Genomic DNA, 56,436 nt, shown 5'->3' with positions numbered 1-56,436 from the left:
CCGAGGCCGAGGCCGCGTTCCTGCAGGGCCTGAGCCTCGACCCGAACGATCACGACCTCCTGCTCGGCTACGCGCGCGTGTGCCTGACCGCCGGCCAGGCCGACAAGGCAAGTGCGCTCGTCGAGCGTGCCGCGTCCCACGCGCCGGAGAGCGCGGCGGTCTCGGCGGCTCGGGCTCAGGTGGCGTTCGCCCTCGGCAAGGACCGCGACATGCACCGGCACAGCACCGAGGCGCTGGCGCACGATCCGGAGGACCCGAACGCGCGGGCCCTGCACGGTACGGCGTCCATGCTCACCGGCGACTCGCGCTCCGGCTACACCTCACTCGCGTCCGCGGCCGCGTCCCAGCCCGGTGACGCGGACCTGCGCGCAGCGGCCCGCCAGGCGAAGCTGATCAACCATCCGCTGATGCTCCCGCTGCGCCCGTTCTCCCGGGTGAATCCGCTGATCGTCTGGATCTGCGTCGTCGCGGTCATCTACGGCCTCCGCGCCGTCGGTCTCGCGCCGTTGTCCTTCGCGTTCGCCATGATCTGGCTGGCGTTCTGCGTGTACTCGTGGGTGGTCCCACCGCTGGTCCGCCGCTGGATCAACAGGAAATGGGGCTCATGAGCAACGATCGGATCACCGCTCTTCGCAAGGCGGTGGAAGCCAGCCCGGACGACGTGATGCTGCGGCTGCTGCTGGCCGAGTCGCTGGCCACGGCGGGCGAGAACGAGGAGGCCCTCGACCAGTACGTCGTACTCCTCGATCAGCACGGGCTTCCGGACGACCAGTTCGTGCCGGTGGGTGAGCTGGCTGCGGCGAACGGCCGGCTCGCCCTGCTGCGGAACCTGCTCGAAGCGGCCCGCCAGCAGGGTGTCGTCGAAGGCACGGGCCGGCTGCAGCAGCTCGTCGACGGCATGATCTCCGAGCGCAGCGGCGTACGGATCAAGGTCGGTCCCGAGGCCGAGGCGGATCCGCTCGGCACCGACGTGATGAAGGAGACGACGACCTTCGACCAGGTCGGCGGGATGGACGAGATCAAGCGGGTCATCCACCGGATGGTGATCCTCCCGCTGAGCCGCCCGGAGCTCTACGAGAAGTACGGGCGTAAGTCCGGCGGCGGCGTGATGCTCTACGGCCCGCCCGGCTGCGGCAAGACACTGCTCGCCCGGGCGACCGCGGGGGAGTGCGGGCTGCCGTTCATCAACGTCCGGATCGAGGACGTGATGGACCCGTACCTCGGGGTGTCGGAGCGCAACCTGCACGCGGCCTTCGAGCGCGCCCGGGCCAACGGTCCGTGCGTCCTCTTCCTCGACGAGCTGGACGCGCTGGCGTTCGCGCGGCACAAGCACGGCGGGTCCGAGGCGCGGCGGCTGGTCGACGTACTGCTGCAGGAGCTCGACGCGATCGGCTCCGAGAACGACGGCCTGCTCGTGCTGGCCGCGACCAACGCGCCGTGGGACGTGGACGAGGCGATGCTCCGGCCGGGCCGCTTCGACCGCGTGATCTTCGTGCCGCCGCCGGACGAGCCGGCCCGTGCCGACATCCTGACCGTGCTGACGAAGGACGTGCCGGCCGACGGCCTCGACCTGAAGGGGCTCGCCGCGCAGACGCCGATGTTCAGCGGCGCGGACCTGCGCGCGCTGATCGAGCGCGGCGTCGACAAGGTCATCGACGAGGCGCTCACCAGCGGCGGCGAGCCGCCGTTGGACATGCGGCATCTCACCGAGGCGCTGGCCGCGGTGAAGCCGTCGACCCTCGACTGGCTGCACCGCGTCCGCTCGTACATCGAGTTCGCCAACCAGAGCGAGCGGTACGACGACGTGGCGGCGTACCTCAAGTCCCGCGACGTACGCCGCCGCCTGAAGCCCTAACTCATTTCACCTTGGATGCTGCGGAATCGGGCATCGCCTCGTACCGGGAGAACTGGCGGCTGAAGGTGGCCGCGCCGTGCGACAAGGACCGCAGATCGATCGTGTAGCGAGTGATCTCCACCTGCGGTACTTCGGCCTTGACCAGCGTCCTGTCGTCGCCGACCTTGTCCGTGCCGAGCAGCCGTCCGCGCCGCCCGGACAGGTCGCTCATCACCGCGCCGACCAGGTCGTCCGGCACGAGCACCGACACCAGATCCACCGGCTCGAGCAGACTGACATGCGTGGCGGCCGCCGCCTCGCGCAGCGCGAGCCCGCCGGCCATCTGGAAGGCCATGTCCGACGAGTCGACGCTGTGCGCCTTCCCGTCCAGCAGCGTGACCCGGATGTTCACCATCGGGTAGCCCGCGGCCACGCCCTTCTCCATCTGGGCCCGCACACCCTTCTCGACGCTCGGGATGAACTGCCGCGGCACAGCACCACCGACCACCTTGTCGACGAACTCGAAGTCCGAGCCCTCCGGCAGCGGCTCGACTTCGATATCGCAGACGGCGTACTGACCGTGGCCGCCGGACTGCTTCACATGCCGTCCGTGGCCCTTCGCCTTACCGCTGAACGTCTCCCGCAGCGGCACCCGCAACTCGACGGTGTCGACGGTCACGCCGTACCGGCTGGAGAGGGCGTCGAGGACGACGTCCGAGTGCGCCTCGCCCATGCACCACAGCACGATCTGGTGGGTCTCCGGGTTCTGCTCGATCCGGAGCGTCGGGTCCTCGGCCGCCAGCCGCTGCAACCCGACGCCGAGCTTGTCCTCGTCGGTCTTCGCGTGCGCCTGGACGGCGATCGGCAGCAACGGCTCGGGCATGTTCCACGGCCGCAGCAGCAGCGGGTCCGACTTGTCCGACAGCGTGTCACCGGTCTCCGCCCTGGTCAGCCGGCCGATCGCGCACATGTCACCGGCGACCACCTGTCCCGCCGGGCGCTGGGTCTTGCCGAGCGGGAACGACAGCGCACCGATCCGCTCGTCCTCGTCGTGGTCCTCGTGGGAGTTGTGCTCACCGAAGAAGGACGTGAAATGGCCCGACACGTGAACCGTCGCGTCGGGCCTGATGGTGCCGGAGAACACCCGCACCAGGCTGACCCTGCCGACGTACGGGTCCGACGTCGTCTTCACCACCTCGGCGAGCAGCGGGCCGTCGGGGTCGCAGGTGAGTCCCTTGCGGGCGACACCGTGCGGGGTGAACACGTCGGGGATCGTGTGCTCGGGCGGCGACGGGAAGCCACTCGTGATCACCTCGAGCAGCTCGAACGTGCCGATGCCGGAGGCGCTGCAGACCGGGACGACCGGGAAGAACGAGCCGCGGGCGACTGCCCGCTCGAGGTCCTCGATCAGCACCTTCTGGTCGATCTCCTCGCCGCCGAGGTAGCGGTCCATCAGCGATTCGTCCTCGGACTCCTCGATGATCCCCTCGATCAGCGTGCCGCGCAGTTCCTCGATCTCGTCCGCGTACGCCGCATCCGGCGCCGAGGTCGAGCGTTTGCCTTCGGAATAGCCGTAGTACGACTGGGACAGCAGCCCGATCAGCCCGTCACCAGCGGGCAGGTAGAGCGGAAGGACCTTGTCGCCGAACGCGGCCTGCGCGGTGCCGAGCGCGTTCTGGTAGTTGGCCCGGGCGTGGTCGAGCTTGGTGACCACGACCGCCCGCGGCATCCCCACCTGGGCGCACTCCTGCCAGGCGGCCTTGGTCGGCTCGTCGACGCCCTCACTGGCCGAGATCACGAACAGCGCGCAGTCCGCGGCGCGCAGGCCGGCCCGCAGCTCACCGACGAAATCGGCGTACCCGGGGGTGTCGATCAGGTTGACCTTCACGCCGTCGTGCGGCAGCGAGGCGAGCGACAGGCCCACCGAGCGCTGCTGCCGGACCTCGGCGTCGTCGAAGTCGCACACGGTGGTTCCGTCCAGGACGGTGCCGGGTCTGTTCAGGACTCCGGAGGCCACCAGCAGGGCCTCGACGAGGGTGGTCTTGCCGGAGCCCGACGGGCCGACCAGGACCACATTGCGGATGGCGGCCGGGCTGTCCACAGCGGGCGCGGCTCCGGTGCCTTGGGAAGCATTCGTCTTGTCTGCCATGACGTTCCTCCTGGTCCACCCACGATTCCCCTAACCGACACTTCGCACAAGAGTCTTCAGGTCGCGGATTCGTCCCGGAGGTCCCACGCCCGGACCCCCACGCTCGGTAGTGTCGCGGGCATGCGTAGGGCACTCGGGGTCGTCATCACCATGCTGGTCGCCGTGCTGGCACTGGCCGGTTTCGCCGTTCCGGCTTCGGCCGGTACGACGGACGCGGGTGACGAGATCAGGAACTTCAAGATCGACTACACCGTCACCGCCGACGGCGTGCTGAAGGTCAAGGAGACGATCGACTACGTCTTCGGCAGCACCGGTCGGCACGGCATCTACCGGGACCTGGTGACCCGGGAGCCGTACAAGGACGACGACTCGAAGGACCAGGAGTACCAGGTCTCGAACATCGACGTCTCCTCGCCGACGCCCGGGGTCAGCGCCGCGTTCACCGTGGACACGTTCACGGCGAACAAGGACCGCAACGAGAACACCCAGATCAAGATCGGCTCGGCCGACGCGACGGTCCCCGGCACCGAGGCGACGTACGTGATCTCGTACGACGTCCGCGGCGCGCTGCGGCACTTCGCCGACCACAGCGAGCTGTACTGGGACGCGACCGGCAGCGCCTGGTCCGCGGTGATCAACCAGGTCACGGTCAACGTCACCGTCCCGCAGGGCGTGACCCGGGTCGACTGCTTCGCCGGTGAGGCCGGGTCGACGCAGACGTGCCCGCAGAAGTCGCTCGTCGGCCAGCAGGGTGTGTTCGGAGCCTCCCAGCTCGAGCGCGGACAGCAGCTCACGATCGTGGCCGGCATCACCGCGGGCGCCGTACAGAACGACACCCCGATCCTGGTCGACCCGCCGAGCTGGCTGGAGCGCAACGGGCTGTCCTGGCTGTCGCTCATCGGCGCCGGCGTGGTCACCGCGGTCTCGATCGTCCTCGCCGCCGTCTACGCGAAGTTCGGCAACAAGGACCAGCGGTACGCCGGGATGCCGCCCGGCACGTTTCCGCCGGACGGGGTCGTGGCCGAGCCGGTGAAGGACGACCTGAGCAAGGACCAGCTCCCGGTCGCGTTCTCGCCGCCTCGGATCCCGGTCGCCGAGGGCGGACTGCTGATCGACGCCAAAGCCACGACGGTGGAGACGGCGGCGACGCTGATCGACATGGCGGTGCGCGGTGGCGTACGGATCGACAACTCCGGTGAGTCGCAGAAGGCCGTCCTGCTGAACCCGGCGGTCGCGACCGCACCGCACGAGCAGGCGCTGATGTCGGGGCTGTTCCCGACTCTGCAGCCGGGCTCGGAGGTGGTGCTCGAGCGCGGCGCGGTCGGGGACAACACGATGCGGAACGCGCACAACGGGATGATCGCGGCGCTGCGGGAGCAGGTGAAGCAGCGCAACTGGTACCTGCGGATGCCGCGGGCCGGCGGCGGTTCGCCGTTCAAGAGCGGCTTCGGGTGCGCCTGTATGGCGATGATCGGGATCTGGGTGGTCGGCGCCGGACTCTTCGGCACTGTTGCCGGCGCCGTGTCCGGCGGGGGCGGCCGGGCAGTGGTGATCGCGATCCCGGCGATCGCGGTGATCGTTGCCGTCGGCATCTGGATCGGGATCCGTGGCCGCGGGCAACGGAACCCGGCCGGCCGGGCCGTGACCGACCAGCTGGTGGGCTTCGAGAAGTACCTGGCCACGGCCGAGGCGGACCAGTTGCGGTTCGAGGAGGGCGAGGACATCTTCTCGAAGTACTTGCCCTGGGCCATCGCTTTCGGGATCGCGGACCGCTGGCAGAAGGTGTGCGAGCAGCTGGTCGCCGCCGGCCGCATCACACCTGATCCGGTCTGGTACTACGGCCCGTCGTACTACACCTCGGGCTGGACGGCGGGCGCGGTGGGCGCGACCGTCGCCAGCACGTTCGACCCGCCGCCCACCCCGTCCAGCTCGGGCGGGGGAGGCGGCAGTTCGTCAGGCTTCAGCGGCGGGTCCTCCGGCGGCGGAGGCGGCGGCGGGGGCGGCGGCAGCTGGTAAGGCGGCGAGCCCGGGTCAGACCGTTCCGCCGGCGGCCGGGGGAGCGGTCGGGTCGGCGCCGGCCGCGCCGACGACCTCGCGGGCCAGGAAGTCCTCGAGGTGGAACAGGTTGTCGCCGGCGCGGTTGGCCACGTTCACGAGCGTCGTCATCGTGGCGACCTCCTCGACCTGCTCCTTGAGGAACCACTGCATGAACTGCTCGCCGATGTAGTCGCTCTCGTCCCGCGCGGTCCGGGCCAGCGTCTCGATCTGCTTGGTGACGGTGATCTCCTGCGCCAGCGCGAGCTCGAGCGGCTCGAGCGCGGTCTTGAAGTCGGACTCGACCTCGGCCACCGACGGGATCTGCGGCCGGATGTCCTTGTCCAGCAGGTACTGCACCATCATCATCGCGTGATTGCGCTCTTCCAGCGACTGCTTGTAGAAATGCGAAGCCAGCTGGGGCAGATCCTGGTCGTCGTACCAGACAGCCACTGCCACATATTGCTGTGACGCCGTGAATTCGTTCCGGATCTGCTCCTGCAGAAGTTTTTCGTACGTGCTCATGGCGTCAATCTAGTCGGCGCCGTCCCAGTTCGACCACCTCGACGCCGCCACCGGGCAGCCCGATCCGCACCGTCGTACCGTCGACGGTCACGTCGATGCCCTCGGCAAGCGCTTCCGGCCGCAACGCGTCCCGTGTCAGCAGGACGGCGTTCACCAGGACCAGCGGTTCGCCGCGATGCGGTGCTGTCACGTACGGCGTAGCCGAGTGCGCACCGAACGGATTCACGCCGAGCCCGCGATGCACGCCCGCCTCGTCGTACCCGTGCAGGCCGACCACCGCCGAGACCAGCCCGTCCGCGTTCCGCGCCGACGCGGCCACCGCGCCAACTGTTGCCTCAGGCAAAGGTTCGCCGGCGACCGCGAACCCGCCGCTGCGCACCGACGCGCCGTCCGGCCCCTCGACCAGCGCACACCGGATCTCCCACCCGTTGTGCACCACCGACGTGATCTCGATCGCCCAAGGGCCCTCGGAACCGAGCCACGCCTTGTGCCACGAGGACGCCGTCTGCTCGTCCACTCCGAGCCGCCGGATCCGGCCGCGCCCGCTGGCGACACCATCAGCCGAGACGAGCGAGATCAGGTTGTCGACGGCCGGCTCATGATCTGACAGGTCCGGCCCGGCGTGGTTCGCGTACGCCAGCCGGTTGTAGTGCGGGTCGCCCGCGGGTTCGACACCTGACGGCTCGGCCACGGGCGCGTGATCGGCACCGTGGTTGACCAGCTGCACGACCTGGTCGTGGCGGCTCGCATGCACGATCCAACCCGGCTTCGGCATCGCCCGTTGCTGATCCGCGTCGTCGAGCGGAATCGAGTCCTCCGGGTCCGCCCACACCGGGTGCTCCGGCGGCAGGATCAGCCCCACGAACCCCTTCGAAGCCCAGTACGGCGAGCCGGGTCCGGAGTACTGCTGGGTCGTCGGCAGGAACGTGTCGTACCAACCGAGCGTCAGCACGCCGCGCTCGTCCGGCACACCGTGCTGCGCGAAGTGCCGCGCGATCCCCGAGCACAGGCGCCGCGTCTGACCCGGCGTCAGCGGAGTGGAGTCGAGCAAAGCCCCCATCCAGTACGGCGCCGCCGCGGCCATCCGATAGGTCAGCGACCGGCCCTGGTAGAGCGGCGCGCCATCGTTGCCGACGAAGTGGACCGCGTCTTCCAGGAAAAGATTGATCCGCTCGCGGTACAGCTTCAGCCGGTCCTCGTACTGCGCACCCGGGGTCGCGGCGGCCATCCGCGCCCACAGTCCCGGGTAGAGGTGCATCGCCCAGCCGATGTAGTTGTCGAAGTTCTGCCCGTCGCCGTCGGAGTACCAGCCGTCGCCGACGTACCAGTCCTCGATCCGGTCGAGGCCGCCGTCGATGTCGTCCTGCGAGTACGGCGCACCGACCGACGCCAGGAACTGCTCGCTCACGACCTGGAACAGCCGCCAGTTGTTGTCGTGCGTCGTGGAGCCGATGAACCCGCCGAGCCACTCCGCCACGTGTTCCTGGGCGCGGGTGTCGAGGCGGTCCCAGATCCACTGGCGGGTCTCGTGCAGCGACACCGCGATCGCCGCGGCCTCGACCATCTGCTGCGATCGCTCGGTGAGCCGCAGCCACGACTCGGGGTGGTCCGGATTCGCTCCGTTCGCGACGCCGCGCGCGTACCGCTCGATCAGGTCTTCGCAGCCCTTGCCCTGCACGCCGGCGATCCGGAAGGCGGCCAGCATGAAGGACCGGGCGAAGCCCTCGAGCGCGTCGGACGCCGTACCCGATCGGCTCGGTCGGCCGGGCAGCTCGACGAGCGAGGCGCCGGGGGAGAAGTACGGCACGAGCGAGTCGAGCAGGTGATCCGCCAGCACCTCCCAGTGCTTGCGGCTCCAGCCCGTCTGCCGGGAGAGAACACGATCGGTGTCAGGCAGTACGAGGCGGGTCATGCGAGCCTTCCGAGTTCGGTCGCGCTGATGGCGTGCTGGAGCGGCTGGCCGGTGACGAGGCGTTCGAGTTCGCTGACGGCCATCTCGCCGAGGCGGGCGATCTCGTTGCCGACGGCACCGGCGACGTGCGGGGTGATGAAGACGTTGGGCAGGTCGAGCAGCGGCGAGTCCGGCGGCAGCGGCTCGGGATCGGTGACGTCGAGGACGGCGTCGATCCGGCCGGACACGCACTCGCGCAGCAGGGCCTCGGCGTCGATGATCTTGCCGCGCGCGGTGTTGATCAGCACCGCGCCGTCCTTCAGCAGACCGAGCAGCCGGCCGTCGACCAGGCCGACCGTCTCGGGAATCAGCGGCGCGTGCACGCTGAGGATGTCGCTCCGCCCGAACAGCGCGTCGTTGTCGACCAGCTCCGCACCGAGGGCGGCAGCCTCGTCCGCGGTCAGGTACGGGTCGCTGATCAGCACCTCGAGGTCGAACTCGCGCAGCCGCTCCGCGACCATCTTCCCGATCCGTGACGCTCCGAGCAGGCCGACCGTCGTACCGTAACTGCCCGGCATCCCGTGCGGGTCGGCCTTCCGCCGTTCGACCCGGTACTGCGCCGCGAGCCGGAACGCCCGCTTCCCGGCGAGCACGATCGCGGCGACCGTGAACTCCGCGACCGGCTGGGCGTTCGCGGTGGCCGCCGACGACACCTGGATACCGCGGTCGAACGCGGCCGGGTCGACGATCGCCTTGACCGATCCGGCCGCGTGCAGGATCGCCTGCAGCTTCGGCGCCGCGTCGAGCACCTCCGGACCGATCCGCGGGCAGCCCCAGCCGGTGAGCAGTACGTCGACGTCCGGCAGCGCCGCCCGGATCGCGGGATCGGCGAGGAAGGCCGGGCCCGACAGATCCGAGGAGGTGCCGAGTCCGGGTCCGACCGGGAGCACGGTGGCGATCGCCTCGAGCCGCTGCATGACCCGCGGCACGAGCACACGGGACCTGGCGTCGGCGTGCATCGCCAGCATGACGGTCAGGGCGGAATCAGGTTCGCTGCTCACGAAGACAACCTAGCAAGCGCTTTCCCGCAGTGTCTTGCCATCTCCGATTCTTGGAACATCCTGAATCTTGGCTGTGGCCGGAATTTGTGCCCCGAGTGACAGCGTTGGACTCGGTGAACGGCAGGATAAAGGGGCCCAACCCGCCCTGTTGGCGACTGCGCGAAGGAGAACGACGATGCTGCGACCGGACGACCTCTACGAGATCGTCGACGAGTCGGTGGCGACCGGCCCGGCGGCGACGCCGAAGGTCATGGTGCACTCGCTGGACGGGTTCATGGACGCCGGTCAGGCCGGCCGGGTGACCGCCGACCACCTGCTCGAGGTGCTCGACCACCGGCTGCTCGCGCGGTTCGACGTCGACCTGCTGCACGACTACCGGGCCCGGCGGCCCGAAGTGACGTTCGCCGAGGACCGGTTCACCGACTACACGCCGCCGCATCTGTCGCTGCACCTGGTGACCGACGACGCGGGAGTCGACTTCCTGCTGCTCGAGGGCGCCGAGCCGGACAACCATTGGGACCGGTTCGCCGGTGCGGTCCGGCAGCTCATCGAGCGCTACAACGTCACGTTGACGGTCGGCGTCCACGGCATCCCGATGGGCGTGCCGCACACCCGTCCGCTCGGCCTGACAGCGCACGCGACCCGGCCCGAGCTGGTCACCCGCTCGAACATCTGGGACGGCGAGATGGTGCTGCCCGCGAGCGCCGGCACGATGCTGCAGGTGCGACTGGGCGAGGCCGGCAAGGACGCGATGGGCTTCGCCGTCCACGTCCCGCACTACCTGGCCGAGAACCGCTTCCCGGGCGCCGCGCTGGCCCTGGTGCACGCGATCTCCGCCGCAACAGGCCTGCTCCTCCCTAGCAAGGCCCTGCTCGACGAGGCCGCCGTCACCGGCCGGCTGGTCGACGAGCAGGTCGAGGCCTCCGAGGACGCAAGCCAGGTCGTCAAGGCGCTCGAGACGCAGTACGACGCCGCCGAGGGCTCCCTGTCCCGCAAGAGCCTGCTGGCCGACTCGACCCCGTCCGCCGACGAACTGGGCGCCGAGGTAGAGCAGTTCCTGGCAGAGCTGAACCGCGAGGAGAACGACTAGCCGACTGCGGGTTTGGCGCACCGGCCTGTCAGGATGAGGCATGCCTGAGTCGCTGGAGGATCTGGTCGAGCTGCTCGACCTGGAGATGATCGACGTCGACCTGTTCCGGGGTCGTCAGCCGCAGACCTCGATGCAGCGGGTGTTCGGCGGTCAGGTGCTGGGACAGGCGCTGGCCGCCGCGAGCCGTACGGTCGACCCGGAGCGGATCGTGCACTCGCTCCACGGCTACTTTCTGCGGGCCGGCGACACGTCGGTGCCGATCGTCTACCGCCCGGAGCCGACCCGCGACGGCGGCTCGTTCAGCAGCCGGCGCGTCGTGGCCTCGCAGAACGGTAAGCCGATCTTCTACATGTCGGCGTCGTTCCAGCGCCCGGAGCCCGGCCTCGACCACCAGGACCCGATGCCGGACGACGTCGTACCGCCTGAGGAAGCGCCGCGGTTGGCGACTGTCCTCGAAGCGCGGTCGGGTCGGCCCGCCGCGGACTGGGATCGTGAGTGGGCGGCGCTCGACGTACGCCTCGCCGGGGTCAGCGGCCGCCAGTTCTGGATCCGTGCCGCGGGCAAGCTTCCGGACGATCCCGCATTGCACGCGTGTGTGCTCGCCTACGCCAGCGACCTGACCCTGCTGGGCGCGAGTCTGCTTCCGCACGGCATCGTGATCGGCGACCGTCGCATCCAGCCGGCGTCGCTCGACCACGCGCTCTGGTTCCACCGTCCGTTCCGCGCCGACGAGTGGCTGCTCTACGACCAGTCGTCCCCGTCGGCGTCCGGCGCGCGAGGCTTCGCGACCGGCCGCCTCTACGCGGAGACCGGCGCCCTGATCGCGTCGGTTGCGCAAGAAGGTCTCATCAGGCCCGTCGGCCTGGACTCTGATCTGCTAACGTAGAAACGTGATCAAGCGCGCAGTAGTGACGACGACGCCGAGGTTCGTCCCGGCGCGCTGACATCTGACTGTCTACCGAAGCCCCGGGGCGAGTGCCCCGGGGCTTCGTCGTGTCCGGTGGTCGCTCGCTCCAACTCTCTTGGAGGAATCATGTACGACCACCGCAAGATCGGCCGCGAGCTCGGCCTGTTCGACTCCGACCCGCTGATCGGCGCCGGCCTGCCGTACTGGCTGCCCGCCGGTGCTGCCGTCCGGCGTGCCTTGGAGAACTACATCTCCGAGGTCGAACGAAGAGCCGGCTACCAGCAGGTCTATTCGCCCGTGCTCGCCAAGCGCGAGCTGTACGAGATCTCGGGCCACTGGGCGAAGTACCACGACGACATGTACCCGCCGATGGACATGGGTGCGGAGCAACTGATTCTCCGGCCGAGCATCTGCCCGCACCACGCGCTGATGTACCGCTCCCGCTCGCACAGCTACCGCGAACTCCCGCTCCGGTACTCCGAACTCGGCGGCCAGTATCGCGCCGAACTGTCCGGCGCGATCGGCGGCCTCAGCCGGGTCCGCGCGATGCAACTCAACGACGCACACATCTTCTGCCGCCTCGACCAGGTCGCCTCGGAGGCTGCGTCGGCGCTTGCCCTGATCAACCAGGCGTACGCCGACATGGGAATCAGCGCGTCGCGCTACGTCCTCGCGCTGCCCGCGGAGGACGCGAAGTTCGGCGATCCGTCCAGCAAGTACGTCGGCGACGCCGCCAGCTGGGCCCAAGCCGCCTCACTGCTCCGGGATGTGCTGGAGGCGGCCGAGATCGACTACGTGGAGGCGCCCGGCGACGCGGCGTTCTACGGGCCGAAGATCGACATCCAGATGGAGGATTCGGCCGGCCGCGAGTTCAGCCTGTCGACCGTCCAGATCGACTTCCACCAGCCGGCCGCGTTCGGTCTCGAGTACATCGGTGCCGACGGCAACAAACATCGGCCGGTGATGGTGCACCGGGCGATCGTCGGCAGCATCGAGCGGGCGATGGCGCAGCTGATCGAGGTCCACGGCGGGGCGTTCCCGGCGTGGCTCGCGCCGGTGCAGCTCGTCGTACTGCCGATCTCGGACGACGAGGAGAAGCGCGCCGCCGAGGTGGCCCGCCGGGCGGTGGATCGCGGTCTGCGGGTCGAGATCGCACACGCCGACGAGGGCAGCCTCGGCGCGCGGATCCGGGAGAACCGGTTGGCGCCGTACGCCGCTGTCATCGGCGCGCGCGAGGACGCGGCCGGTCTCCTCGCCGTTCGGCAGCGGGATGGTCAGCAGCTCGAGCCGGCTGAGATCGGGAACGTTCTCGACGACCTGCGGGACCGCTGCCAACCTCCCGCATTCCGGGCTGTCAGCTCGGAGTATGAGAGCGCCGACGCAGGATCCAGGTCGCGACAGGTACCACGATGATCGTCCCGATCAGGGCACTCAGGAGTCCACCCCAGTCGAAGATGTCGTCGTCCCCGATACCGAGGCCGAGCGTGAAGATCACGTAGCCGAGCAGGCCTCCTCTGGTTCGGAGTGTCCTCCAGGTTTCCGGCGGAGTCGAGTGGGTCAGTTCTCCTGCAGCTGCCCGACCAGGTGCGTCACGTCGTGCGACTCGTCGTACAGCGCGAAGTCGATCGTCTTGCCGGTCTGCTGGTAGCCGAACTGCACGCGGGAGGGCAGTAGCAATGGCTTGCGGAAGTCGACGCGGACGGTGAACGCGTCGGGCAGGTGCCCGGCGCGCTGGATGGATGCGAGCGCGGCGGCCTTGGCCCACATCCCGTGAGCGATCTGGCGCGGGAACCCGAACGCCTGAGCGGTCAGTTTGAACAGGTGGATCGGGTTCCGGTCGCCGGACGCACCGGCGTACCGACGGCCGAGGTTGCCGCGCAGGTCCCACCACGCGTCGGCCGGCAGGACCGGGTCGGGCAGCAGGTCCGCGTGGGCACTCGGCGTGCCGGCCGTGCGGCTGAGCAGCGTGGTCAGGTCGCTCCACACCAGCTCGTGGTCGACGAAGACCTCGCTGACGATGTCGAAGACGGTGCCCTTCGGGTGCGGGCGTTCCGGCGTACTGTGCACGCGGATGGCCGGCTCGGCGTGGATCGAGATCGGCTGCTTCTGCGTGATCGTGTTGGACAGATGCACGATCCCCATCGGCTTGTACGGGAACGAGGGGTCGGACATCAGGTCCAGGTGCAGCGGGAACGCGAGCACATGCGGGTACGTCGGCGGCACGGCCGGGCCGGCCTGGAACCCGGTGACATCGCGGTATGCCGTCAGGTGGTCCTGGTCGATCGCGGACCGGGGCAGCTCGAGCGTCAGCCCGTCCTCGTCGGGCTCGTAGTCGGCCCTTCTGAGGGTTGCGCGGACCGTCCGGGCATAGAGCGCGCCGAACTTCGGCGAGTCGTCGTACCGACGGGTCGGCATGTCACGCGCCCAGCATGCTCTGGCCGCAGACCCGGACCACGTTGCCGGTGACGCCGGCCGAGGCCGGATCCGCGAACCACGCGATTGTCTCGGCCACGTCGATCGGCAGCCCGCCCTGCTGCAGCGAGTTGATCCGGCGGCCGACCTCGCGGATCGTGAACGGGATCTTCGCGGTCATCTCGGTCTCGATGAACCCGGGCGCGACCGCGTTGATCCGGATGTTCCGCTCGGCCAGCTTCGGCGCGAGCGCCTGGACCAGACCGATCACGCCGGCCTTGGAGGTCGCGTAGTTCGTCTGGCCGTTGTTGCCGGCGATCCCCGCCATCGACGAGACCCCGATGATCGAGCCGCCGTCGCGGAGCGCGCCGGACTCGACCAGGTGCTCGGTGATCCGCTCCGGGGCGCGGAGATTGACGTCGAGGACGGCATCCCAGGCGTCGGTCCGCATGTTCGCCAGCCGCTTGTCGCGCGTGATGCCGGCGTTGTGGACGACGATGTCGAGGCCGCCGTACTGCTCCTGGGCGTGGGCTGCGATCCGCTGCGGGGCGTCGACCGCGGTGACGTCGAGCAGCAGCTCGGAGCCGCCGAGCCGGGTCATGACCTTCCGCAGCGGGTCCGCGTTCTGCGGTACGTCGACACCGATGATCGTCGCGCCGTCGCGGGCGAGCGTGTCCGCGATCGACGCACCGATCCCGCGGGCCGCGCCGGTCACCAGGGCTGTGCGGCCGGCGAGCGGCTTGGTCGGGTCGTTGCTGACGAGCGGGCCGGTCCCGATCCGGGCGACCTGGCCGTCGACGTACGCCGATTTGGGGGAGAGGAAGAAGCGCAGCGTCGAGTCGAGCTGCTCATGGGCGTCCGGGGCGACGTACACGAGGTTGACCGTGGCGCCGCGCTTCACCTCCTTGCCGAGCGAGCGGGTGAAGCCCTCGAGCGCGCGCTGCGCGACATGCTGCTCGGTGGAGGTCGCGAGCTCCGGCGTCCGGCCGACGACGATCACCCGGCCCGCCGCGGCGAGCTGGCGGATGACGGGGGAGAAGAAGCGCTGCAGGCTGGTCAGGTCCGCGGTCGTGGCGGCGCCGGTCGCGTCGAAGACGAGCGCCTTCGGGCGGATGCCGATCGACGCGACGCCTTCGGTCGCCGTACTGAACGAGGCGCCGATGTCGCGCAGCAGCGCCTGGATCGCCTTCCCGGCGTCGGTCTCCCCGATCGCGCCGAAGACGACCGGCCCGTCGATCACCGGCGACCCCTCGACCCAGCGCTGCAACGGCGTCGGGTCGGGCAGGCCCAGGTTCTTCACCAGGGTCTGCCCGAGCGGTGTCCGGGTGAAGGTCTGGTAGCGGTCGGTCATCTCAGCTCCTACTTCTCGAGGATGGCGACGACGCCCTGGCCGCCTGCGGCGCAGATCGAGATCAGGCCCCGGCCGCCGCCGTTCTCGTCCAGTTGCTTGGCCAGCGCGGCAACGATCCGCCCGCCGGTCGCCGCGAACGGGTGGCCCGCGGCCAGCGAGCTGCCGTTCACGTTCAGCTTGTCGCGATCGATCTCGCCGAGCGGCGCGTCCAGGCCGAGCCGCTCCTTGCAGAAGATCGGATCCTCCCATGCCTTCAGCGTCGACAGCACCTGGGAGGCGAACGCCTCGTGGATCTCGTAGTAGTCGAAGTCCTGCAGGCTGAGGCCGGCTCTGGCCAGCATCCGCGGTACGGCGTACGCGGGGGCCATCAGCAGGCCTTCGGCGCCCTTCACGTAGTCGACCGCGGCGGTCTGCGAGTGGGTCAGGTACGCGAGGGGCCGCAGCCCGTGCTCCTGGGCCCACTCGTCGGTGCTCAGGAGGACGGTCGACGCGCCGTCGGTGAGCGGGGTCGAGTTGCCGGCCGTCATGGTCGCGGTCTCGCCCTTGCCGAAGACAGGCTTGAGTTTGGCCAGCTTCTCAAGGGTCGTGTCGGGGCGGAGGTTCTGGTCCTTCTCGAGACCGAGGTACGGCGTGATCAGGTCGTTCTGGAAGCCGCGGTCGTACGACTTGGCGAGGTTGATGTGGGAGTTGTACGCGAGCTCGTCCTGCGCCTCGCGGGTGATGCCCCACTCGAGCGCGGTCAGTGCGGCGTGATCGCCCATCGACTTGCCGGTGCGCGGCTCCGCGTTGCGCGGGATCTCCGGTACGACGTCCTTCGGGCGGACGCGGGCGAGGACCTTCAGGCGGTCCGGGTACGTCTTCGCGCGGTTGAGGTCGAGCAGCACGTTGCGCAGGTGGTCGTTGACGGCGACCGGCGCGTCGGACGCGGTGTCGACGCCACCGGCGATACCGGCGTCGATCTGGCCGAGCGCGATCTTGTTGCCGACCAGGATCGCGGCCTCGAGCCCGGTGCCGCACGCCTGCTGGATGTCGTACGCCGGGGTGGTGGCGGCGAGCTTGGAACCGAGGACCACCTCGCGGACCATGTTCCAGTCGCGGGCGTGCTTGAGCACCGCGCCGGCGACGACCTCGCCCACCTCCTGGCCGCCGAGGCCGGCCCGGTCGACCAGGCCGTTCAGTGCGGCGGTGAGCATGTCGGAGTTGGAGGCGTGGCGGTACGTCTTGTCCTGCCGGGCGAACGGAATCCGGTTTCCGGCGACGACGGCCACCTTGCGGGTCTCGGTCACGATGTCTCTCCTCTGGACTTTCGTGCGGTGGCGGAAGTTCGCTGGATCTTCAGTGCCTTGCGGCCGACAGCTGTTGCGAGTGTTGCCGTGATGGCAGTCTCTCGCACGGTACCGACATCCGCGTGATGCACCACCGGGTGTCCGGGCTGTCCGCTCGACACGATCAGCCCGACCCTTGCCATATGCAACGATCCGAGTGTCTGCGTGTACAGGTGATTGGCCAGGTAGGCGGTGTCGACCTCGTCGAACACGCCGGTGTGCTGGCCGGCTTTGAGGATCGCCGCGATCCGGTCGAGCGGCGCGGCCATCGCCGTACCGAGCTTCATCATCACGGGCTCGGTGATCTCGCCGAACAGCTCCTCGCCGGTGCGTCGGAGCAGGCTCATCGCGCAGTCGGTGAACGCCGGATAGGTGAGGCAGAAGTCGACGAAGGTCTCGCTGAGCGCCTTGAGCCGGTTGAGCGGTGCTCTCCGTGGATGGTCTTTCTGTTGCAGGCCTTCGTCGAGCTCTTTCAGGTAGTCGACCAGGGTGAGCGCGAAGAGCTCTTCCTTGCCGGCGAAGTGCCGGTAGATGAGTGCCTTGTTGATCCCGACCCGCTTGGCGATATCGTCGATCTGGGCGTCGATCGTGCCGCGCTCGTCGAACAGCTCGCGGGTGGCCCGGATGATGTCGCGCTCCCGGTCGCGACGGCGCTCCGCCGTGGTCCGGCGGCGTCCGATCGCGAGCAGCGCGGAGCTCATGGGATCGATCTTAGCCACAGCGGTACCCCTTGGTGCAAACGACGGTTACACTCGTCGGTAACATCGTACTGCGCCCCTGTTGGAGGATGTTGATGACCATGACCGATCCGAAGCTCGCGGTCTCGGCCGACGTGATGGCGTTGGCCGGCGAACTCGGCGCCGAGCGGTCCCGGCCCGGCTGGAGCTCGTTCTCGCTCGGGCTGAACGACGAGCAGCGCGAGATCCGCGACTGGGCCCACGCGTTCGCCGCGGACGTCATCCGCCCGGCCGCCGCCGAGTGGGACGAGCGCGAGGAGACCCCGTGGCCGGTCATCCAGGAAGCCGCCAAGATCGGCCTGTACGGGCTCGACGCCAACATCAACCTCTTCATCGACCCGTCCGGCCTGCTGATGCCGCTCGTCCACGAGGAACTCTTCTGGGGCGACGCCGGTATCGGGATGTCGCTGAAGGGCACGGGCCTGGCGTCGTCGGCGATCTTCTCCAACGGCACTCCGGAGCAGTGGAGCGAGTGGATGCCGCGCTGCTACGGCACGGCTGACGACGTACGCGTCGCCGCCTTCTGCTCGTCGGAGCCCGGCGCCGGATCCGACGTGTCCGCGATCCGCACACGCGCTGTGTACGACGCTGCGACTGACGAGTGGGTCATCAACGGCCAGAAGGCCTGGGCCACGAACGGCGGCATCGCGGACATCCACGTGGTCGTCGCGACGGTCGACCCGTCGCTCGGCACCAAGGGGCAGGCGGCCTTCGTCGTACCTCGCACCGAGGTCCACGGCCTGGAGCAAGGCACCAAACTCCGCAAACACGGCCTCCGTGCCTCCCACACCGCCGACGTCTTCTTCGACAACGTCCGCATCCCCGCCGCGAACGTCCTAGGCGGCAAGGAAAAACTCGACGAACGCTTGGCCCGCGCCCACGAGGCCCGCGAAGCCACCGCCCGCGGTGAGGCGCCCGCCTCCGCCGGCCGCAACGCCTCGATGGCCACCTTCGAAATGACCCGCCACATCGTCGGCGCCCAAGCCATCGGCATCGCCCGCGCGGCTTATGAGGTCGCGTTGGACTACGCCAAAACCCGCGAACAGTTCGGCCGCCCCATCATCGACAACCAGGGCATCGCCTTCAAACTCGCCGACATGGCCCTCGAGATCGACGCCGCCCGCCTGCTCGTCTGGCGAGCCGCCAACATGTCCGCCGCCCTCATGCGAGGCGAAACCCCCGACTACCGCCACGGCGAAGGCTCCATGGCCAAACTGAAAGCCGGCGAAGTAGCGGTAAAGGTAACCGAAGAAGCCATCCAAATCCTCGGCGGCAACGGCTACACCCGCGAATACCCCGTAGAACGCATGCACCGAGACGCCAAGATCTACACCATCTTCGAAGGCACCTCAGAAATCCAGAGGTTGGTGATCGCGCGCGCGATCAGTGGCATGCGAATCAGGTAGGGAAAGAAGCCCTCGCACGCTACGCAGGCGCTACCTTCGTCGCTCCGCTCCTCAACGCGCCTGCTACGCGTGCACCCACCCACCCCCCGGCTACCGCCGGTGCATCCCTTCCGGCTATCGCCGGGATTTGCGGGCTACCGCCCGCGGTGCGCTCGCTATCGCTCGCGTGCGACTACAGCGTGCTGCCGCCCAACCGCGATCAGCACCCGACCCAGCGAACGGCAGACGGGCCCAGTGCCCGGCCCAGCTATGCATTCGCTCGTCTGCAACACCTGCTCGTGCGCCGCGCTGCGACCGCTTGGGCGCGGACACCGAGCGGTCGCAGCATCGGGGCAGGGACGGCACCCGACTCTGTGAGATACATCAGGTGGTGCTCCCGGTGGAGCGGCGGGACGGACGCGGGTGCAGGGGACTTGAGGAGAACGAGGGACGTCCCCTCAGCACGTCCGCTCCGCCGGCTTGGTGGCGATCAGGACCTCGTGGGTGCAATGGCGGAGGTGGTCTCTAATCTTCAGCGGGTACCCGAGTACGGCGAGGTGGTGCAGCGTTGGTACGACGAGCGCCTGACCTTCCGACTCCAGTAGCGATTCGAGAAGGTCGAAGGCCAGCGTTGGCGGTCCGGGCTCTTCGACGTACACCATGGTGATCTGCAGCCCTCGTTCGATCGCGAATGCATTCAGCCCTCGACGGATCGCGACCGGCTGAGGGCCCGTCGTCGCTGAGATCGGCACAGTCGCGAGCAAGTCGAGGGCGTGGTGTGGCTGCGGCAGGGGCAGCGGTGTGCCCAGCCGAGACCTCTGAGCTGCTCGGCTCCGCTCCATCGCGACTCCACCCACGGCAACTGACCCTGCGACAGGTCAGCCGAACCAGCGCATCTCCTCTGACAACTGCCCGACACCCCAAAGTCCGACACCTTCCGCCCGTCGGACACCCCGACTCTGCGTGCCGACCAAGCCGTAGTTGGAGACAGGATTCAGGACTAGGGTTGGCTGCGTGGGGCTCGATGGGCAGTCGTCGAGTGGGGAGCAGCGGTTCGGCGTGATGTTGCGTCATTACCGGGCTCTCGCGGGCATGTCTCAGGAAGCCCTTGCGCAGCGGGCCGGTCTTAGTCGTCGGGGGATCGCGGACCTCGAGCGTGGCGCGCGGAACTCTCCCTATCCGGACACCGCGCGGCGGTTGGCCGACGCGCTTCAGCTCGGGCCGGAAGATCGGGATGAGTTCATGGCGGCCTGTGGTCGCGATCCGAGAGCGGCACGGTACAGCCTACCGATCGAGCCGTCACCGATCGTCGGTCGGCAACCCGAACTCGCCGACCTGGACGTTCGCGCGCGTACATCGCGGCTCCTCACCTTGACCGGCCCGGGCGGCGTCGGCAAGACCCGGTTGGCTCTCGAGCTCGCGCGCGAGTTGGCGGCCGTTCACCGCGATGGCGCCGTACTCGTGGATCTCGCTCCGGTGGTCGATGGTGCGATCGTATCGGCCACTGTTGCGGCAACCCTTGGTGTCATCCCGCCGACTGTGGAACGGGTTCGAGAGCACCTGCACTCCAAGCAACTGGTTCTGGTGCTGGACAATTGCGAACACCTGGTGAGCCAGTGCGCGCTGCTGGTCGACGAACTGTTGCGTGATGCCGCGGATCTCCGTGTGCTGGCGACCAGTCGTGAACCGTTGCGAATCCCGGGCGAGACGGTCTGGGTCGTGCCGCCGCTGACGATAGGCGACTCAGTCGCCTTCCTGAGCCGACAGGCACAAGCAGCCGGCGCGCCAGCGTTCTCGAGCGACGAAGCAAACGTTGTCAGGCACATCTGCAGACAGCTCGAAGGCTTGCCACTGGCGATCGAACTTGCGGCCGCGCACGTCCCGGCTCTCGGCGTGGCGCAGGTCGCCGAGTTGCTTGCCGATCGGCTTGATTTTCTGGCGCGGGGGGCGCGCAACGCCCCGCCGCGGCACCGAACGCTGCGCGCTGCGCTGGACTGGAGTTTCACGCTGCTGGATCCCACAGAACAGCGGGTGATGACGCGGCTAGCGAGCTTCAAAGGTGGTTGGACGCTCGACGCGGCGTGCGATGTGTGCGTGGACGACGAACTGTCGCGAGGTGTTGTCGTCGTGGCCCTGGAAGGGCTCGTCGAGAAGTCGCTTGTCACCGTTGAGGACACAGGCGGTGGACGACGCTACCGCTTCCTTGAAACGGTTCACGAGTACGCCGCCGTACATCTGGGCGGCGCTGCGGACGCGGACATCATCCGCGATCGGCACGCCGCGTACTTCCTGACGCTCGCTGGGGAAGGGTCAGCGACTCGTCTCGGCATCCCTTATCCGGGCGACATGAAGGGGCTGCGGGGCGAGATCGCCAACCTCCGCGTGGCCCTGCAATGGTTTCTCGAGGGTGAGCGGCTCGAGACGGGCCTGAACATGTGCCAAGTGCTGAGCGGATTCTGGTTGGCGCAGGGTTTCTTGCTGGAAGGCGAGGAGTGGTTCTCGCGCTATCTCGAGCGTGCGGACGAGCTGACTTCGCCCGCGGTGGCAGCCGGCCTGTACTCCTGGGGAAGGATCGCGGAGTACGGCGGCGATCTCGACCGGGCGCTCGGGCTGATCGAACGCAGCCGATCGATGAGTAGCGAGTTCGACGACCGGACTGTGTGGTGCCGGGCCACCTGTGGGGTGGGAGATCTGATGCTGCATCGCAGCAAGTACATCGAGGCGATCGAGCTGTACGAGTCGGCGTTGAGGGCGGCAGACACGGCCGGAGGTCTGGCCGAGAAGGCACAGGCGATGTTGAGCCTGTCGCGCGCGACGCGGTTGATGGGCGATTCGCAGCACGCCGCATTGTTGCTCGAGCAAGCGTTGGCTCTGCAGCGGCAGCGGGGCGATCGGTGGGGCGTCGCGTACGCGCTGAACGAGATGGCGATGCATGCGCGCAGGGACGGCAGGCTCGACGAAGCACTCAGGTTGCTAGAGGAGAGCCACGTGCTGTGGCGTCAGTCAGGAACTCGGATGGGAGAGCGTGCGTCAGTGATGAACCTGGCGCTCGTCTCATTGGAGCTCGGGCGGGTCCGGCGGGCGGCGGAGCTTTCCCGGCAAGGCCTCGAGCTGAGTCAGGAGATCGGCGAGACCGGCTCGGCGGCCTCGGTTCGCTGTCTCGAGATCGCGGCCCAGACCCTGGGCGGTCTTGGCGCGATGGCGACCGCGGTCCAGCTGATCGCGGCGGCGGCCGATCGGCGATCGCAGCTCGACGTGCCACGCCCGCCGATGGAGGAGAGTGAGATCCTCCGGCTGCTCTCGGCGGCTCAGGCGCAGCTCGGGAAACTGGACGAGGCTCCGGTCCTGGACGTCCGGGACGCGATCGAGTTGGCGGTCGACGAACTGATGAAGTACCTCGAGAGCTGAACAGTGCACAGAGTGCGTACACCGCGCACATCGATGGACCGCCGCTCCGGAACTACGTTGTCTTCAAAGAAGGAGGCGCTCATGAACATCGAGTCGCTGAGAACAGCAGTTGTCGGCTGTGGGGGGCACGGAACGAACCTCGCGCAAGCCGTCAGACGGTCGGATCACTTGCAGCTCGTAGCATGTGCGGACATCGACGTCGGCGCCGCGCGCAACGCTGCCGCGCTGACGGATGGTGCGAGCGCGCACGGGTCGGTCGAGGAGTTGCTCGGCATCGCAGACGTCGATGCCGTGCTGATTGCGACGCCGCACGACGCGCTCGCGCCTGCGGCGCTGGCGGCGATCCGCGCCGGCAAGCACGTGATGATCGAGAAGCCGATGGCGCTCAACGAGGAGCAGGCCAAAGAGGTGGAGTTCGCCGCCGCCAGCGCGGGCGTGACCTGCATGGTCGGGTACTCGTTCCGGTACGGGATGGCGGCGTACCTCTCGAAGCTGCTCGGCGAGGGAGCCGTCGGGGACATCCAGGCGATCACAGGTTCCATCGGCACGCCCCCGATGACCGATGACTGGGTTGCACAGGTACGACGTGGTGGCGGTCCGATGTTGTACGTCGGCTGTCACCTCATGGATCTCGCTTTGTGGTTCGTCGGCGAGGAGCCGACCGAGGTGTCGGCAGATGTGTCGTACCGAGGTGGCGATGGGGTCGACGAAAGCTCGGCCGTAACTCTCGGATTCAGCGGCGGTCGGCCGGCGCAGTTCGTGGTCACGCAGCAGGCGTCCGGATTCTTCTACGACCTGCGGATCATCGGCAGCGCAGGCTTCGTCGGACTGTGTGGGCGAACCTTCGGGCAGTTCGAGATCGACGTCCAAAGTGAGGTTCTCGCAGCCTACAAGGAGCCGGCGACCCTTCGCCCGAGGCTGTGGGGTGACCACATCACCACGATGCTGATGCCGGAGCTCGCGGAGTTCGCCGCTGCTGTCGCCGAAGAACGCCCGGCCGCCGTCACGGCAACAGACGGCCGCCGAGTTCTCCGCGTCATCGACGCGGTCGCCCTGAGCGCCCGCACTCGCCAACCAGTGGGTCTGACCCCAACGCTCAGCGCCTACTGACCTTCCGCCCCAATCCATCAACCCTCCAACGCGAGAGGGCTATCCCCGCACGACCTCACGAGAGGAACTTCGTCATGACCTTCAACCGCAAGCTCGCAACCATGACGCTCGCAGCAGCCTTCCTGACTGCCGGTTCGGTGAGCGCCGCGTCGGCAGCAACCACTGCAGCAGTCCCGGGCGACGTCTACACCGCATCGGGCTACGCGTCCCTGGACGGCACGAATTACAAGGTCGTCGCATCCCTGACGCTTCCGGCCGGCAAGTACCTCATCAACGGTGTCGGCAACAGCCTGAACCAACAGGCCGCGTCGGCGGTGGTCAGCTGCAACATGTACGACGATCACAACATGTACCTGACCAGCGGCACCGCGACGCTGCCGGCACCGTCTCTGATCGGAACGTCATCCTACGCATCAACCCCGTTCCTGACGACCGCCAACCTGGCGGCGGGCGGACGCGTCCGAGTCGAGTGCATCGTCGGCAACGCGGTGTCCGGAATCCAGGAGAACCTTCGGCTCACCGCCCTGACAGTCGGCGATATCAACTCCGTGCAATAAGCGTTGGCCTGCCACATCATCGGTCAGACTTGGCCAGGCAATCCACGGGGCACCGCTGTCTGGGCGCTCAACGATTTGACTGCCCGGCAGTGATCCTCGGTCAGTACCTCGCGCAGCCGCTCAAGCGCGAGGCGCGCCGACTCGAGACCCGGCTCGCGGGCCCACGCATGGTCGGCCCCTTGGGTTGCCGCGGCGGCCATGCCCCAAGCCCACGAACCCGCAGTAGCTCGCGAAAGGTCGAACGGGGTCACGAGTTGGCGGGCTCGGAGCGGTCGCTGACTATCTCCCGGTGGTTGTGCCCGCCGTGTCGGCCACCACCTCGTCGTACACCACTCTGCTCGACGCAACTCCAGGTTCGGTGTCTCGTCACCCCGTAGGGGTGATGCCGGGGGGTGGGTCTCGGTATCAGTGTGGGGGGCGTGCGTCCGTCGCGAGCCGCTGGGTCTGGTTCGGTTCTTGTTGATGGGGCGGGCGGCAGGGGGGATCTATGGCTGTGAAGGCTGGGGGTGGGGGAGTGGCGAGGCCGGCGGCGCGGGCGTTTCGGGGGGATTCGGAGCGGGCTGGGACGCTTGGGCGGTTGAGTCGGGCGGATCGGGTTGCGCTGGGGACGGATGCGCGGAGCGTTACGCCGCGGGAGGCGCATGCGGAGTTTCGGCCGGGTGGGGCGCGGGATCCTGTGGGGCTGCTGCTGGAGCAGTCGGAGTCGCGGGTGCCGGCGCTGGTGCCGATTCGGCATGGGCGGATGCTGGTGTCGGCGTTCACGTTCTATCGGGGGGCTGCGCTGCCGATGGCGGCCGACCTGGCCACGACGCCCACGTCGGGGCTGCATGTGCAGCTGTGCGGAGATGCGCACCTGTCCAATTTCGGCGCGTACGCCTCACCGGAGCGAGAGCTGGTCTTCGACGTCAACGACTTCGACGAGACGCTGCCCGGACCGTTCGAATGGGATGTCAAGCGCCTGGCGGCGAGCCTCGCAGTGGCGGGACGGGAGAACGGATTCGGAGGCAAGCGCCGCCGAAAGATCGTCCTCGCAGCGGTGAAGGCGTACCGGAAGGCGATGCGCGGGTTCGCGGAGCAGACGTTCCTGGATGTCTGGTACGCGCACCTGGACATCGAGGAGGCCATCGGGCAGTTCCGGTCCCAGATGAAGGCCAAGGGGTTCAAGGCCACGGAGAAGATGCTGGCCAAGGCCCACACCCACGACAGCACCCAGGCGCTGCGCAAGCTGACCACAGTGGTCGAGGGTCGCCGGCAGATCATCAGTAACCCGCCGATGGTCGTCCCTGTCGAGGAGGTCTTCGCCGACGAGCAGGCCAGCGCGGTGTATGAGCAGATCCGCACCGTGCTGGGCAAATACCGGCGGACGCTGGAGTCCGATCGGCGACGCATGCTCGAGGAGTTCACGCTGGTCCAGGCGGCCCGGAAGGTCGTTGGTGTGGGCAGCGTCGGCACCCGCGCCTGGATCGTGCTGATGGACAGCGGAGACGGCGTCGAACCGGTGTTCCTGCAGGCCAAAGAGGCGCAGACGTCGGTCCTGGCGCAGTACTGCGGGCGGACCCGGTACGCCAACCAGGGCGAGCGCGTGGTCGCCGGACAGCGCCTGATGCAGGCCGAGAGCGACATCTTCCTCGGCTGGACCCATACGCCGGGCCCGGACGGGGTGGACCGCGACTATTACGTTCGCCAACTGAAGGACTGGAAGTTCTCCTTCCCGATCGAGCAGGTGCGTCCCTCGGGCATGGCGGTCTATGCCCGCGTGTGCGGTTGGACCCTGGCCCGCGCTCACGCTCGTTCCGGCGACCGCGTCGCCCTGGCCGCCTACCTCGGCGGCTCGGACGCTTTCGACCAGGCGATCGCCGACTTCGCCGAAACCTACGCCGACCAGAACGAACGCGACTATGTCGCGTTCCAGAGCGCCGTCGACGACGGCAGAGCCGAAGCGACCACCGACATCTGAAACCGAACCTGGATGGTCGCGCCCCGACGGCCGACAAGGAAGGGACGAATGCCATGGCAGAACCCGCCATCGATCCCGATGCTGAACACAGGGCGGCACTCGGCCGCAGGTACTTCGTCCGGTTCGCGGAAGACACCTTGCGGCAACGGCCGTTGTGGATCCGGCTGATCATCGAGTTCCTGGGCACCTTCGTCCTGGTGACCGTGGCAGCCGGTTCGGGGGTGATCAACCATTACGTGGGCAACGAACCGATCAGCAGGACCGCGGCGGTGATCGCGCCCGGCGCGGTTGTGATGGCAATGATCTACGCCTGGGGCCCGCTGTCGGGACTCCATATCAACCCCGCTGTGACCTTCGCCTTCGCCGTCCGGGGAGTGTTTCCCGCCAAATGGGTGCTGCCGTACTGGGCGGTCCAATTCGCCGGGACCCTCTGTGCGGCTGGGTTCCTGCAGTTGATGTTCGGCCACGTCAGCTCGGGCGGGAACTACCCGATCAACACTCCCGGCGGGGAGTGGAAGTCGCTGGTGATGGAAACCGTGCTGACCGCGATCTTGGCCAGCGTCATCCTCAACACGGCGACCGGCGGCCGGAGCATCGGCCACAACGCGGCCATCGCGGTTGGCTCGACGGTCGCGCTGCTCGGCCTGTTCGCCAGCCCGATCAGCGGCGCGTCCATGAACCCGGCCCGCACCCTCGGGCCCGACATCGTCGGCAACGACTACACGGGGTGGTGGATCTATGTCGCCGGCCCGCTGCTCGGGGCCGCGATCGCCGTGGCGATCATCGGAACCGTGCGCGGACTGCCCGACAAGGACGAGCTCGAGGCTGCCGAGGGCGGTGCCCTGCCGATGACTGCCACCCCTACCCGCGACAGCGACTGACCAGACAGGCCCACAGACATGGTGGCGTCCGGTCGGCGTCAGGAGCGTGTGGCGATGACGGTTGAACTGCCTCAGGGCCGGCCCGGCGAGGAAGCCCGCAGCCTGGAGGTGCGCTGGATCTTCCCGGGTCAGCTGGAGACCGCGGTGACCGGGTGGTTCGGGCGGTTCCCGATCGAGACGGAGTCACGCGAGGACTGGTACCTGCTGGATCCGCGGTTGCCGGGGCTTTCCGTGAAGATCCGCGGGGGCAGGGCGCTGGAGGTCAAGACGTACTACGGGAGCCCGGGGAACCTGGAGGTGGCGGGCCGCGCCCGCGGACGCCTGGAGTCCTGGCAGAAGTGGTCCTTTCCCTTCAGCCTGCCCGGCGACGACAGGGGCTGTCCGGCCGGCTGGCAGCCGGTACACAAGTGGCGACGTACCAGCCGTTTCTCACTGGCCGGAGGACAGATCGTGGCGCGCGCCTCGGAGCCTGGTCAGGGGCCGCAGTGCGACGTGGAACTCACCGAGGTCAGCACCATCGGCCAGGATTGGTGGACCCTCGGGTTCGAGGCGAGCGGTCCTGCCGATCTCCTTCGAAGCACCCTCGAGGCCACCGCCCGGCTGGTGTTCGACCGCCACCCGCCCGGCGCTGCCGAACCTGGTCCCGACCAATCCATGTCCTACCAGCAGTGGCTGACCCAGCGCCCCGACCCCAAGACCGAAGCCTGCTGACAGCAAGTGTCCACGTCGGAGCGGTCGGTTCGGGGTGAGGCTCGGTGGCCGAGTGTGACCGCCGTACTCGTGGGCATCTTGTTGACACTCGCGCGGCCGAAGGAGATGCGGCTGGCGCCGGTGTGGGTGCTGCCGGCGGTCGAGATCGTGCTGCTGGCGGTGCTGATCGCACGGGATCCGGGCCGGATCGACAAGCGGTCGTCGTTCCTTCGCGGTGTGTCGATCGTGGTCGTTGCCTTGCTGGTGCTCGACGCGATGGTGGCGACGGTGCGACTCATCGCGGTGCTGATCCGCGGCGGATCGATGACGAACTCGCCCGAGGCACTACTCGCGGCCGGCGGAGTGGTGTGGTTGTCGAACCTGATCGTGTTCGCCTTGCTGTACTGGGAACTGGACGCCGGCGGCGCTGCCAGCCGCGCCCACCGGATGCCGCGGTACCTCGACCTCGCGTTCACGCAGCAGCTCAGCCCGGAGGTCGCGCGACCAGGTTGGCGGCCCGGATTCGGCGACTACCTGTACCTGGCGATGACGACGTCCACCGCGTTCAGCCCGACCGACGTGATGCCCCTCGCCCTGTGGGCCAAGATGGCCATGGGTCTCCAGTCGATGATCTCGCTGGCAGTCGTCGGCCTCGTCGTAGCCCGCGCGGTCAACGTGTTCACCTGAAGCGTTGGTGACCCCAATCATCACTGGCGGATGATTCATCGTTCTGCTCACGAACGGATCGTGGAGGAGGGAGGAGTTGTCACTGTGACCGCGCAGACGGACGAGAGCCCGCACGTCGTCGTACTCGGCGGCGGGCTGGCCGGGGTCGGGTGCGCGCACCGCCTCGGCGACGAGGGGGTCCGGGTCACACTGGTCGACCGCAACGACTATCACCAGTTCCAGCCGTTGCTCTACCAGGTCGCTACGTCGCAACTGCCGGCCGAGGACATCGCCAGGCCGCACCGGACCATTTTCCGCGAGCACCCGACGGTCGAGATCCGAACCGCGGACGTCGCGAAGATCGACGTCGCGAACCGCACTCTGACGCTGTCCGGCGGCGATCGGATCACCGGCACGCACCTGGTCATCGCGGCCGGCGCCCGACCCGAGTACTTCGGGGTGCCGGGCGCGGCCGAGCACGCCTTCCCGCTCTACTCGGTCGCCGACGCAGAGCGGTTGCGGCGGCACCTGCAGTCGACGATCCACACCGGTTCGGAATCAGCGGGGGCCCTCGATGTCGTGGTGGTCGGCGGCGGCCCGACCGGCGTCGAGATCACCGGAGCACTGACCGAACTGATGGCCGCGCTGGTTGCCACGGAACGGATCGCGAAGCCAGGGACGATCACCGTGGTCGACCGCGGCAAGACGCTACTCGGTGCGTTCTCCAAGAAGTCGCACAAGTACGCGCGCAAGCGGCTCACCGAACACGGTGCCGACCCGCGACTGGGGGCGGGAGTCGCCGCGGTGCACGCGGACCGGGTCGAGTTCGACGACGGGTCCACGATCAGCACCCGGACCGTCATCTGGGGCGGCGGTGAGTCGGCCGCGTCGGTGGTGGGCACCGCGACCGGGTTGACCACGGGACGTGGCGGGCGGATCGACGTACGGCGGGATCTCGGTGTGGACGGGCATCCGCACGTCTATGCGATCGGCGACGTCGCGAACATCCCGGCCAAGGACGGCTCGATCCTGCCGCAGCTGGGATCGGTGGCGCAGCAGTCCGGCGGGTGGGCCGCCGACAACATCCTGCGTGAGGTGCACGGGGACAAACCCAAACCGTTCCACTACAAGGACAAGGGCATCATGGCGATGATCGGCCGGAACGCGGCCGTCGCCGAGGTCGGCCGGCACCGGCACCAGGTGGAGGGCCCGGTCGCGTTCGCGGCCTGGCTCGGCGTACACGCGATGCTGCTGAGCGGTGCGCACAGCAAGACCGACGCCTTCGTATCCTGGGCCTGGGACTACTTCGACCGCGACCACGCTGCGACCGTCGAATGGTCCGGCACACCGCGGCGGATCGCCTGGGGTGACGAGTCCGCCGACATCCCGCACATCATCCTGGATCCGGAGCCGGCCTCGCGGAGCTGAACTTGCTCAGTGTCCGATCCAGGGCATCCGCCAGCCGCCCAACCCAGCCGGCACCCGATCGGCGGCGGCCGGGCCCCAGGTCCCCGGTTCGTAGGTGTGGATCGGCGTCGATGCGTCGAGCAACGGCTGCATCACCCGCCACGTCTCCTCGACTGCGTCCTGCCGCGTGAACCGGGTACTCTGGCCGGTCATCGCCGCATGCAGCAGAACCTCGTACGGCGTGGGGCCCTCGCCACCCTCTTCGCCGAACTCCATGTCGAGCTCGATCGGCATGATCCGGGCCGCGTCGGCACGATGCGCGTCCACCTGGATCCTGACTCCGGTGGACGGGTCGAGCCTGATCACCAACTGGTTCGGCTCGGCGATGTGGCCGCTGGGCCCGAAGCCCAGCCGTGGTGGCCGTTTGAACACCAGGCGCAGTTCGGTCTGCGTCACCGGCAGCCGTTTGCCGGTCCGGATGAAGAACGGCACACCGGCCCACCGCCAGTTCTCGATGTCGAGGCGGAGGGCGGCGTACGTCTCGGTGGTCGAGTTCTTCGCGACCCCGTCGATGCCGAGGTAGCCGTCGTACTGGCCACGGACGTAGTGCGCGGGATCGGCATCCTCCACGGCACGGAACAGCGCGGTGGTCGAATCCTTGAGGGTGGTGGGATCGCCGCGCGACGGCGGCTCCATCGCGGCAGCCGCGACGACCTGCATCAAATGGTTGACGACCACGTCGCGCAGCGCGCCGACCGGATCGTAGAAATGGCCGCGGTCCTCGACGCCGAAGTCCTCGGCCATCGTGATCTGGACACACTGGAGGTAGTTGCGGCTCCACAGCGGTTCGAGGACGGCGTTCGCGAACCGCAGGTACAAGATCTCCTCCAGCCCCATCTTCCCCAGGTAGTGGTCGATCCGGTAAAGCTGCGACTCGTCGATGTACTGGTGCAACTGATCGGCCAGGTCCCGGGCGGAACGCCGATCGTGGCCGAACGGCTTCTCGACGACGACCCGGGCACGGGTGGTCAGCCCGGCATCGGCCAGGCCCTGAACCACCCGGCCGAACAGGAACGGCGGGATCTCCAGGTAGAACACCGGTGTCTCGGCGCCCTTGATCGCATCGCCGACGCGTTCGTAGACGGAAGCGTCGGCCAAGTCGCCGCTGACGTACGACAGCCGGGCCGTGAGGTTGTCGAAGACGGCCTTGTCGATGGTGATCCCCGTGCCCTCGATCGACGTCCTGGCGCGCTCGATGAGCTGGTCGAGGGTCCAGTCGTCCGCAGCCACCCCGACGATCGGGCAGCTGAGCAGACCGCGCGCCTCCAGCCGGTAGAGCGAGCGGAACGTCATCACCTTGGCCAGGTCGCCGGTGATGCCGAAGATGACCAGTACGTCCGCGGTCCGCGGGTCCGTTGCCGCCGATGTCATACCTGTGCTGCCTCCGCGTCAGACCGGCCAGTCTTTCCCTGACGATCAGGTCTTACCGACGGCGGTCGACGCGTCGCGCCGTACGGCGGGCTGTCCTTCGCGCCACCCTGCGAGAGCCGAACATGTTCACCTCCACTGTCGTGTTCCGTCGGCCGGCGTCACTGCGTCCCGGCGGCCGACTCCATCTCGTGCAGTTCTTTGGCCTCGCCGAGGTCGAGCAGACCGATGCCGACCAGGTCGATCGGGCTGATGAATCCGTCGGACAGCCGGAACCCACCGGCCCGGGCCACCGCGTCGCGCAGCGGGACCGCCCAGTGGTGCTCGATCAGCAGCAGCGCCGCGGCCGAGTCGTTCGGGATGTCCTCGAGAACGTCCCAGGCCTCCTCGTCGTCGAAGAACTCCAACCCCTCGGCGGCCGCCGCGGCACCAGCCTCGGCCCCCTTCTCCATGCCTTCCTCACCTTCGATGCCGAGGCCGATCAGGGCGCCGATCTTGGTGCCCAGCTCGACGGCTTCGTCCAGCGTGAGGTTGCTGAGGTGGGCGACCTCGATCTCGCCTTCGGCGTCCTTGTGGACGGCGAGCGCGTCGATCACCCGGACGGAATCGCTCTCGCGCAGCCGCTCGAGCTCCTCGATGATCTCGCCATGGAAGTTCGGGTGGTTGAACCCGAGCACTACCAACTGCACCGGTCCGATGGCCATGCCGATTTTCCCTTCGGTGCGGGCGACGGCACTCACCCCGCCGCCGAACCATCCTCATCACGGTCCCAACCGGCAGCATCACCCCCGGCGGATGATTCAGCGTGGGGTGACGATCTGTACCGCTAGTTTGCTCTTACGCGTCTGGTGTCAGTCCGGTCCTGTTCAGGTCCCGTGGAAGGAACGCTCCAACGCCAGAGCGAGCCGCTGCTTCCAGGCCTCGGCGGTACCTTCGATCCAGGGATACTCGTCCAAGAAGTTTCGCCAGTCGACATCCCAGGCGAGCACCGACGCTGGATCGAAGTCCGAGGATTTCAATTCCGGGCCTAGCACCTGCCGGATGAGGGCCCGGGAGACATCGGTCCGCTCGGCCAGCAGCACGGCGTCGTACAGGTCTTTACCCTGCGGGTAGCCGTCCGTCACCAGCCACAGGATCTTCCAGGCGAGGGAGAGCTCGGGGCCGGCCGTCAGCAGCCACGCGTCGCCGATCGGCAGCCGCTCGGGTTCCATCGGAAGTCTCTCGTTGTAGACGAAGTCGAGCTGGACGGAACCGGTCAGCCCCTCATGCTCGTACGGGAAGACCAACCGCCGGCCCGGGACACGCTCGTAGGTCCAGATCTCGTCCCGGGCCACCTCTGCGGCGCGTAGCCCTGGGCCCGGTTCCGCGGCGACGGCGGCGATCACGTCGTCCAGCAGCCTGAGCCCCTCCACGCTGTCGAAGTCGATGGTGTGGGGGAACACGATGAAGTCGAGGTCACCCGGCTCCCGCGCCTGGTCCCCGAACCACTCGCGCAGGGTGACGCTGCCGCGCAGTACGAGCTTGTCGGCCCAGTCGGACGCCGCGATCAGCCGCAGCAGGTGGTCGATCGCCGCCCGCCGCGTCGCCCGCCACCGTGTGGTCAACTCCGGGTCGTCAAAAGTCGGCTGACCGGCTCGATACGCCTTCGCGTGGTGCTTCAGAGCAGGGTCGAAGGTCGCCCGTTGGCTGACAGACGGATCGTCGGGCAACGGCTTGTACGTCGACGGGTAGCCGGCGCTACCCAACGGCGCCGTCCGGGCCGTCTCCTCGTATGCCGAAACCTGTGGCTCGTAGTGCTCGAGCCAGCCATGGTCGAGTTGGAGGTTGCTGTCGTAAGCGACGTATTCCTCCTCGACCTCCAGGATCTCGTACCCGCCCTCGCGCAGCGCGATCACCATCGCTTCGAGCCGCGCCGTCGACGTCGTCCGGCCGACGTGGTGGCACCGCTGGGTGGCGAACCGCTCGTGCCTACCGTCGTCGCGGTGACGCCGGGCGTTCCTCGACAGGCGAGCCTGATGCGGTTCAAGCAGGGAACCAAGCGCGATGAGCGTCCCGGCTGCCGCGTCCGGGAGCAGCAACTTCACGTGATGCTCGAAGTACCGCCCGTCCACCGCGTCGACGTCTTCCACCGGCACTCCCTGGTTCCAGGGCGCGGCCTCGATCTTGATCCGGACCGGGCTGTGGAAACGGTTCTCCTCCTGAACCTTCGCCGTCCACTCGCGACCGAGCCGCTCCATCTGCTCCAGCGTGCCGCTGGCCCGCACAGTCACCATCGGCTGCAGCGGCTGTGCACCACGGTCCAGCACGATGTCGCTGAACTTGAGCCCATGCCGCTCGGCAAACGACGCCGCGCCCCTGAAGAAGGTTTCGAAGGTCAGGTGAACCTCGAAGTCGCCACTGATCGCCTGCACCAGACTCATTCTGTCAGCGAACCGGGCAACCTACAGAGACGGCCGCTACGCCGGTGTGGCGACGTCTATGACTGCCTGGGCGAATGTTGTCGGATCCTCTTGCGGGGGATTGTGTCCGATGCCTGGCAGCTCGCGACGGTCGAAGCCGCCGGTGAACAGCGGCTCGTCGGCACGGGAGTCGTCGGCGCCGAGGCCGTCTGCGAGGGCGTCGAGTGAGATGGTCGGCACGGTGATGGCCGGCGTGGTTGCCAGGATGTTCTCGAGGTCGTCGTACCGCGGGTCGCCGGGGGCCGCACGGCGGCGGTGCTGGTAGGAGTGGATGACGGTGGCAACGAAGTCGGGATTGTGCAGGCTCGGAGCGCTGGCCGCGAAGGCGGCGGCACAGCCCGTCCACAGCGGCGACCATTGCTGCCATAACAATCCACACAGCTCGTCGGTGTAGAGCTCCAGCCCGGCGCGACCGCGTTCGGTGAGGAAGTAGTGGGTGTACCAGGCCGCGCTCTCAGCTTCCGGAGGTTGGGGTTCGTCGGACCTGGCGATGTTCTGGATGTTGTAGCCGCCGACCGTCACCAGGCCGATGACCCGCGCGGGTGCCACCGCTGCTGCGATGCAGGCTGCCCGGCCGCCCCAGTCGAATCCTCCGACGACGGCGCGTTCGACTTCGAGGGCATCGAGCAGCTCGAGGAGGTCGCGGCCGAGTGCCCCCTGCTGTCCCGAGCGCATGATGTCAGGGCTGCGGTACCGGGTTGGCCCGAAGCCCCGGAGGTAGGGCGCCACGACCCGCATCCCTGCTCCGGCGAGAACCGAAGCCACTTGGTCGTAGCAGCGCGCGTCGTACGGAAAGCCGTGAAGGAGTACGGCGGTTGGGCCGTTCGGCGGCCCTGCGGCGTCGTACGCGATATCGAGCGACGGCGTCGAGACGACATGCGATTCATACAGACCACGAGCGTCCATCAAGTTTCTCCCAGTTGCTCTACGTACCTCGCATGCTGGCAGATGTTGTCCGCGCTCTGTTGACCGCCCGTATGCTGGTTCGCCGGTGTTTCGCTGTTCGGGTTGAGGAAGGGCTGCTGTCTGATGCGGATCAAGGTCGAGGCGTCTGATGGGGTGGATGAGGTTCGGCGGAAGGCGTCGGGGGTTCGGCCCGAGGTGAGGCAGATCGCCTGGCAGGGGCAGGAGTTGACGGCGTTTGTGCATTTTGGGCCGAATACGTTTACGGATCTGGAGTGGGGGACCGGGGTTGATGATCCGGGGGTGTTTGCGCCGGATCAGTTGGATTGTTCGCAGTGGGTGGAGGTGTTGGGGGCCGCGGGGTTCAAGAGTGTGATACTGACGGCTAAGCATCACGACGGGTTTTGTCTGTGGCCCAGTCGGTTTGTGGAGCATACGGTTGCCGCTAGCCCCTATCGGGGTGATGTTGTGGCCGAGTTGTCGGCGGCGTGTGCGGCTGCGGGGCTTGGGTTCGGGGTGTATTTGTCGCCGGCGGATCTCTATCAGGAGAAGGCGGACGGCGGGTACTACGGGAACGGCAGTCCGGCGGTGCCGTCGACGATCGGGCCGTTCAGTTATGACGTGGATGACTACAACCGCTATTACCTCAACCAGTTGTACGAGTTGTTGACGCAGTACGGGCCGATTGCCGAAGTCTGGTTGGACGGGGCTAATCCGACTAGCAGCGCGCAGACGTATGACTACGAGGCTTGGTTTGATCTGATTCGGCGGTTGGCTCCGGACGCGACCATTGCGATCGGCGGGCCGGATGTGCGGTGGGTCGGGAACGAGGACGGGTTCGCGCGCGAGACCGAGTGGAGCGTCATACCGTTCGCCAACGGTCGGATGGTTGCTGCTGAGACGGACGTGGATGTCGCCGGGCCTGAGCAGTTGCGGAAGGCCGATGAGCTCCGGTGGTATCCGGCCGAGGTTGACGTGTCGATCCGGCCGGGGTGGTTCTACCACGCGGCTGAGGATGCAGCGGTGAAGTCGGTTGCAGAGCTGCTCGACATCTATCGCAGGTCGGTCGGGCGGAACGCCGTACTGCTGCTGAATGTCCCGCCGGACCGCCGCGGCCTGTTCGCGGCGCCGGACGTCGAGCGGCTGACGGAGTTCGGCCACGCGGTGCGCGAGTACTACGCCACCGATTTGGTGCTGCCGGCAACCATCAACGTGATCGACGTCCGCGAGAACATCGAGAACGGGCAACAGGTCGAGTCGTTCGCCGTAGACGCACTCATCGACGGCTCGTGGACCCAGGTCGCGGAAGGTACGACGGTCGGCCATCGCCGGCTGCTTCCGCTGCAAGAGCCGATCACGCCGACCGACGTACGAGTCCGGGTCCTAGCGGCACGGGCCGACGTGAGCGTCGAGCTGGCCGTCCACTACGACCCAACAATCACCGGCGACGGGCCAGATGGGCCGTGACTTCGGCGTTGATCTCAACGGTTTCGGGCAGTACTTCGAGCGTCCGCCGGAAGACCTCGTCGCGATCGTCAGGCGCGAGCATCACGTACGCCGAGACCGTCGACAGGTGCCCGACGTAGTCGCGGGCGCTCATCGTCAGCCGGCGTTCGATCGTCGCCTGCTGGACATCGGTGAACCACTCCGACTCCAGCAGCTCCGTGCCGGGCCACTGCATCGGGCGATCCTCAGGTGTGCCGTCCGGTGACGGGACGCCGTCGTACCCCAGCCACGGCGCACGTGCCGCTCGCGCGGCCGCGTCAAGTCCCGGGTCGGCCAGCCCGATCGGTACGCCGAACGAGGCGAACACACCACCCGGCCGGACCAGCGCTGCCATCCGCTCCCACCGACCATCGGGGTTGGTCCAATGCAGCGCAGCAGCCGAATACACCAGGTCGTACGACGAATCCAACGGCAGGTCCTCAAAGGCGCCCTGCACAGTCGTGACGCTGCTAGGCAGATGCTTCCGTAGCTCCGAAAGCATCGCCGCATCAGGCTCGGTCGCCGTCACCGCGATCCCGCCCTCGACGAACAGCCGCGTCGCCTTACCCGTCCCCGCCCCGATCTCGAGCGCGGTCCGAATCGGCTCACCGGCGTACGCCGTCACCAACTCAAGAAGCTCCGTCGGATACCCAGGCCGAAACCGCTCGTAAGCCTCCGCCACAGCCCCGAAACTCAACCCACGCACAACCATGCCCGGCATCCTGGCACCTTCCACGACCCACCGCCTGCCAATTAACCACGGATCAGGTGGTCGCCGAGGGAGGTGCGGTGGTAGAGGACTGAGCGGCCGTGGCGGGCTGAGGTTAGGAGGCCGGCGGCTTTTAAAGCCTTTAGGTGTTGGTTGATGGCGGTGGGGGTGACGTTGAGGCGGATGGACAATTCGGTAGTGGAGGCTGGGGTTTCGAGGAGGGTCAGGAGGCGGGCTCGGGCGCGGCCGATGAGGTTTGCGATGGCGTCAGGAGCCGTTGCAGTTGGGGATTGCCAGAGGGTGGCCAGGCCGCGGGCCGGGTAGATGAGGTGGGGTGGTTCGTCGGGGGAGATGGGGGTTGCGGCGCGGCGGCTGAAGAGGGATGGCGTCAGGGTGAGGCCACGGCCGGCGGTCGAGGTTCGGTAGGTGAGGTCGCTGCGGAGACGGATCCGGAGGACGGTGTCGTCCAGGCGGACGTGCGGGTCGATGTCGGCGAACATCGCGGCAAGGCCGGATTGAGCCATGACTCGGCCGCGGTAGACGATGTCGGCCTCGAGGACGGTGCGCATGCGCGTCCAGTACGGCTCGAAGCAGGCGTCCCAGTAGTCGCGCAGCGCGGCCAACAGGCGGCGGAGGACGGCTGCCGGGCGCCCGGCAAGTACCGACGGCAGAGCGGAAGGATGGATCGCGGCGAGGTCCGCGCGCACCACACCCGTCGGCGTGTCCACGAGAGCCGTCAGCTCGTCCTCGATCCGGCCCAGCGGACTGTACGGCCGTGGGGTGAGGAAGTCGGGCGTCCACAGCGCCTCGTTTGTCAGGGCCCACAAAAGATTCAGGTCGAGTGCAGCGCGGGCGGACTCGGTGGCCCGCAGCCAGGGCAGTTGCAGCGGGAAGCGGCCGGGGTCCCGCAGGGTCCGCAGCGACAGCACCAACTCGTGCAGCGGTGAGATCGCGAACCGCACCTCACCGAGGTCGTTGCCCGCAAGCTCGTACTCGATCATGAAGCAATACGCTACATCTCTGGCACCGACGGCGCCCGGATGCGACAACTGTCGCGTGCCCGAACTCCTCCGTGATCCCGTCGAACGCGCGCTGGCCTCCGCCGTCGCCGCGCTGTCGCTGTCCCGCGGCATGTTCTTCGCAGTCAGCGCCCTGTACTTCACCCGCGGGGTCGGCCTGTCCGCGGCCGCCGTCGGACTCGGGCTCACCACCGCCGGAGCGGTCGGCGTCCTCGCGTCGTACGTCGGTGGGCGGCTGAGCGACCGCTACGGCGCCGACCGGCTGCAGCAATGGACGCTGGCCGCGAACGGAGCCGCGTTGCTGGCCTACGCCCTCGCCGGGAACGTCGTCAGCTTCATCCTGATCGCTGCCTGCGTCTCCGCCACACGCGGCCTGCAGAGCACCGCCCAGGTCACCTTGCTCGCCCGCTGGTACGTCGGCCCCGAGCGGGTCACGGTCCGCGCCAGACTCCGGGTGGTCATGAACGTCTTCATCGGCGCCGGTAGCCTGCTCGCGGGACTCGCGCTGATGATCGACACGACGGCGGCGTACCGCCTGACCGTGGTCCTCGTCGGCGCCGTCACCATGCTCGGCACGCTGCCGCTGATCGGCCTCCGCCGCCGGGTCGAAGGGCTGGCCGCACGCATGTCGATCGCCGCTGTGGCGGCCGCTCCGGGCAGATCCCCGTTGCGCGATCGCACGTACGTCGCATCGACCATCCTGAACGCGATACTCGCAATTCAGTTCGGGCTGACGTCGGTCGGGATACCGCTGTGGGTCGCCGACCACACCGAGGCTCCAACGGTCGTCGTGTCCGCCCTGCTCCTGGTCAACACCGTCTACGTCGCCCTCTTCCAAGTCCGCGCCTCCCGCGGCGCACAGACACTCCGCACCGCTGGCCAATCGGTACGACGGGCAGGTGTATTCCTCCTGGTTGCATGCGCCCTGTTCGCAACAGCCGGGTACGTCGGCGCCGCGGCAGCAACCGCCATCCTGCTCCTCGCCGCACTCGCAGCATCGGCTGCCGAGACCCAGGGCGAGGCCGGCGGGTGGACCATGGCCTTCGACCTCGCCGACCCTGCCCGCGCCGGCGCGTACCAAGGCCTCAGCCAAACCGGCTACGCCGTCGCCCAGATGCTCAGCCCCGCCGTCGTCACCACCAGCGCGATCGACCACGGCACAGCAGGCTGGATCGCCCTCGGCGCCCTCTTCGCAGCCACCGGCGCCGCAACCGCCGTACTCGCCAACCACGCCGCCGTACGCAGAAGTCAGCCTCGACCCATCTCCGGAATGCCCGTCAGCCAATAGAGTCGGTTGCGGGCCAGCACGGTGAGGAGTTCCGGATGGACAGCGTGGGTGTTCGCTACATCGTGGACGACGTGGCGGCAGCAGTGTCGTTCTATACCGAGCGGCTCGGCTTCGCCGTCGAGATGGACTATTCGCCGGGGTTCGCCGCGCTGTCGCGTGGCGGCCTGCGGTTGTATCTGAACAACGTCGGCGGCGTCGGCGGCGCGTCCCAGGCGATGCCCGACGGCAGGTCGCCTGAGCCCGGCGGTTGGAACAGGTTCCAGCTCGTTGTGGACGACCTCGCCTCCGAGGTCGCCCGGCTCCGGGCCGAGGGCGCGACCTTCCGCAACGAGATCGTCGTCGGCATCGGCGGCTCGCAGATCCTGCTGGAGGACCCGGCAGGCAATGTGATCGAGCTGTTCCAGCCGCCAACCGACGGAACCTAGGTGCTCATTCGACGGTGTGCTGGACCGGGATGGTCTGGGGGAGATCGGTGAGTTCTAGGGCGGCTCGGAGTGGGGAGTCTGGTGGGACGATGACGCGGAGTTCCTGGCGGCTGTGGTTGAGGCGTTCGGCGAGGCGGAAGAGCATCGCGATGCCGGAGCTGTCGAGGTAGGCGGTCTCGGTCAGGTCGATGGCGATGACGGACTCGTCGACGGACGCGACGCGGCTGATGGCGTCCCTGACCTCGGCGGCGTTGGTGAGGTCGACCTCGCCGGAGATCCGGACGACCTGGACGCCGTTGCTCGTCCACGCGTCGACTTCTGCGTAGGCCGTCACTTCTCGTCCCCGACAGTTACGTGTCGTCGCATGAAGATCGTCGTACCTTCCGGATTGCTGTCGATGTCCACCGAGTCCGAGAGTCCATGGATCAGGGTCAGTCCCAGGCCGCCGCCGCGGTCCGCCGGACGCCGCCACTGACCGCGGTCGCGCACGGTCAGCTCGACCGAGCCGTCCACCAGGCGCGCGTCGACGTGCATGTCGCCCGGCGAGGCGCCGTACGCGTGGCGTACGACGTTGCCGCACGCCTCCCCGCAGGCGATCGCGATCTCGCCGGCGTCCCGCGCGTTGACACCGGACTCGCGGAGCCAGCGCCGCAACGCGTGCCGGACCTGGAACAGCATGCGCGCCTCGGCCGGTACGTCGAGGGTCAGCGGCGTACCGGCCAGCGTGAGCGGCCGGAGCGCGATCAGCGCGATGTCGTCGGCGACCTGGCCGGGCTCCGCGAGGGCGGACAGCAGATGGTCGCAAAGAGCGTCCAGATCGGGCCACTCGGAGCTACCCGCCTCGCCGAGCAGCCGATCGAGGCCGTCCTGGATCGACAGCGAGCGCTTCTCGACCAGCCCGTCGGTGTAGAGCAGCAGGGTCGCTCCGGGCTGCAGCCGGTGCGTGGCCTCGGCGTAGTCCCAGTGCGTCAGTACGCCGAGAGGCGGCGCCAGCCCACCGTCGAGGTACTGCGTGGTCTCGTCGTCGATCAGCAGCGCGGGCGGATGGCCGGCGTTCGTGAATCGCACGGTGCCGGTGTCCGGGTCGTACAGGGCGTACAGCAGGGTGACCATCTCGGCCATGGGCAGCTCGCGGGCCAACTCGTGCAGCCGGCTCATCACCACGACCGGCGACGGATCGTGGATGGCGTAGGCCCTTACCGCCATCCGCAGCTGGGTCATCGCGGCCGCGGCCTGCAGACCGTGACCGGCGACATCGCCGATGACGAGCCCGATCAGGCCGGCGCGCAGCTGGATCACGTCGTACCAGTCGCCGCCGACATGCAGGTCGGCGGTTGCCGGGACGTAGCGGGCAGCGACGACCAGACCGGGGATGTCGGGCATCCGGTTCGGGAGCAGGCTGCGCTGGAGTGTCTCGGCGATCTGATGCTCGCGCCGCGTCCTGGCCTCCTCGCGTGACAGCTGTTGCTGGGTCTCGTGCCTCTGGTCGGTCTCGCGGCGCAGCCGGTCGCTGGTTGCTTCGAGCTCGGCGGTGCGCTCCTTGACCCGTTCCTCCAGGTCGGCGGCCGAGGCCATCAGAGCGCGGGCGAACCCGATCCGCTCGGTCACGAGCGCGGCCAGGAAGAACGATGTCAGCGCGACCGTGGCGTTGAACGCCTGAAGAGTCAGCATCTTCTCCAGCAGCGACTTGCCCTCGAACGGGCCGAGGTTGCGCGTCGCCGACCAGGTTGCGATCAATGACGCGGTCAGCGCGGCGGGCGCGGCTCCGCGCAGTTGCAGGCGCCACGAAGCCCAGCCGAGCAGCGGCAGCACCAGGAACAACAGCTGTACGTCGGTGCGGGTCGTCCAGGACACCAGCACGATCGTGAGCACGAGGATGATCCCGGCTTCGAGCCAGCGCGCGACCGGCCAAGGCTCGAGCTCCCAGAACAGGGGGATGCACAGGAGGAACGGAGCGACGGCGAGGACGCCCATCGCGTCGCCGGTCCACCAGACGGCCCACGCGCCGGCCAGTCCATGGGTGCCTTTCGACGTGATGAGCGTGGTGGCGCCGATGGTCGCGCTGATGGTCATGCTCGCGAGCGCACCCAGGAAAACGATCGCCAGCGCATCACGGAGTCGATCCAGCTGACGGCGGAACCCGATCCGCTCGAGCACGATCGCCGCCACGAGCGGTGCCAGCGTGTTGCCTACTGCGGTCAGCAGCGCGGGAACCGGACCGGTGCTGATCGGCAGGTTCACGGCCAGCGCTGCAAGCGCCACGCCCGGCCACATCCGCCTGCCCAGGATCAGGAAGGCCGCCAGCGCGATGCCGCTCGGCGGCCACAACGGCGTGACGTTCTGCTCGACCAGTGACAGGCTCAGCCCCAGGCGCGCGCCGAGGTAGTAGGCCACGCCAACCACGACGACGGCCGCAGTGGTCCGCCCCAGATCCGCCGGCACGCGCAGTCTGAGTGCCCTCGAAGCCCAGGAACCTTCCGTACGCTCAGCCATCGCTCTACGGGGTCACAGGCCGCGAGACTGCCATAGCTCATGGGACGCTGGAAAGCGTGGCTACGTCAAGTCACCATGGGGCCGGCTCACTCGCCGAACAGCATCCGGGCGTCGCCAGGCCTGATCTGCCACCGGAAGTAGACCGGGTCAGCAAAGGTCGCCGGGACCTTGCCGAGGCCCTGGATGACGGTCGCGGTCCCGTTCGCGTGGCCGACGGCGTACGCATAGGCCGAGTGGGTGTCCTTGTCGATGCCGACCAGCATCGTTCCGTACTGCCCGCACTTCTCCGCGACCAGCGCATCGAACGCCTGCCAGGTCGATCCGCGGACCTTCTTCACGACGGGCTTGAGCGGCGACGTCCGGGGGAGCCGGATCGTGTAGAGCGCGCCGCCGCGGGTGTTGGCAAGGAAGGTGTCGTACGTCGCGGTCTGGCTGATCATCGCCATCGTCTTCACCGCGGCGAACCCGGTCGCCGACTGCTTGTTTGCCCACAGCCGCGGATTGTTGCCGTTGTTGTAGTACATCTCCCAGCGTGTCAGTGTCCCGTCGGTGCGCAGCTGGTACTGCGTGGTGAGGTTGGGCGGCTTCGGATAGTCCCAGTACCTCGTCGTCTCGAAGAAGGTCGTGTCGCCCCAGCCGCCGCCGACCCGGTAGTACGTCGGCCTGGTCGGGTCGACCACGCCGTCCAGCGTGAGCAGGTACGACGTGGCGTACATGGTCGAGCCCATCACGGTGTAGCCGGTGACGGACCCGCCGTACCCGGTGACGTCAGGATCGGCCGCCAGCGAACCACTCACCCGGACGGCGCCGGGCGGGAAGACACCGACATCCTCGCCGTTGTCAGTGACCGCGCCAGGCATGATCCGCTTGCCGGCAACCGCGCCAGTGGCGGTCACGGACCCGACGCTGACGTAGCAAGCCGCTGAGGCCGTCGCTGCACCCGTCGGCGCGGCCGTCGCGGCCCCAGGGGTGACGCCCGCTACCAGCAACACGGCAGCCGCCGCGCGCCCCGCTGTACTCAGTCGACCGGACATAGCCAGCCCCTCGGTTCGCCGTACGAAGTGGTCCTTCTGTGTACTCCGATACCGCGCAAGGCAGGAAAGTTATGCCGGGCCTTGAATCGGGTCTGCGTTCGGTGGCGCTGGTTTCGGGTACTAGCCGGTAGTAAGGGAGTTCAGGCGAGGAGGGATACCCGTGACGGCTACGACGCGGCAGGTGGGGGAGCGGGAGGCGCGGGAGGTTGCGGAGGCGGCGCGGGAGAGGGAGTGGACCCGGCCGAGTTTCGCCAAGGGGCTGTATCTGGGTGACTTCGACCTGTCGCTGATCCACCCGCAGCCGCATGCGATCGCGGCCGACGACGCGGTTCGCGGCGAGGAGTTCATCGCGCGGTTGGCGGCGTACTGCGAGACGCTGGACGGTCTGCTGATCGAGCGTGAGGCGAAGATCCCGGACGAGTACGTGCGCGGGCTCGCGGAGCTGGGGACGTTCGGCATCAAGATCCCTGTCGAGTACGGCGGTCTCGGCCTGCCGATGGCGTACTACGGCAAGGCGCTGATGCTGGTCGCGTCGGTGCATCCGAGTGTGAGTGCGCTGGTCTCCGCGCATCAGTCGATCGGTGTGCCGGAGCCGGTGAAGATGTTCGGGACCGACGAGCAGAAGCAGCGGTTCCTGCCTCGCTGCGCCGCCGGTGCGGTGACGGCGTTCCTGCTGACCGAGCCCGACGTAGGCTCGGATCCGGCCCGGCTGGCCTCGACCGCCACCCCGACCGACGACGGTACGGCGTACCTCCTGGACGGCGTGAAGCTCTGGACGACGAACGGCGTCATCGCCGAACTGGTCGTGGTGATGGCACGCGTGCCGGACCACGAAGGCGGACGGGGTGGCATCAGCGCGTTCGTCGTCGAGGCTGACTCGCCAGGCGTCACGGTGGAGAACCGCAATGCCTTCATGGGGTTGCGCGGGATCGAGAACGGCGTGACCCGGTTCCACCAGGTCCGGGTGCCGGCCGAGAACCGGCTGGGACGGGAAGGCGACGGCCTGCGGATCGCGCTGACAACGTTGAACACGGGCCGGTTGTCCATTCCCGCGACGTGTACGGCGGCGGCCAAGTGGTGCCTGAAGATCGCGCGGGAGTGGTCCGCGGAGCGCGTCCAGTGGGGCCGGCCGATCGGCGCGCACGCTGCCGTGGCCGAGAAGATCTCGTTCATCGCCGCGACCACGTTCGGGTTGGAATCGGTGCTCGACCTGTCGGCGAACCTGGCCGACGCAGGTACGAAGGACATCCGGATCGAGGCAGCGCTGGCCAAGCTGTGGGCCAGTGAGATGGCCTGGCGGATCGCCGACGAGCTGGTGCAGATCCGCGGCGGCCGAGGGTACGAGACCGCCGACTCGCTGGCGGCCCGCGGCGAGCGCGCCGTACCGGCGGAGCAGATCCTGCGAGATCTCCGGATCAACCGGATCTTCGAGGGCTCGACCGAGATCATGCATCTGCTGATCGCCCGAGAGGCCGTCGACGCCCACCTGTCCGCGGCCGGCGACCTGGCCTCACCGGACGCCGATCTACAGGCCAAGGCAAAGGCCGCGGTCAACGCCAGCGGGTTCTACGCGAAGTGGTTGCCGAAGCTTGCCGTCGGCAAGGGATCGGATCCCCGCTCGTACGGCGAGTTCGGGCCGCTGGCCAAGCACCTGCGGTACGTCGAGCGCGCGTCCCGCAAGCTCGCGCGTCAGACGTTCTACGGGATGGGCCGGTGGCAGGCGAAGCTGGAGTATCGCCAGGGATTCCTGGCCCGGATCGTGGACATCTGCGCGGAGCTGTTCGCGATGGCCGCGTCCTGCTCGCGGGCCGAGACGCTCCGCTCCCGCAACACCGTCGAGGGCGAGTCGGCGTACGAGCTGGCGGCGGTGTTCTGCGAACAGGCACGGCTGCGGGTCGATCACCTCTTCGAGCAACTGTGGAACAACACCGACGATGCCGATCGGCGACTGGCGCAGCACGTCCTCGACGGGAAACACAGCTGGCTCGAGGCCGGCATTGTTGACCCCTCCGAGGGAACCGGCCCGTGGATCGCCCAATGGCAACCCGGCGAATCAACCGCGGAGAACAAGTCACGCCGCTACCGCTAGCCGATCACGTCGTTGAGTCGTTCGAACGCGGACGGGTCGTCGTCCGGGGCCGGGGTGCCCAGGTGGCGGGCGCGCAGGTCGTTCATCAGGGCCTCGATGAAGGGCGGACCTTGGTCGTGCATGAACTGCTGGCGGGCATGGAGTTCGCCGGCTGCAGGGCGCCACGTGAGCGACCAGTTGCCTAGGGCATCGAGGATGGGGAGGGTCTGGATGCCGGCTTCGGTGAGGCTGTACTGCGCGCGTTGGCCGCGGGCCGCCGTACCGCGGCTGAGGAGGCCGGCTTCGACCAGGCGGACCAGGCGGTCGGCGAGGATGTTCGAGGCGATGCGCTCGGGGGATCCGGTCAGCAGTGCCCGGAAGTAGCGGCGGTCGCTGAAGATGACGTCGCGCAGTACGAGCAACGACCAGCGATCGCCCAGCACCTCGACGGCGGCGTTGATCGGACAGCTTGACGGTGGTTCCACGGCTCCTCCTTGACAGCTTCCCGGCATCGCCATAATAGTGATTGCAGATTGCAAGCACTAGTCGGAAGAGGGGGATGATGGGCCGCTTCGTATATGCGATGAACGTGTCCCTCGACCTGCGGATCGAGCAGGTGCCCGGGGACAACGGCGCGGGCGAGTGGCTGCGCATCGACGAGGAGCTGCACCGCGAGGCCAATGCGCGAACGCGGCAGCTCGCGATGATCGTGCACGGCCGCGTCGTGTACGAGGTGATGGAGGAGTACTGGCCGCGGTCCCGCGAGGACGCGTCGCTGCCCGACTTCATGCGCGAGTACGGCGAGATCTGGACCGCCATGCCGAAGGTGCTCGTCTCGCGGACCCGCCACAGCGCCGACCACAACACCCGGATCGTCGGGGGAGACGACGCGATCGAGCAGCTCGCCGTACTGCGCGCCGAGACCGAAGGCACGATCGCGGTCGGCGGCGCGGATCTCGCCACCCAGCTGCTCCGGGCCGGGCTGCTCGACGAGCTGCTGCTGACCACGCATCCGTCGATCCTCGGCTTCGGCCGGCCGCTGTTCGACCACTACGACCTGCCGATCGACCTCGAACTGCTCGACCAGCAGACGTTCGGATCGGGCGTCACGATGAACCGCTACGCGATCCTGAAGGAGGCCGGCTGATGCTGACCCATGTTGCGGACGGCGTCCGCGTCCACCAGAGCGAGCTGCTCCAGAACAACACGGTCGTCGTACGAGGTGACGCCGGCGTACTGCTCGTCGATCCCGGAATCACCGGCGAGGAGATGGCCTGCCTCGCAAAGGACCTGCAGGGTGAGGCCGTTGTCGCGGGCTTCGCGACGCATCCGGACTGGGATCACGTGCTCTGGTCCGCCGACCTGGGCGACGCGCCGCGGTACGGCACGGTCCGCTGCGCGGCTGAGCTCCAGGAGCTCATGTCGAAGCCTGATTGGAAGGCCGACATCCTCGAGTGGGTGCCGCCGGAGATTGCGGACGAGCTACCCCTCGACCTGTTCGGCCTCGTCACCGGCGTTGGAACCACCCACCTCCCGTGGGACGGCCCGCAAGCCCGCATCATCGAGCACCGCGCGCACGCGGCGGGCCACGCGGCTCTGCTGATCGAGGAGAGCGGCGTTTTAGTTGCCGGAGACATGCTTTCGGACGTCCTGATTCCGATGCTCGACGTGCACGGCGAGCCCGACCCGATCGAGGAGTACCTCGCCGCCCTGCAACTCTTCGACGACATCGCCGCCGACGTCCGGTTCGTCGTACCGGGCCACGGCTCCGTTGCCGACGCCAACGAACTCCGCACCCTAATCGACCAGGATCGCGCCTACGTCCAGTCCTTACGTGACGGCCGGGAGCCCAACGACCCCCGCCTCGGCCCCACCGCCAAGACCGGCTGGGAATGGGTGAACGACGTACACACCAACCTACTCCAAGGCCTCAACCACCGGCGGTGAAAGCGGCGTCGAGTAGGACCGTGAGGTGGCTCGCGACTGCTTCGGGGTCGGTGGTGTGGGGAGAGTGGCCGCTTTCGATCACGATGAGCTGTGAGTTGGGGATCAGGTCGTGAGCGGTGCGCGCGGCCTGTAGCGGCAGGACCGGGTCGTGGCGGCCCCAGACCACGATGGTCGGTGCGATGATCTGTACTGCCTGCTTGCGAAGGTCGTGTCCTGGCTGAGTGAAGCTGTGCCACATCTGCGCGACTGCCTTCCGGCCCGCGGCCGTGCGGGTGGTGGCGATGGCGTCGGCGCGGGCACGTTTGTCGGCGCTGGTGCGGGGGCGCATGTACCACCAGGAGAAGCCTGGGTAGACGAGTCGCACGAACCACGGGCGGCTCATCATCGTGCAGAACACCCTGCTCCCGAGCGACGCTGCCTCGAAGCCGCCGCCGTCGATGATCATCAACCCACGCACGAGGTCCGGGCTTCTGACGGCGAGGCGTGCGCCGACGTTGCCGCCGATCGAGTTCCCGACCAGAACCGCGCCGTCCGGTGCCCAGTTGCTGCAGGATCTCCTCGACCAGGTCGGTGAGATCCGGCTCGCCCGAGGCTGAGCTCCCGGCCGCGGAATCGCCGTGACCGGGCCAGTCGATGCTGATGCTGCGAACGCGCTCCGGGAGCAGAGCGCGCACCTCGTCGTAGTCGCGCCGGCGGTGGCCGCCGCTGGGCAGGAGTACGACGGCCGGGCCCGCGCCCTGGACGTCGTAAGCGATCTCGCCGGCGGCGGTGACGATGGTGTTCATGGCGAGGACCGTAACACACTGACCGACCGGTCGGTCAGTGTGTCGTCGCATAAGCTTCGCGGGTGACCGAAGACGCGCGCGTGCCGGGAGCTCCGCAGACCCGCGAGGCGCTGCTCGATGCCGGCGCCACGCTGGCGGAGCAGCACGGTCTGAGCGGCATCAGCGTGAACATGGTGGTGGCGAGCGCAGGCGTCGCGAAGGGCACGTTCTACGTGCACTTCAAGGACCGGTCGGCCTTCATCGACGCCATGCACGCCCGCTTCCACACCAGCGTCGAAGCCGCCATGACCGAGGCGCTGGCAGATCTGCCCAGAGGCGCCGAGCGCCTCTTCCGGGCATTCGAGGTCTACCTCGACATCTCGCTCAAGAACCGTGGGGCCAAGGCCCTGTCCCTCGAGGTGCGCTCCAGCCCCGAGCAAGACGCGATGACCGCACGGCGGGAGCGGCTCGTCGAAGGCGGTCTCGCCGATCTCGAAGCCATGGGCTGGGAGGACGTCGAAGCCGCGGCCCAGCTGCTTGCCGCGATGACGCGGGAGATCTCGGCCTTGGAGTTCGACGCCGGCCATCCCCTCCCTGCCTCCCGACGAGCCCTCAAGCGAATGCTCGGCCTGTAGTGGTGACTGAGGGGTTCGATGGTTGGCCGAGGGCGGCCTTCGATGTGTTGTTGCGGCTTGAGGGGGAGCCTTCGGCCGAGGTGCGGCGGGAGTGCCGGCGGGAGCGGGAGGAGCTGGTTCGGCGGCCGATGGTCGGGTTGCTGAACGCGGTGGCGGACGCGGATCCGGAGTACGAGGACTTCTCGGTCTGGGGGTACGGCGACGTACTGCTGGACGCGTGGCAGCGGCAGCGGGCGATCGTTCGGCTGGCTCGCAGTGTCGAGCTGGGGGTTCGGTTCGATCTCGACGGGCTCGAGGTCGGCTTGGCCTGGTGGTACGCGCCGTCGGAGCAGATCGAGCGCTACCGGGCCGCGGTAGCGGATCCCGGCTCCGGACCGCAGTTGGTTGCGATCCTGACGGATCTGGAGCGGGACGGTTCGGCGATCTCCGGCGACCTGCTGAAGCGCCCGCTGCGCGGTCATCCCGCCGACCATCCACGCGCCGACCTGCTGCGCCACAGATCCCTCATCGCCACCCGCCCCCTCGGCTGCGACGACTGGATCCACACGTCGGCCGCAGCAGACCACGTACTCGCCGCCTTCCACCAGCTACGCCCGCTGTCGCACTGGCTCGTCAAGAACGTGTCCTAGCGTGGACGAGCGGTAGGGTGCTCGGATGCCTGTTACTCGTGTGCGGCGGCCTCGGCCGGCTGATATGGCGGTGCCGGTGGGGGCTCGGTCCGTGTTTACGGATGGGGCTTGTTCGGGGAATCCGGGGCCGGGTGGGTGGGCCTGGGCGTTGTCGAAGACGGAGTATGCGGCTGGGTCCGAGGCGGTGTCGACGAATCAGCGGATGGAGATCCGCGCGGCGCTCGAGGCTGTGCGGGACAACCCGGGGCCGTTGCTGGTGGTCTCGGATTCGACGTACGTCGTGAACTGTTTCCGCGACCGCTGGCATCAAGGGTGGCTCGAGCGCGGGTGGCTGACGTCGGCCAAGAAGCCGGTCGCCAACCGGGACCTGTGGGAACCGTTGGTGGAGCTGGTGACCGAGCGCGGCGACGTGGCCTTCCGATGGGTGAAAGGCCACTCCGGACACGAGATGAACGACTTCGTCGACCAGCTGGCGGTCGCCGCGTCCCAGTCGGCGGGATAGGGCCTAGCGGGGTTCGGCCAGGGCAGCTCGCCACTCTGGGGCTTCGAACGGGTCGGCGAAGTACTGCGCCGGGTGGCTGCCGCGCCTGGTCAGCCGGCGAGGTCATGAGCCAGAACCTGTTCGAAGGTGGTTAGGTCGCCGGACCGTGATGCGTCGAGGAATGCCCGGACGAAGTGTTCGGAAGCTGCAGGCCCGGGCGCAGGCGGTGGCCCGACAGCGGCCAGGCGTCGGCGGGCTCGGCTGACGACCTGGCGCGCGTTGTCCGAGCGCAGCTGCAGGAAGTCGGAGAGTTGCCCGTACGGGTAGTCGAACGCGTCCCGCAGTACGAACGCGGCCCGCTCTCTGGGCGTGAGGCGCTCCATCATCACCAGCACCGCCTGCGCGATCGTGTCCCGGTCCTCGGCCGTGGTCGCAGGATCGTCGCCGGTGGCCGAGTTCTCGAGCGTCGGTACGGCGCCGGTGGTCTCGCGACGGTAGCGGGCGCTGCGATGCACGTTGATCGCCAGCCGGGTGGTCATCGTCAGCAGCAACGCCTGCGGGTCGGTGACGGCGGAGCGGTCCATGTTCTGCCACCGGACCCAGATCTCCTGGACGACGTCCTCGACCTCGTTCGCACCGCCGAGCACGCGGTAGGCGATCGCCAGCATCCGCGGCCGCATCCTGACGAAGATCGCGACTGCCTCGTCCAGGCGTGCATCGTCGCCGGGGAACCTGAGATTCGCAGCGCTGTAGTGGTTGGACATGAAGACTCCTTCAGCTGTGGGCCGACCGCCACGCGGGGAGGTCGGCAAGGTGGACGTCGTAGCGGTCCTGGTACGGGAGCAGGGACGAGAACTCCTCTTCGCCGCGGCTGATCGCGCCCAGCAGCTCGAAGTAGCTGAACCGCTCGATGCCCGGACTCAGTACGACGAACACGTCGGCGGTCTCGCCGTCGGCTGCACCGAAGACATGAACCAGGCCGGGGGGAACGATGACCAGACCGCCCTTGCCGACGGTGGTCAAGGTGTCGCCCAGCCGGAACAGCATGGTTCCGTCGAGGATGTAGAAGACCTCGTGCGAGAGCCGGTGGTGGTGCGGCGGTGCTCCGTCGGCGCCGACGGTCAGGGTGAGCCGGCTGGCGCTGACCGCGCCGCCGTCGGCCAGTAGTTCGAACGCGCCGTCCGAGAGGGAGGCGCCGGCCGCCTCGCCGGGCTGCACGACAAGGGCTGAGGGGACGACGTCCATGGGCTGACTCCTTCGAGGGAACTGACCTGTCCCTGTCGAGAGTCGATCACGGTGCCCGCTGTCCGCACCCGGGTAGCTCCCTGGTCCATGCAGCCCGGAGTCCCCGGCCTGCCTGGCCGTTAGCCGCTCGCGGCCTCGAAGTCGCTCTGGAAGAGCACGTCCCGCAACTGCCGGCGTGAGGTGATCGAGAGCTTCTCGAAGATCTTGCTCAGGTGCCATTCGACAGTGCGCGGACTGAGGAACAGCCGGTTACCGACCTCGGGATTCGACAGTCCGTCCCGGACGAGCAGCGCGATCTGCCGCTCCTGCGGCGTCAGCGTTTCTCCGGTCGCTGCCGTCGCTGTGCGCTTGCGGACGGTCTCGCCGGACGCGTGCAGTTCTCTACGTGCTCGCTCCGCGAACGCGTCCATGCCGATCGAGGACAACATGGCGTACGCCGACCGCAGTTGCGCCCTCGCGTCCGTACGGCGGCCCTTCCGGCGCAGCCACTCGCCGTACAGCAGGTGGGTGCGGGCCAGATCCGGCCGCAGCCGGGTGCGTCCCAGGTAGTCGATGGCCTCGAGGTAGGCCGCATCGTCGTCGTGCACGAGCGCACGTCCACGTGCCTCGACACCGCGGGCCCATGGTTCGTCGGTGGACCGCGTGCTCTCCTGGAGTCGTGCCAACGCGGCGGCAGCCTCGTCGGTGTGCCCTGTGCGGGTCGCTGCCTCGATCTGCTCGCACAGCGCCCACGACGACACCCACAACTCGGGCGTGTCCTCGCTCGCCAGGCGGGCCAGCGCCAGCGCTTCGTCGTGGCGTCGCAGCGCGTTCAGGATGACCGACTTCGCCCACTGCGCGTACTGCACCGCCGTGCCCTGACCCTCGGCCGTCGCGCCGGCGATCGTGTCGTCGATCAGCCGGAACGCCTCGTCCTCGTGACCGCGGAACGCGGCCAGCGTGAGGGCGCCGTACGGCGCGACGTGGGTGCCGGTTGCTTCTCGTACGGCGTCCGCCTCGGCCCGCAGCGCGTTCGCCTCGGCGAAGTCCCCGGCGAACGCGGCCACCTGCTCGAGGACGTTGACCCCGACGACGAGGACGGCGAGCGCCCCGGTGCTGCGCGCTGCCTCGACCTGCCGGTTCGCGGTCGCCAGGCAAGCCTCGAAGTTCCATGCGGTGGCGGCCGCGGCCGTGCCGAGCCAACCCCAGCGCAACGTCTCGTCGGCCGAGATGTCCGGCTGACCGAACGCGACGGCCGCCTTCTCGAGCACCGGCATGGCCTGCTCGCGTCCCTCGACGAACACCATCGCGAGTCCGTCGAGGAGCAAGTCGGAGCTTCTCGGCTCGCCCTCGGGCGGAGCGGTGGCCCGGGCAGCACGCGAGACCTCGCGGAGTCCGACCGTCCGGGCAAGTCGGCCGGCGAACAGCGCCGCGCTCCACGCGTCGAGATAGGTGTCCCGGGCGAGGCGGGCGTCAAGCGGCTCGAGCGTCTGCGCCGCGCGCAGCAGCAGTCCCGGGGCGTCGCGCCCGCGCTGCTGCGAGAACGCTGCTTCCGCCCGGAGCAGATCGATCTGGGCCCGGCCGAGATCGTCGAGCTGACCCGCCTCGGCTGTTGCGAGCAGCATCGACGCGGTCGTGAAAGCACCGGCCCGGAGACTCGCGTGTGCGCCGGCCATTGCGCGCTGAGTGCGACGAGCGGGGTCGAGAGTCAACGCGACCGCACGCTGCAGGCAGGCCGCGGCGGCTGCGAATCCACCTCTGGCCTGGGCGCGGTCGGCCGACCGCTCCAGCGCGATGGCTACCTCTTCGTCGGGCCCGGTCGCCGCGGCGGCGAGATGCCACGCGCGTCGATCGGGGTCGGCTGTCGCGTCCGTGGCCGCAGCGAGAGCCAGATGTACCGCTCTGCGCTCCACGTCGGACGCGGCGCCGTACAGCGCGGAGCGCACCAACGGGTGCCGGAAGGTGACCCGCTCGCCCAGGGTGAGCAGGCTGGACACCTCCGCCAGGTCGGCCGCGACCCCGAGCTCGTCCGCGGCCCGGCGTACGACGACCGGATCTCCCTCGGGCTCGGCGGCCGCGACGAGCAGCAGTTGCCGGGCCGCCGCAGGCAGTCCTTCTGCCTGGCGCAGGAAGCTCTGCTCGATCCGCACCGGCAGACCCAGGCCGCCGACCAGGCCGAACCCGGCCGCGAGCTGGGTCGCGGTGAGACCGCGCGGCAGTTCGAGCAGCGCCAACGGGTTGCCACGGGTCTCGGCCACGATCCGGTCCCTGATCGGGCCGTCGAGCAGGAACTCGACCGTCGAGCCGAGGAGCGCGCGGGCGTCGCGATCCGGAAGTCCGTCGACCGTGAGCTCGGGCAGGTCGTGAAGCTCCAGGCGTGCCTCGCGAGCACCGAAGACCAGGCCGACCGCCTCGGCGCCCAGCCGGCGGGCCACGAAACCGAGCGTCTGGGCAGTCGCCGTATCGAGCCACTGCGCGTCGTCGACCACTACCAGCACCGCCCGCTCGCCGGCCAGGTCCGAGATCAGACTCAGTACGCCGAGGCCGACCATGAAGCGGTCCGGGGTAGGTCCGGGCGCCAGTCCGAAGATCGTCGCGAGCGCGCGCCGCTGAGGCTCGGGAATCCGGTCCAGACGGGCCAGGAGCGGCGCGCAGAGCTGGTGCAGTGCGGCGAAGGGCAGCTCCATCTCCGACTGGACGCCGACCGCGCGCAGGATCCTTAGCTCGGCCGCGGTCTCCGCGAGGTAGTCCAGCAGCGCGGTCTTGCCGACCCCGGCCTCTCCCCGGACGACGAGGGTGCGGCTCTCACCGGCGCGCAGTCCGGCGACGACACGATCGAGCTCGGCGCGCTCGGATTCGCGTCCGAGCAGTTTCGGCGCCGGGACTCGTGCCGCGGCCGGACCGCGCACCCCGTCTTCTGGACCCAACGTCCGCCGCCCTTCAAGCGGTGAGCACACGACGCCCACTGCGCGATGCGCGGGCGCAGCCGGTCGAACTGGCTCAGCGTAAATCGCGACAGCCCTGTTGCCAACAGACGATCCGCGCATTGCGAGATCGCTGCCCACGGCAACAGAGCTGAGGCGGCGGACTTGGGTCAGCGGAAGGCGGGCGTGCCGTGCAGGGACCGGTGGGTAGCGACGGGGTCGGTGAAGAAGTTGGGGAGTTGGAGGTCGGGGGAGTAGTAGCGGTGGAAGACCGGGGTCTGGGAGCTGGACATGGGCGGGACGATCCAGGTCCAGTCGGCGGGGCACTGGCGTCCGGCTCGTTCCTCGCGCTCCACATGGATGAGGAACCTGCGGGACTCGGTGTGGTGGTCGGTGATCGTGACGCCGTTGAGGTTGAACGAGTGCAGTACTGCGCGGTTGATCTCCACCAGGGCGCGGTCGCGCCACAGCGAGGTCTCGTCGGTGGTGTCGAGGCCCATCCGTTCGGCGACCTGGGGGACCATCGCGTAGCGGTCGGTGTCGCCGAAGTTGCGGGCGCCGATCTCGGTGCCCATGTACCAGCCGTTGAACGGCGCGGCGGGGTACGAGATGCCGCCGATCTCGAGCCGGTTGTTGCTGATCACCGGTACGGCGTGCCAGCGCATACCCAGGTCGGCGAACCACGCCAGCTCCGGGTGCGCCAGCGGGACCTCGTGGACGGCTTCGATCGGCAGCTCGAACATCCGCGGGCCCTCCTCGAACGTCTCCACGACGAGCGGGAGTACGTCGAAGGCGCCGGTACGGTCGGGTTGCCGCCAGCCGCGCCGGATGAGCTCGCTGGTGAACGCGCGGTAGCGGGGATCTCCGAGGACGCGTCCGTCCGGCTGCTCGTACCCGGCGTATCGGATCAGTTGCTCGTTCCAGATCCGCGGCGCCGGGCGGGACGGCGTCTCGGGGGCGAAGACGCTGATCATCGGGCGGATCTTGCCGCCGTTGTGGGCCTCGCGGAGATGGTCGAAGCAGTGCCCGGCGACGCCGCGGGCGTCGGAGACCGTCCTCAGGTCGCGGACCTGGAGGCTGCGCCAGTACAGCCGGCCGATGCAGCGGGCGTTGTTGCGCCAGGCGACCCGGGCGCCGAAGGCCAGCTCCTCGGGGGTGTGCCAGTAGGTCCCGGTGAGGTCGATCTCGCGCATCACCGCGGCGAGGCGTGGCCCCATCCAGCCGGCCTTCGGGTTCTCGGCGTGGAAGAGCTCGAGGAACTCCCTGGCCGCCGCCCGGACCGTCTCGGTGTCGCTGCTGTCGGGACTCGGCGCCGGGCCGGGCCGATTGACCGGGTGGCCGGCGCGGGCCCGGATCCGCCCGGGACCTGGTGACCCTCGCCGTCCGGTCCGTGGAGCCTTGCCCCACGATCTGTCGGGGTTCATGGGGTACCTGGACGGCGGGTCTGCCAGTCGCCCGAGTTGTCGAAGAAGGGATCGTGCTGCACCACCGGCTCGCCCGGGACAGTCTTGTTCCCGAGCTGGTCGACCTCGGTCGCGAACGAGTCCACGATCGACTGCATGTGCGCCTGCGCGGACTTGGCGTACGAACGCACCTGCTCGCCCGCGGTGTCCATGGCCTCGGCGACGATCCGGCGCTCGTGCGCGCGGGCCTGGCCGATCCGCTCCCGGGCGTCGCGGCTGACGTCCTGGACCATCTCTTCGACCACGAGCTGCGCCTGGCTGAACATCTGGACGACCTGTTCGTTGACGCGGTCGCCGGCCTGCTCGTACTGGTCCAGCTCGGCCTGGACCCGCTGCAGCTCCGCCTGTCCGCGCTGGAGCTCGGCCTGGAGACGCTCGTTGCGGGCCCGGGTCTCGCCGAGCTCCCGCTCCGTTTTCTGGACCTGGTCAGCCAGCTGATCGAGGTATCCGTAGACCGTGCCGGCGTCGAGACCCCGCATCTTCCGACGGAACCTCTCCTCCCGGATCGAGCGGGGTGTCTGATAACGCTGCGAGCCTTGGCGGTGGCTGTTGTGCGTCACGGGTTGTCTCCTGACCTGAGAGTGCCGGCGCCGCGGTGTGCTCGCCCGCGGCTGCGTAGTAGAAGTGCTCGTACTTGATGTTTTCGGGCTGCATGCCCGCGGCGGCCAGTTGCTCCAGCGTGTGGGCGACCATCTGCGGGCCGCCGCACACCATCGCGGTCCGCCCGTAGAGGATCTGGCGGGCCGCGACCGTGCCGACCTTCCCGCGGGTGCCGGGATAGGAGGCGTCGTCGGACACGACCTCGGTGTAGTCGAACCAGGCCCGGTCCTGGGCCAGTGCCTTCAGCCGCGGCCGGTCGTACAGATGCCAGGGAAGCCGTACGCCGTGCAGCAGGTGGACCAGCGGTCCGGTTCCGGTGCGCGTCCACTCGTTGTCGACCTGCTCCAGCACGGCGAGCAGGGGCGCGAGACCGGTGCCGCCGGCGACCATCAGCAGCTCCCGCTCGTCGCCGTCCCACCGGGTCAGCCGCTCGCCGATCGGGGCGCCGAGCTTCACGGTGTCGCCGGCCTTCAGGGACCGTACGACGGCCGGACTCACCTGGCCGCCGTCGATCTGCTGCACGTGCAGATCGATCGAGCCGTCGGCACGCGGGGCGTTGGCCGGGCTGAAGTACCGCCACTGCCGGGGCCGTTGCGGTATCTCCATCGACACCGACTGGCCGGGGCGGAACCGGTACGCGTGCCGCGGCTGGACCTTCAGCAGGGTGAGGTCCATCGTCCGCCGCTCGACCGAGACCACGTCGGCGTCCCACCAGTCCGGGCTGGACTCCTCCGACGTCTCGGCCGCCTCGACCATGATCCGCGCAACCACCTGGTACGCCGCGGTCCAGTGCGCGGCGAGGTCCTCGTCCCACTCCGGCCCGAGGAAGTGCTTCAGGGTGGCGCAGAGCGAGGCTCCGACGGCGTTGTAGTGCTCGGCGACGACGGCGTACTTGCGATGGTCACGACCGAGGTGCTGGAGGAAGTTCGCATCGTTCTCGAGCTGGTCGGCATGGCTGACGATCCGGCCGAGTGCGCTGACGAACTTGTCCCGCTGGTTCGACATCGAGAGCGGGAACATCGCCCGCACCTCGGGGTGGGACACGAAGATGTGCGAGTAGAAGTACAGGGCGACCTGATCT

The 56,436-nt window shown here is 68.6% G+C and carries 51 protein-coding genes (2 of these 51 only partly in view); 25 read left to right on the top strand and 26 right to left on the bottom strand.

The genetic code is table 11. From position 1 onward, the window contains the following. A protein-coding gene (locus tag ABT313_RS22965) for a tetratricopeptide repeat protein (RefSeq protein WP_350857227.1) crosses the window boundary here: on the top strand, positions 1 to 608 show its 3' portion. The gene continues 268 nt to the left of window position 1, outside the view; 608 of the gene's 876 nt are visible here — the last part of the coding sequence; its start codon lies beyond the left edge, outside the window; the stop codon is at positions 606 to 608. Further along, positions 605 to 1,855 carry a tetratricopeptide repeat protein gene (locus tag ABT313_RS22960; protein WP_350857224.1) on the top strand — a complete coding sequence of 417 codons (1,251 nt, stop codon included), beginning with the start codon at positions 605 to 607 and terminating at the stop codon, positions 1,853 to 1,855. The genes ABT313_RS22965 and ABT313_RS22960 overlap by 4 nt, the downstream gene beginning before the upstream one ends. A gap of 1 nt (position 1,856) precedes the next feature. On the opposite strand, the gene ABT313_RS22955 is transcribed toward ABT313_RS22960, so the two are convergent. Then, on the bottom strand, positions 1,857 to 3,983 hold the full coding sequence (locus tag ABT313_RS22955) for an elongation factor G-like protein EF-G2 (protein ID WP_350857221.1): 2,127 nt from the start codon (positions 3,981 to 3,983) through the stop codon (positions 1,857 to 1,859). 120 nt (positions 3,984 to 4,103) lie between these two features. On the opposite strand from ABT313_RS22955, the gene ABT313_RS22950 reads away from it, so the two are divergent. After that, the gene (locus tag ABT313_RS22950) at positions 4,104 to 5,999 is read left to right on the top strand and encodes a DUF2207 domain-containing protein (RefSeq protein WP_350857218.1); all 1,896 of its coding nucleotides are present in this window, start codon (positions 4,104 to 4,106) and stop codon (positions 5,997 to 5,999) included. A 15-nt stretch (positions 6,000 to 6,014) separates the two neighbouring features. Here the strand turns inward: ABT313_RS22950 and ABT313_RS22945 are convergent, their stop codons facing one another. The 3 genes from ABT313_RS22945 to ABT313_RS22935 are packed head-to-tail and all read right to left on the bottom strand — an operon-like array spanning position 6,015 to position 9,494. Then, positions 6,015 to 6,542, bottom strand: coding sequence for a ferritin (locus tag ABT313_RS22945; RefSeq protein WP_350857215.1), 528 nt, complete (start codon positions 6,540 to 6,542; stop codon positions 6,015 to 6,017). A 4-nt stretch (positions 6,543 to 6,546) separates the two neighbouring features. After that, positions 6,547 to 8,454 carry a DUF2264 domain-containing protein gene (locus ABT313_RS22940; RefSeq protein WP_350857212.1) on the bottom strand — a complete coding sequence of 636 codons (1,908 nt, stop codon included), beginning with the start codon at positions 8,452 to 8,454 and terminating at the stop codon, positions 6,547 to 6,549. Further along, positions 8,451 to 9,494 (bottom strand): hydroxyacid dehydrogenase, encoded by a 1,044-nt coding sequence (locus ABT313_RS22935; RefSeq protein ID WP_350857209.1) that lies wholly within the window; start codon positions 9,492 to 9,494, stop codon positions 8,451 to 8,453. Before ABT313_RS22935 ends, ABT313_RS22940 begins: the two co-directional genes overlap by 4 nt. Positions 9,495 to 9,669: 175 nt before the next feature. Between ABT313_RS22935 and ABT313_RS22930 the strand changes: the two genes are divergently transcribed. The 3 genes from ABT313_RS22930 to thrS all read left to right on the top strand — a co-directional run bounded on the left by ABT313_RS22930 (position 9,670) and on the right by thrS (position 12,904). Further along, entirely contained in the window at positions 9,670 to 10,584 is a 915-nt protein-coding gene (locus ABT313_RS22930) for a proteasome assembly chaperone family protein (RefSeq protein ID WP_350857206.1), read from the top strand. A gap of 40 nt (positions 10,585 to 10,624) precedes the next feature. Beyond that, positions 10,625 to 11,470 (top strand): acyl-CoA thioesterase, encoded by an 846-nt coding sequence (locus ABT313_RS22925; RefSeq protein ID WP_350857204.1) that lies wholly within the window; start codon positions 10,625 to 10,627, stop codon positions 11,468 to 11,470. A 147-nt stretch (positions 11,471 to 11,617) separates the two neighbouring features. Then, positions 11,618 to 12,904: a threonine--tRNA ligase gene (gene thrS / locus ABT313_RS22920; RefSeq protein WP_350857200.1), complete on the top strand. Its 1,287-nt coding sequence runs from the start codon at positions 11,618 to 11,620 to the stop codon at positions 12,902 to 12,904. A 144-nt stretch (positions 12,905 to 13,048) separates the two neighbouring features. Here the strand turns inward: thrS and ABT313_RS22915 are convergent, their stop codons facing one another. Genes ABT313_RS22915 through ABT313_RS22900 form a run of 4 tightly spaced genes read right to left on the bottom strand, consistent with a single transcriptional unit; the run spans position 13,049 to position 17,280 of the window. Next, positions 13,049 to 13,906, bottom strand: a complete 858-nt coding sequence (locus ABT313_RS22915; protein ID WP_350857197.1) for a MaoC/PaaZ C-terminal domain-containing protein — start codon at positions 13,904 to 13,906, stop codon at positions 13,049 to 13,051. Between the two features lies 1 nt (position 13,907). Then, on the bottom strand, positions 13,908 to 15,254 hold the full coding sequence (locus tag ABT313_RS22910) for a 3-oxoacyl-ACP reductase (RefSeq protein WP_350857194.1): 1,347 nt from the start codon (positions 15,252 to 15,254) through the stop codon (positions 13,908 to 13,910). Positions 15,255 to 15,262: 8 nt separating this feature from the next. Next, positions 15,263 to 16,540: an acetyl-CoA C-acetyltransferase gene (locus ABT313_RS22905; RefSeq protein ID WP_350857191.1), complete on the bottom strand. Its 1,278-nt coding sequence runs from the start codon at positions 16,538 to 16,540 to the stop codon at positions 15,263 to 15,265. Next, positions 16,537 to 17,280, bottom strand: coding sequence for a TetR/AcrR family transcriptional regulator (locus ABT313_RS22900; RefSeq protein ID WP_350857188.1), 744 nt, complete (start codon positions 17,278 to 17,280; stop codon positions 16,537 to 16,539). Before ABT313_RS22900 ends, ABT313_RS22905 begins: the two co-directional genes overlap by 4 nt. A gap of 98 nt (positions 17,281 to 17,378) precedes the next feature. On the opposite strand from ABT313_RS22900, the gene ABT313_RS22895 reads away from it, so the two are divergent. Then, positions 17,379 to 18,722, top strand: a complete 1,344-nt coding sequence (locus ABT313_RS22895) for an acyl-CoA dehydrogenase family protein (RefSeq protein ID WP_350857185.1) — start codon at positions 17,379 to 17,381, stop codon at positions 18,720 to 18,722. Between the two features lie 437 nt (positions 18,723 to 19,159). Here the strand turns inward: ABT313_RS22895 and ABT313_RS22890 are convergent, their stop codons facing one another. Beyond that, positions 19,160 to 19,453, bottom strand: coding sequence for a hypothetical protein (locus ABT313_RS22890; RefSeq protein WP_350857182.1), 294 nt, complete (start codon positions 19,451 to 19,453; stop codon positions 19,160 to 19,162). A 262-nt stretch (positions 19,454 to 19,715) separates the two neighbouring features. Between ABT313_RS22890 and ABT313_RS22885 the strand changes: the two genes are divergently transcribed. The 8 genes from ABT313_RS22885 (at position 19,716) to ABT313_RS22850 (ending at position 29,398) form a co-directional block, all read left to right on the top strand. Next, entirely contained in the window at positions 19,716 to 22,109 is a 2,394-nt protein-coding gene (locus ABT313_RS22885; protein WP_350857179.1) for an ATP-binding protein, read from the top strand. Between the two features lie 33 nt (positions 22,110 to 22,142). Then, positions 22,143 to 23,219, top strand: coding sequence for a Gfo/Idh/MocA family protein (locus ABT313_RS22880; RefSeq protein WP_350857840.1), 1,077 nt, complete (start codon positions 22,143 to 22,145; stop codon positions 23,217 to 23,219). Between the two features lie 74 nt (positions 23,220 to 23,293). Further along, positions 23,294 to 23,776 carry a hypothetical protein gene (locus tag ABT313_RS22875; protein WP_350857176.1) on the top strand — a complete coding sequence of 161 codons (483 nt, stop codon included), beginning with the start codon at positions 23,294 to 23,296 and terminating at the stop codon, positions 23,774 to 23,776. A 577-nt stretch (positions 23,777 to 24,353) separates the two neighbouring features. Next, positions 24,354 to 25,733, top strand: a complete 1,380-nt coding sequence (locus ABT313_RS22870; RefSeq protein WP_350857173.1) for a DUF2252 domain-containing protein — start codon at positions 24,354 to 24,356, stop codon at positions 25,731 to 25,733. A gap of 53 nt (positions 25,734 to 25,786) precedes the next feature. Beyond that, positions 25,787 to 26,614, top strand: a complete 828-nt coding sequence (locus tag ABT313_RS22865) for an MIP/aquaporin family protein (protein WP_350857170.1) — start codon at positions 25,787 to 25,789, stop codon at positions 26,612 to 26,614. 54 nt (positions 26,615 to 26,668) lie between these two features. Then, positions 26,669 to 27,325 carry a hypothetical protein gene (locus ABT313_RS22860; protein ID WP_350857167.1) on the top strand — a complete coding sequence of 219 codons (657 nt, stop codon included), beginning with the start codon at positions 26,669 to 26,671 and terminating at the stop codon, positions 27,323 to 27,325. Between the two features lie 54 nt (positions 27,326 to 27,379). Then, the gene (locus ABT313_RS22855; RefSeq protein WP_350857164.1) at positions 27,380 to 27,991 is read left to right on the top strand and encodes a hypothetical protein; all 612 of its coding nucleotides are present in this window, start codon (positions 27,380 to 27,382) and stop codon (positions 27,989 to 27,991) included. A gap of 84 nt (positions 27,992 to 28,075) precedes the next feature. Next, complete coding sequence (locus ABT313_RS22850; RefSeq protein WP_350857161.1) at positions 28,076 to 29,398, top strand: NAD(P)/FAD-dependent oxidoreductase; 1,323 nt, start codon at positions 28,076 to 28,078, stop codon at positions 29,396 to 29,398. 6 nt (positions 29,399 to 29,404) lie between these two features. Here ABT313_RS22850 and zwf read toward each other — a convergent pair whose 3' ends face one another. The 4 genes from zwf to ABT313_RS22830 form a co-directional block, all read right to left on the bottom strand. Then, complete coding sequence (gene zwf, locus ABT313_RS22845) at positions 29,405 to 30,808, bottom strand: glucose-6-phosphate dehydrogenase (protein WP_350857159.1); 1,404 nt, start codon at positions 30,806 to 30,808, stop codon at positions 29,405 to 29,407. Between the two features lie 158 nt (positions 30,809 to 30,966). Next, complete coding sequence (locus ABT313_RS22840; protein ID WP_350857156.1) at positions 30,967 to 31,509, bottom strand: hypothetical protein; 543 nt, start codon at positions 31,507 to 31,509, stop codon at positions 30,967 to 30,969. A 162-nt stretch (positions 31,510 to 31,671) separates the two neighbouring features. Further along, positions 31,672 to 33,225, bottom strand: a complete 1,554-nt coding sequence (locus ABT313_RS22835) for a nucleotidyl transferase AbiEii/AbiGii toxin family protein (protein WP_350857152.1) — start codon at positions 33,223 to 33,225, stop codon at positions 31,672 to 31,674. Between the two features lie 36 nt (positions 33,226 to 33,261). Next, positions 33,262 to 34,170, bottom strand: coding sequence for an alpha/beta fold hydrolase (locus tag ABT313_RS22830; protein WP_350857149.1), 909 nt, complete (start codon positions 34,168 to 34,170; stop codon positions 33,262 to 33,264). A 123-nt stretch (positions 34,171 to 34,293) separates the two neighbouring features. Here ABT313_RS22830 and ABT313_RS22825 point away from each other — a divergent pair, with 123 nt between their 5' ends. After that, positions 34,294 to 35,634: an alpha-L-fucosidase gene (locus ABT313_RS22825; RefSeq protein ID WP_350857147.1), complete on the top strand. Its 1,341-nt coding sequence runs from the start codon at positions 34,294 to 34,296 to the stop codon at positions 35,632 to 35,634. Here ABT313_RS22825 and ABT313_RS22820 read toward each other — a convergent pair. Both ABT313_RS22820 and ABT313_RS22815 read right to left on the bottom strand, forming a co-directional pair. After that, positions 35,606 to 36,373, bottom strand: coding sequence for a class I SAM-dependent methyltransferase (locus ABT313_RS22820; protein WP_350857144.1), 768 nt, complete (start codon positions 36,371 to 36,373; stop codon positions 35,606 to 35,608). The genes ABT313_RS22825 and ABT313_RS22820 overlap by 29 nt on opposite strands. A gap of 32 nt (positions 36,374 to 36,405) precedes the next feature. Beyond that, a complete protein-coding gene (locus ABT313_RS22815) occupies positions 36,406 to 37,362 on the bottom strand; it encodes an ArsR/SmtB family transcription factor (protein ID WP_350857142.1) in 957 nt (318 codons plus the stop codon). Between the two features lie 55 nt (positions 37,363 to 37,417). On the opposite strand from ABT313_RS22815, the gene ABT313_RS22810 reads away from it, so the two are divergent. Together ABT313_RS22810 and ABT313_RS22805 are read left to right on the top strand one after the other, a co-directional pair. Beyond that, positions 37,418 to 38,668, top strand: coding sequence for an MFS transporter (locus ABT313_RS22810; protein WP_350857139.1), 1,251 nt, complete (start codon positions 37,418 to 37,420; stop codon positions 38,666 to 38,668). Positions 38,669 to 38,703: 35 nt separating this feature from the next. Further along, positions 38,704 to 39,093 (top strand): VOC family protein, encoded by a 390-nt coding sequence (locus ABT313_RS22805; RefSeq protein ID WP_350857136.1) that lies wholly within the window; start codon positions 38,704 to 38,706, stop codon positions 39,091 to 39,093. Positions 39,094 to 39,097: 4 nt separating this feature from the next. Here the strand turns inward: ABT313_RS22805 and ABT313_RS22800 are convergent, their stop codons facing one another. The 3 genes from ABT313_RS22800 to ABT313_RS22790 all read right to left on the bottom strand — a co-directional run bounded on the left by ABT313_RS22800 (position 39,098) and on the right by ABT313_RS22790 (position 42,482). Next, positions 39,098 to 39,427: an STAS domain-containing protein gene (locus ABT313_RS22800; RefSeq protein ID WP_350857133.1), complete on the bottom strand. Its 330-nt coding sequence runs from the start codon at positions 39,425 to 39,427 to the stop codon at positions 39,098 to 39,100. Further along, positions 39,424 to 41,586, bottom strand: coding sequence for an ATP-binding SpoIIE family protein phosphatase (locus ABT313_RS22795; RefSeq protein WP_350857130.1), 2,163 nt, complete (start codon positions 41,584 to 41,586; stop codon positions 39,424 to 39,426). Before ABT313_RS22795 ends, ABT313_RS22800 begins: the two co-directional genes overlap by 4 nt. 86 nt (positions 41,587 to 41,672) lie before the next feature. Next, entirely contained in the window at positions 41,673 to 42,482 is an 810-nt protein-coding gene (locus ABT313_RS22790) for a hypothetical protein (protein ID WP_350857128.1), read from the bottom strand. A gap of 298 nt (positions 42,483 to 42,780) precedes the next feature. Between ABT313_RS22790 and ABT313_RS22785 the strand changes: the two genes are divergently transcribed. Beyond that, on the top strand, positions 42,781 to 44,709 hold the full coding sequence (locus tag ABT313_RS22785; RefSeq protein ID WP_350857125.1) for an acyl-CoA dehydrogenase family protein: 1,929 nt from the start codon (positions 42,781 to 42,783) through the stop codon (positions 44,707 to 44,709). Here ABT313_RS22785 and ABT313_RS22780 read toward each other — a convergent pair. Beyond that, positions 44,706 to 45,173, bottom strand: a complete 468-nt coding sequence (locus ABT313_RS22780) for a winged helix-turn-helix transcriptional regulator (RefSeq protein WP_350857122.1) — start codon at positions 45,171 to 45,173, stop codon at positions 44,706 to 44,708. The genes ABT313_RS22785 and ABT313_RS22780 overlap by 4 nt on opposite strands. Positions 45,174 to 45,250: 77 nt before the next feature. On the opposite strand from ABT313_RS22780, the gene ABT313_RS22775 reads away from it, so the two are divergent. Both ABT313_RS22775 and ABT313_RS22770 read left to right on the top strand, forming a co-directional pair. Continuing rightward, positions 45,251 to 45,835, top strand: a complete 585-nt coding sequence (locus ABT313_RS22775) for a dihydrofolate reductase family protein (RefSeq protein ID WP_350857119.1) — start codon at positions 45,251 to 45,253, stop codon at positions 45,833 to 45,835. Next, on the top strand, positions 45,835 to 46,635 hold the full coding sequence (locus ABT313_RS22770) for an MBL fold metallo-hydrolase (RefSeq protein ID WP_350857116.1): 801 nt from the start codon (positions 45,835 to 45,837) through the stop codon (positions 46,633 to 46,635). The genes ABT313_RS22775 and ABT313_RS22770 overlap by 1 nt, the downstream gene beginning before the upstream one ends. Here the strand turns inward: ABT313_RS22770 and ABT313_RS22765 are convergent. Then, complete coding sequence (locus ABT313_RS22765) at positions 46,619 to 47,248, bottom strand: alpha/beta fold hydrolase (RefSeq protein WP_350857837.1); 630 nt, start codon at positions 47,246 to 47,248, stop codon at positions 46,619 to 46,621. The genes ABT313_RS22770 and ABT313_RS22765 overlap by 17 nt on opposite strands. Positions 47,249 to 47,252: 4 nt before the next feature. Between ABT313_RS22765 and ABT313_RS22760 the strand changes: the two genes are divergently transcribed. Genes ABT313_RS22760 through ABT313_RS22745 form a run of 4 tightly spaced genes read left to right on the top strand, consistent with a single transcriptional unit; the run spans position 47,253 to position 49,165 of the window. Continuing rightward, positions 47,253 to 47,486, top strand: coding sequence for a hypothetical protein (locus ABT313_RS22760; RefSeq protein WP_350857113.1), 234 nt, complete (start codon positions 47,253 to 47,255; stop codon positions 47,484 to 47,486). After that, positions 47,483 to 48,034: a TetR/AcrR family transcriptional regulator gene (locus ABT313_RS22755; RefSeq protein WP_350857111.1), complete on the top strand. Its 552-nt coding sequence runs from the start codon at positions 47,483 to 47,485 to the stop codon at positions 48,032 to 48,034. Before ABT313_RS22760 ends, ABT313_RS22755 begins: the two co-directional genes overlap by 4 nt. Positions 48,035 to 48,084: 50 nt before the next feature. Beyond that, positions 48,085 to 48,663 (top strand): DUF2461 family protein, encoded by a 579-nt coding sequence (locus ABT313_RS22750; protein WP_350857108.1) that lies wholly within the window; start codon positions 48,085 to 48,087, stop codon positions 48,661 to 48,663. Between the two features lie 25 nt (positions 48,664 to 48,688). Continuing rightward, entirely contained in the window at positions 48,689 to 49,165 is a 477-nt protein-coding gene (locus ABT313_RS22745; protein WP_350857105.1) for a ribonuclease H family protein, read from the top strand. Between the two features lie 89 nt (positions 49,166 to 49,254). Here ABT313_RS22745 and ABT313_RS22740 read toward each other — a convergent pair whose 3' ends face one another. From ABT313_RS22740 to ABT313_RS22715, 6 genes are all read right to left on the bottom strand, one after another. Then, a complete protein-coding gene (locus ABT313_RS22740; RefSeq protein ID WP_350857102.1) occupies positions 49,255 to 49,908 on the bottom strand; it encodes a sigma-70 family RNA polymerase sigma factor in 654 nt (217 codons plus the stop codon). Positions 49,909 to 49,918: 10 nt separating this feature from the next. After that, positions 49,919 to 50,389 carry a cupin domain-containing protein gene (locus tag ABT313_RS22735; RefSeq protein ID WP_350857099.1) on the bottom strand — a complete coding sequence of 157 codons (471 nt, stop codon included), beginning with the start codon at positions 50,387 to 50,389 and terminating at the stop codon, positions 49,919 to 49,921. A 119-nt stretch (positions 50,390 to 50,508) separates the two neighbouring features. Further along, positions 50,509 to 53,277 carry a helix-turn-helix transcriptional regulator gene (locus ABT313_RS22730; RefSeq protein WP_350857096.1) on the bottom strand — a complete coding sequence of 923 codons (2,769 nt, stop codon included), beginning with the start codon at positions 53,275 to 53,277 and terminating at the stop codon, positions 50,509 to 50,511. A 185-nt stretch (positions 53,278 to 53,462) separates the two neighbouring features. After that, positions 53,463 to 54,716, bottom strand: a complete 1,254-nt coding sequence (locus tag ABT313_RS22725; RefSeq protein WP_350857093.1) for a nitric oxide synthase oxygenase — start codon at positions 54,714 to 54,716, stop codon at positions 53,463 to 53,465. After that, positions 54,713 to 55,234 carry a DivIVA domain-containing protein gene (locus tag ABT313_RS22720; RefSeq protein WP_350857091.1) on the bottom strand — a complete coding sequence of 174 codons (522 nt, stop codon included), beginning with the start codon at positions 55,232 to 55,234 and terminating at the stop codon, positions 54,713 to 54,715. Before ABT313_RS22720 ends, ABT313_RS22725 begins: the two co-directional genes overlap by 4 nt. After that, positions 55,182 to 56,436: the 3' portion of a globin domain-containing protein gene (locus ABT313_RS22715; protein ID WP_350857088.1), read on the bottom strand. Its footprint extends 50 nt past the window's final position; 1,255 of the gene's 1,305 nt are visible here — the last part of the coding sequence; its start codon lies beyond the right edge, outside the window; its stop codon occupies positions 55,182 to 55,184. The genes ABT313_RS22720 and ABT313_RS22715 overlap by 53 nt, the downstream gene beginning before the upstream one ends.

Origin of the sequence: Kribbella sp. NPDC000426, from assembly GCF_040300265.1 — a bacterium.
GTDB lineage: Bacteria > Actinomycetota > Actinomycetes > Propionibacteriales > Kribbellaceae > Kribbella.
Note: the sequence above shows the minus strand (reverse complement) of the source record. Positions and strands in the feature narration are given on the sequence as shown.

What these genes read in the sequence shown, in the direction of transcription:
- ABT313_RS22960 (WP_350857224.1), top strand. Translation starts at nt 605, where the DNA reads ATGAGCAACGATCGGATCACCGCTCTTCGCAAGGCGGTGGAAGCCAGC.
- ABT313_RS22955 (WP_350857221.1), bottom strand. Translation starts at nt 3,983, where the DNA reads ATGGCAGACAAGACGAATGCTTCCCAAGGCACCGGAGCCGCGCCCGCT.
- ABT313_RS22950 (WP_350857218.1), top strand. Translation starts at nt 4,104, where the DNA reads ATGCGTAGGGCACTCGGGGTCGTCATCACCATGCTGGTCGCCGTGCTG.
- ABT313_RS22945 (WP_350857215.1), bottom strand. Translation starts at nt 6,542, where the DNA reads ATGAGCACGTACGAAAAACTTCTGCAGGAGCAGATCCGGAACGAATTC.
- ABT313_RS22940 (WP_350857212.1), bottom strand. Translation starts at nt 8,454, where the DNA reads ATGACCCGCCTCGTACTGCCTGACACCGATCGTGTTCTCTCCCGGCAG.
- ABT313_RS22930 (WP_350857206.1), top strand. Translation starts at nt 9,670, where the DNA reads ATGCTGCGACCGGACGACCTCTACGAGATCGTCGACGAGTCGGTGGCG.
- ABT313_RS22925 (WP_350857204.1), top strand. Translation starts at nt 10,625, where the DNA reads ATGCCTGAGTCGCTGGAGGATCTGGTCGAGCTGCTCGACCTGGAGATG.
- thrS (WP_350857200.1), top strand. Translation starts at nt 11,618, where the DNA reads ATGTACGACCACCGCAAGATCGGCCGCGAGCTCGGCCTGTTCGACTCC.
- ABT313_RS22915 (WP_350857197.1), bottom strand. Translation starts at nt 13,906, where the DNA reads ATGCCGACCCGTCGGTACGACGACTCGCCGAAGTTCGGCGCGCTCTAT.
- ABT313_RS22910 (WP_350857194.1), bottom strand. Translation starts at nt 15,254, where the DNA reads ATGACCGACCGCTACCAGACCTTCACCCGGACACCGCTCGGGCAGACC.
- ABT313_RS22900 (WP_350857188.1), bottom strand. Translation starts at nt 17,280, where the DNA reads ATGAGCTCCGCGCTGCTCGCGATCGGACGCCGCCGGACCACGGCGGAG.
- ABT313_RS22895 (WP_350857185.1), top strand. Translation starts at nt 17,379, where the DNA reads ATGACCGATCCGAAGCTCGCGGTCTCGGCCGACGTGATGGCGTTGGCC.
- ABT313_RS22880 (WP_350857840.1), top strand. Translation starts at nt 22,143, where the DNA reads ATGGACCGCCGCTCCGGAACTACGTTGTCTTCAAAGAAGGAGGCGCTC.
- ABT313_RS22875 (WP_350857176.1), top strand. Translation starts at nt 23,294, where the DNA reads ATGACCTTCAACCGCAAGCTCGCAACCATGACGCTCGCAGCAGCCTTC.
- ABT313_RS22865 (WP_350857170.1), top strand. Translation starts at nt 25,787, where the DNA reads ATGGCAGAACCCGCCATCGATCCCGATGCTGAACACAGGGCGGCACTC.
- ABT313_RS22860 (WP_350857167.1), top strand. Translation starts at nt 26,669, where the DNA reads ATGACGGTTGAACTGCCTCAGGGCCGGCCCGGCGAGGAAGCCCGCAGC.
- zwf (WP_350857159.1), bottom strand. Translation starts at nt 30,808, where the DNA reads ATGACATCGGCGGCAACGGACCCGCGGACCGCGGACGTACTGGTCATC.
- ABT313_RS22840 (WP_350857156.1), bottom strand. Translation starts at nt 31,509, where the DNA reads ATGGCCATCGGACCGGTGCAGTTGGTAGTGCTCGGGTTCAACCACCCG.
- ABT313_RS22835 (WP_350857152.1), bottom strand. Translation starts at nt 33,225, where the DNA reads ATGAGTCTGGTGCAGGCGATCAGTGGCGACTTCGAGGTTCACCTGACC.
- ABT313_RS22830 (WP_350857149.1), bottom strand. Translation starts at nt 34,170, where the DNA reads ATGGACGCTCGTGGTCTGTATGAATCGCATGTCGTCTCGACGCCGTCG.
- ABT313_RS22825 (WP_350857147.1), top strand. Translation starts at nt 34,294, where the DNA reads ATGCGGATCAAGGTCGAGGCGTCTGATGGGGTGGATGAGGTTCGGCGG.
- ABT313_RS22820 (WP_350857144.1), bottom strand. Translation starts at nt 36,373, where the DNA reads ATGCCGGGCATGGTTGTGCGTGGGTTGAGTTTCGGGGCTGTGGCGGAG.
- ABT313_RS22815 (WP_350857142.1), bottom strand. Translation starts at nt 37,362, where the DNA reads ATGATCGAGTACGAGCTTGCGGGCAACGACCTCGGTGAGGTGCGGTTC.
- ABT313_RS22805 (WP_350857136.1), top strand. Translation starts at nt 38,704, where the DNA reads ATGGACAGCGTGGGTGTTCGCTACATCGTGGACGACGTGGCGGCAGCA.
- ABT313_RS22795 (WP_350857130.1), bottom strand. Translation starts at nt 41,586, where the DNA reads ATGGCTGAGCGTACGGAAGGTTCCTGGGCTTCGAGGGCACTCAGACTG.
- ABT313_RS22775 (WP_350857119.1), top strand. Translation starts at nt 45,251, where the DNA reads ATGGGCCGCTTCGTATATGCGATGAACGTGTCCCTCGACCTGCGGATC.
- ABT313_RS22770 (WP_350857116.1), top strand. Translation starts at nt 45,835, where the DNA reads ATGCTGACCCATGTTGCGGACGGCGTCCGCGTCCACCAGAGCGAGCTG.
- ABT313_RS22745 (WP_350857105.1), top strand. Translation starts at nt 48,689, where the DNA reads ATGCCTGTTACTCGTGTGCGGCGGCCTCGGCCGGCTGATATGGCGGTG.
- ABT313_RS22740 (WP_350857102.1), bottom strand. Translation starts at nt 49,908, where the DNA reads ATGTCCAACCACTACAGCGCTGCGAATCTCAGGTTCCCCGGCGACGAT.
- ABT313_RS22735 (WP_350857099.1), bottom strand. Translation starts at nt 50,389, where the DNA reads ATGGACGTCGTCCCCTCAGCCCTTGTCGTGCAGCCCGGCGAGGCGGCC.
- ABT313_RS22725 (WP_350857093.1), bottom strand. Translation starts at nt 54,716, where the DNA reads ATGAACCCCGACAGATCGTGGGGCAAGGCTCCACGGACCGGACGGCGA.
- ABT313_RS22720 (WP_350857091.1), bottom strand. Translation starts at nt 55,234, where the DNA reads ATGCGGGGTCTCGACGCCGGCACGGTCTACGGATACCTCGATCAGCTG.